The 57,671-nt window shown below is 57.3% G+C and carries 43 protein-coding genes and 9 pseudogenes (1 of these 52 running past the window's edge); 18 read left to right on the top strand and 34 right to left on the bottom strand.

Translation table 11 applies throughout. The annotated features are described in order from the left end of the window. The first annotated feature begins 930 nt into the window (after positions 1-930). The gene (locus ASC90_RS05715; RefSeq protein WP_056536660.1) at positions 931-1,335 is read left to right on the top strand and encodes a host attachment protein; all 405 of its coding nucleotides are present in this window, start codon (positions 931-933) and stop codon (positions 1,333-1,335) included. Positions 1,336-1,432: 97 nt separating this feature from the next. Here the strand turns inward: ASC90_RS05715 and ASC90_RS05720 are convergent, their stop codons facing one another. Next, positions 1,433-1,660 carry a hypothetical protein gene (locus ASC90_RS05720; protein WP_056536665.1) on the bottom strand — a complete coding sequence of 76 codons (228 nt, stop codon included), beginning with the start codon at positions 1,658-1,660 and terminating at the stop codon, positions 1,433-1,435. Positions 1,661-2,402: 742 nt separating this feature from the next. Between ASC90_RS05720 and ASC90_RS05725 the strand changes: the two genes are divergently transcribed. Together ASC90_RS05725 and ASC90_RS05730 are read left to right on the top strand one after the other, a co-directional pair. Next, on the top strand, positions 2,403-2,690 hold the full coding sequence (locus tag ASC90_RS05725) for a hypothetical protein (RefSeq protein WP_056536668.1): 288 nt from the start codon (positions 2,403-2,405) through the stop codon (positions 2,688-2,690). A 243-nt stretch (positions 2,691-2,933) separates the two neighbouring features. Beyond that, positions 2,934-3,080: a hypothetical protein gene (locus ASC90_RS05730; RefSeq protein ID WP_200950850.1), complete on the top strand. Its 147-nt coding sequence runs from the start codon at positions 2,934-2,936 to the stop codon at positions 3,078-3,080. A 386-nt stretch (positions 3,081-3,466) separates the two neighbouring features. Here ASC90_RS05730 and ligD read toward each other — a convergent pair whose 3' ends face one another. From ligD to ASC90_RS27790, 9 genes and pseudogenes are all read right to left on the bottom strand, one after another. Continuing rightward, entirely contained in the window at positions 3,467-6,118 is a 2,652-nt protein-coding gene (gene ligD, locus ASC90_RS05735; RefSeq protein WP_056536674.1) for a DNA ligase D, read from the bottom strand. 122 nt (positions 6,119-6,240) lie between these two features. Then, a complete protein-coding gene (locus ASC90_RS05740) occupies positions 6,241-7,479 on the bottom strand; it encodes an MFS transporter (RefSeq protein WP_244480326.1) in 1,239 nt (412 codons plus the stop codon). A gap of 754 nt (positions 7,480-8,233) precedes the next feature. After that, on the bottom strand, positions 8,234-9,211 hold the full coding sequence (locus tag ASC90_RS05745; RefSeq protein ID WP_056536677.1) for a magnesium transporter CorA family protein: 978 nt from the start codon (positions 9,209-9,211) through the stop codon (positions 8,234-8,236). A 106-nt stretch (positions 9,212-9,317) separates the two neighbouring features. Then, a complete protein-coding gene (locus tag ASC90_RS05750) occupies positions 9,318-10,376 on the bottom strand; it encodes a lipocalin-like domain-containing protein (protein WP_244480327.1) in 1,059 nt (352 codons plus the stop codon). Position 10,377: 1 nt separating this feature from the next. After that, positions 10,378-12,786: an FtsX-like permease family protein gene (locus tag ASC90_RS05755; RefSeq protein WP_056536682.1), complete on the bottom strand. Its 2,409-nt coding sequence runs from the start codon at positions 12,784-12,786 to the stop codon at positions 10,378-10,380. Then, on the bottom strand, positions 12,783-13,442 hold the full coding sequence (locus ASC90_RS05760; protein WP_056536685.1) for an ABC transporter ATP-binding protein: 660 nt from the start codon (positions 13,440-13,442) through the stop codon (positions 12,783-12,785). Before ASC90_RS05760 ends, ASC90_RS05755 begins: the two co-directional genes overlap by 4 nt. Before the next feature lie 267 nt (positions 13,443-13,709). Further along, positions 13,710-13,958, bottom strand: coding sequence for a hypothetical protein (locus ASC90_RS05765; protein ID WP_244480316.1), 249 nt, complete (start codon positions 13,956-13,958; stop codon positions 13,710-13,712). A 43-nt stretch (positions 13,959-14,001) separates the two neighbouring features. Next, the gene (locus ASC90_RS29655) at positions 14,002-14,328 is read right to left on the bottom strand and encodes a hypothetical protein (RefSeq protein WP_244480317.1); all 327 of its coding nucleotides are present in this window, start codon (positions 14,326-14,328) and stop codon (positions 14,002-14,004) included. 512 nt (positions 14,329-14,840) lie between these two features. After that, a pseudogene (locus tag ASC90_RS27790) lies at positions 14,841-15,149 on the bottom strand (DNA polymerase ligase N-terminal domain-containing protein); the annotation flags it as partial. 257 nt (positions 15,150-15,406) lie between these two features. On the opposite strand from ASC90_RS27790, the gene ASC90_RS05780 reads away from it, so the two are divergent. The 3 genes and pseudogenes from ASC90_RS05780 to ASC90_RS29660 all read left to right on the top strand — a co-directional run bounded on the left by ASC90_RS05780 (position 15,407) and on the right by ASC90_RS29660 (position 17,192). Next, positions 15,407-16,027, top strand: coding sequence for a DUF1684 domain-containing protein (locus ASC90_RS05780; RefSeq protein ID WP_056536697.1), 621 nt, complete (start codon positions 15,407-15,409; stop codon positions 16,025-16,027). Between the two features lie 443 nt (positions 16,028-16,470). Beyond that, a complete protein-coding gene (locus ASC90_RS05785) occupies positions 16,471-16,701 on the top strand; it encodes a hypothetical protein (RefSeq protein WP_056537129.1) in 231 nt (76 codons plus the stop codon). A 42-nt stretch (positions 16,702-16,743) separates the two neighbouring features. Beyond that, positions 16,744-17,192, top strand: a pseudogene (locus tag ASC90_RS29660) (cupin). A gap of 100 nt (positions 17,193-17,292) precedes the next feature. Here the strand turns inward: ASC90_RS29660 and ASC90_RS05795 are convergent. Beyond that, positions 17,293-18,596 (bottom strand): annotated as a pseudogene (locus ASC90_RS05795) (adenylate/guanylate cyclase domain-containing protein). 2,142 nt (positions 18,597-20,738) lie between these two features. On the opposite strand from ASC90_RS05795, the gene ASC90_RS05810 reads away from it, so the two are divergent. After that, positions 20,739-21,146, top strand: coding sequence for a PAS domain-containing protein (locus ASC90_RS05810; RefSeq protein WP_056536707.1), 408 nt, complete (start codon positions 20,739-20,741; stop codon positions 21,144-21,146). A gap of 112 nt (positions 21,147-21,258) precedes the next feature. On the opposite strand, the gene ASC90_RS05815 is transcribed toward ASC90_RS05810, so the two are convergent. Further along, positions 21,259-21,921 (bottom strand): hypothetical protein, encoded by a 663-nt coding sequence (locus ASC90_RS05815; protein ID WP_056536710.1) that lies wholly within the window; start codon positions 21,919-21,921, stop codon positions 21,259-21,261. A 765-nt stretch (positions 21,922-22,686) separates the two neighbouring features. On the opposite strand from ASC90_RS05815, the gene ASC90_RS28670 reads away from it, so the two are divergent. Both ASC90_RS28670 and ASC90_RS05825 read left to right on the top strand, forming a co-directional pair. Beyond that, the gene (locus ASC90_RS28670; protein ID WP_156392847.1) at positions 22,687-22,881 is read left to right on the top strand and encodes a hypothetical protein; all 195 of its coding nucleotides are present in this window, start codon (positions 22,687-22,689) and stop codon (positions 22,879-22,881) included. Between the two features lie 3 nt (positions 22,882-22,884). Continuing rightward, positions 22,885-23,250 carry a hypothetical protein gene (locus ASC90_RS05825; RefSeq protein WP_056536716.1) on the top strand — a complete coding sequence of 122 codons (366 nt, stop codon included), beginning with the start codon at positions 22,885-22,887 and terminating at the stop codon, positions 23,248-23,250. Between the two features lie 28 nt (positions 23,251-23,278). On the opposite strand, the gene ASC90_RS05830 is transcribed toward ASC90_RS05825, so the two are convergent. Then, positions 23,279-24,442 carry an adenylate/guanylate cyclase domain-containing protein gene (locus ASC90_RS05830; RefSeq protein WP_056536719.1) on the bottom strand — a complete coding sequence of 388 codons (1,164 nt, stop codon included), beginning with the start codon at positions 24,440-24,442 and terminating at the stop codon, positions 23,279-23,281. A gap of 45 nt (positions 24,443-24,487) precedes the next feature. Then, entirely contained in the window at positions 24,488-25,414 is a 927-nt protein-coding gene (locus ASC90_RS30370; protein ID WP_200950851.1) for a thermonuclease family protein, read from the bottom strand. An 85-nt stretch (positions 25,415-25,499) separates the two neighbouring features. On the opposite strand from ASC90_RS30370, the pseudogene ASC90_RS27810 reads away from it, so the two are divergent. Beyond that, positions 25,500-25,715, top strand: a pseudogene (locus ASC90_RS27810) (SDR family oxidoreductase); the annotation flags it as partial. A gap of 84 nt (positions 25,716-25,799) precedes the next feature. On the opposite strand, the gene ASC90_RS05835 reads toward ASC90_RS27810, so the two are convergent. Continuing rightward, positions 25,800-26,960 (bottom strand): epoxide hydrolase family protein, encoded by a 1,161-nt coding sequence (locus tag ASC90_RS05835; protein WP_056536721.1) that lies wholly within the window; start codon positions 26,958-26,960, stop codon positions 25,800-25,802. A 177-nt stretch (positions 26,961-27,137) separates the two neighbouring features. On the opposite strand from ASC90_RS05835, the pseudogene ASC90_RS27815 reads away from it, so the two are divergent. Beyond that, positions 27,138-27,245 (top strand): annotated as a pseudogene (locus tag ASC90_RS27815) (IS3 family transposase); the annotation flags it as partial. 30 nt (positions 27,246-27,275) lie between these two features. On the opposite strand, the gene ASC90_RS05840 reads toward ASC90_RS27815, so the two are convergent. After that, positions 27,276-27,821 carry a hypothetical protein gene (locus ASC90_RS05840; protein WP_056536724.1) on the bottom strand — a complete coding sequence of 182 codons (546 nt, stop codon included), beginning with the start codon at positions 27,819-27,821 and terminating at the stop codon, positions 27,276-27,278. Between the two features lie 577 nt (positions 27,822-28,398). Here ASC90_RS05840 and ASC90_RS29675 point away from each other — a divergent pair. Both ASC90_RS29675 and ASC90_RS27820 read left to right on the top strand, forming a co-directional pair. Beyond that, a partial coding sequence (locus tag ASC90_RS29675; RefSeq protein WP_244480328.1) for a transposase occupies positions 28,399-28,554 on the top strand: 156 nt, incomplete at its 3' end. A 1-nt stretch (position 28,555) separates the two neighbouring features. Continuing rightward, positions 28,556-29,060 (top strand): annotated as a pseudogene (locus ASC90_RS27820) (transposase); the annotation flags it as partial. Between the two features lie 205 nt (positions 29,061-29,265). Here ASC90_RS27820 and ASC90_RS27825 read toward each other — a convergent pair. From ASC90_RS27825 to ASC90_RS05895, 9 genes and pseudogenes are all read right to left on the bottom strand, one after another. After that, positions 29,266-29,478 (bottom strand): annotated as a pseudogene (locus tag ASC90_RS27825) (transposase); the annotation flags it as partial. 106 nt (positions 29,479-29,584) lie between these two features. After that, positions 29,585-29,762: pseudogene (locus ASC90_RS27830) on the bottom strand (transposase); the annotation flags it as partial. Positions 29,763-30,155: 393 nt separating this feature from the next. After that, positions 30,156-30,266, bottom strand: a pseudogene (locus tag ASC90_RS28675) (dienelactone hydrolase); the annotation flags it as partial. A gap of 83 nt (positions 30,267-30,349) precedes the next feature. After that, complete coding sequence (locus ASC90_RS05870; RefSeq protein WP_156392848.1) at positions 30,350-32,374, bottom strand: hypothetical protein; 2,025 nt, start codon at positions 32,372-32,374, stop codon at positions 30,350-30,352. A 55-nt stretch (positions 32,375-32,429) separates the two neighbouring features. Next, the gene (locus tag ASC90_RS05875) at positions 32,430-34,292 is read right to left on the bottom strand and encodes a hypothetical protein (RefSeq protein WP_056536744.1); all 1,863 of its coding nucleotides are present in this window, start codon (positions 34,290-34,292) and stop codon (positions 32,430-32,432) included. Next, a complete protein-coding gene (locus tag ASC90_RS05880) occupies positions 34,282-35,235 on the bottom strand; it encodes an ATP-binding protein (RefSeq protein WP_162246960.1) in 954 nt (317 codons plus the stop codon). The genes ASC90_RS05875 and ASC90_RS05880 overlap by 11 nt, the downstream gene beginning before the upstream one ends. A 17-nt stretch (positions 35,236-35,252) precedes the next feature. Then, positions 35,253-36,962, bottom strand: coding sequence for a DDE-type integrase/transposase/recombinase (locus ASC90_RS05885; protein ID WP_056536751.1), 1,710 nt, complete (start codon positions 36,960-36,962; stop codon positions 35,253-35,255). A 68-nt stretch (positions 36,963-37,030) separates the two neighbouring features. Further along, positions 37,031-37,540, bottom strand: coding sequence for a hypothetical protein (locus ASC90_RS05890; protein ID WP_056536753.1), 510 nt, complete (start codon positions 37,538-37,540; stop codon positions 37,031-37,033). Beyond that, complete coding sequence (locus tag ASC90_RS05895) at positions 37,537-38,067, bottom strand: hypothetical protein (RefSeq protein ID WP_156392849.1); 531 nt, start codon at positions 38,065-38,067, stop codon at positions 37,537-37,539. The genes ASC90_RS05890 and ASC90_RS05895 overlap by 4 nt, the downstream gene beginning before the upstream one ends. Before the next feature lie 437 nt (positions 38,068-38,504). Between ASC90_RS05895 and ASC90_RS05900 the strand changes: the two genes are divergently transcribed. From ASC90_RS05900 to ASC90_RS05910, 3 genes are all read left to right on the top strand, one after another. Further along, entirely contained in the window at positions 38,505-39,032 is a 528-nt protein-coding gene (locus ASC90_RS05900) for a hypothetical protein (RefSeq protein ID WP_056536759.1), read from the top strand. Positions 39,033-40,447: 1,415 nt separating this feature from the next. Beyond that, a complete protein-coding gene (locus tag ASC90_RS05905) occupies positions 40,448-40,645 on the top strand; it encodes a hypothetical protein (RefSeq protein WP_056536762.1) in 198 nt (65 codons plus the stop codon). A gap of 296 nt (positions 40,646-40,941) precedes the next feature. Next, positions 40,942-41,961 carry a GlxA family transcriptional regulator gene (locus ASC90_RS05910; RefSeq protein WP_056536765.1) on the top strand — a complete coding sequence of 340 codons (1,020 nt, stop codon included), beginning with the start codon at positions 40,942-40,944 and terminating at the stop codon, positions 41,959-41,961. Positions 41,962-41,981: 20 nt separating this feature from the next. Here the strand turns inward: ASC90_RS05910 and ASC90_RS05915 are convergent, their stop codons facing one another. The 7 genes from ASC90_RS05915 to ASC90_RS05945 all read right to left on the bottom strand — a co-directional run bounded on the left by ASC90_RS05915 (position 41,982) and on the right by ASC90_RS05945 (position 52,226). Then, a complete protein-coding gene (locus ASC90_RS05915; RefSeq protein ID WP_056536768.1) occupies positions 41,982-43,313 on the bottom strand; it encodes a diguanylate cyclase in 1,332 nt (443 codons plus the stop codon). Positions 43,314-43,494: 181 nt separating this feature from the next. Further along, a complete protein-coding gene (locus ASC90_RS05920) occupies positions 43,495-44,325 on the bottom strand; it encodes a response regulator (protein ID WP_056536771.1) in 831 nt (276 codons plus the stop codon). 147 nt (positions 44,326-44,472) lie between these two features. Further along, a complete protein-coding gene (locus tag ASC90_RS05925) occupies positions 44,473-46,986 on the bottom strand; it encodes an FAD-dependent oxidoreductase (RefSeq protein ID WP_056536773.1) in 2,514 nt (837 codons plus the stop codon). 200 nt (positions 46,987-47,186) lie between these two features. Continuing rightward, positions 47,187-47,450, bottom strand: a complete 264-nt coding sequence (locus ASC90_RS05930) for a hypothetical protein (RefSeq protein WP_056536775.1) — start codon at positions 47,448-47,450, stop codon at positions 47,187-47,189. Positions 47,451-47,570: 120 nt separating this feature from the next. Continuing rightward, positions 47,571-50,117: a mechanosensitive ion channel family protein gene (locus tag ASC90_RS05935; RefSeq protein WP_056536777.1), complete on the bottom strand. Its 2,547-nt coding sequence runs from the start codon at positions 50,115-50,117 to the stop codon at positions 47,571-47,573. A 78-nt stretch (positions 50,118-50,195) separates the two neighbouring features. Continuing rightward, a complete protein-coding gene (locus tag ASC90_RS05940; protein ID WP_056536779.1) occupies positions 50,196-50,747 on the bottom strand; it encodes a DUF924 family protein in 552 nt (183 codons plus the stop codon). A gap of 36 nt (positions 50,748-50,783) precedes the next feature. Beyond that, complete coding sequence (locus tag ASC90_RS05945; protein WP_056537131.1) at positions 50,784-52,226, bottom strand: MFS transporter; 1,443 nt, start codon at positions 52,224-52,226, stop codon at positions 50,784-50,786. Positions 52,227-52,657: 431 nt separating this feature from the next. On the opposite strand from ASC90_RS05945, the gene ASC90_RS05950 reads away from it, so the two are divergent. Further along, the gene (locus tag ASC90_RS05950; protein ID WP_056537134.1) at positions 52,658-53,770 is read left to right on the top strand and encodes an acetate/propionate family kinase; all 1,113 of its coding nucleotides are present in this window, start codon (positions 52,658-52,660) and stop codon (positions 53,768-53,770) included. Between the two features lie 26 nt (positions 53,771-53,796). Here the strand turns inward: ASC90_RS05950 and ASC90_RS05955 are convergent, their stop codons facing one another. Beyond that, complete coding sequence (locus ASC90_RS05955; RefSeq protein WP_056536782.1) at positions 53,797-54,951, bottom strand: amidohydrolase; 1,155 nt, start codon at positions 54,949-54,951, stop codon at positions 53,797-53,799. Positions 54,952-55,279: 328 nt separating this feature from the next. Between ASC90_RS05955 and ASC90_RS05960 the strand changes: the two genes are divergently transcribed. Then, positions 55,280-56,065 carry an IclR family transcriptional regulator gene (locus ASC90_RS05960; RefSeq protein ID WP_056536785.1) on the top strand — a complete coding sequence of 262 codons (786 nt, stop codon included), beginning with the start codon at positions 55,280-55,282 and terminating at the stop codon, positions 56,063-56,065. Positions 56,066-56,206: 141 nt separating this feature from the next. Here the strand turns inward: ASC90_RS05960 and ASC90_RS05965 are convergent, their stop codons facing one another. Then, positions 56,207-57,671, bottom strand: partial view of a phosphoethanolamine--lipid A transferase gene (locus ASC90_RS05965; protein WP_056536788.1) — the 3' portion only. 197 nt of this gene lie beyond the right edge of the window; 1,465 of the gene's 1,662 nt are visible here — the last part of the coding sequence; the start codon falls outside the window, past its right edge — the gene reads right to left on this strand; the stop codon is at positions 56,207-56,209.

Consider the following 57,671-nt stretch of genomic DNA (forward strand, 5'->3'; position numbering starts at 1 on the left):
CAACGGACGAACTGCTCTCTGAGTTGGCCGAGACCACGGTCAACGCAAAAGCTGCCTGAGCTGTCAGGCGTGCGTCGCCCGGCGACGCACGCCTTCGAAAGAAACTGAGCCCGAGCGCAGACCCCAAAGTTTCAGGCCCGATGCTTTTCATGGACCGGACTGCTGACACTAAGGGTGGCTCGCTCGACAGCTCGGGCACAGGCTATGAAAGCCCGCGAGAAGGGCTTTGGCCACCATCACATTCGTAGTACAAAGACCCTCGTTAGATCGCTCGAAACCTGGCTTCAAATATCGCGCGTGCCTCGCCCACCCTTCCGTTACTGGCCGCAGAAGTTTGGTGATGAGACCGCAATCGGGTATACAAAAGGCTCCCGTCAGGTGACGGAAGCCTTTTTGCTGCATGGATTGGGGGTGCTGCCAGGCTGCCGCGTGCGCAGATATGACAGCGGTACCGCTTATCGCAATCCCCTTAAATTTGGGGGGGATTTTTGCGAAGTATCGGAACACAGTTCCAAGTCTGACCATTTGGGGCGGTGCGACCCCCACTCTACGTGGCTTGCTTCTTATACGGCGACGATGCCTTCGAAGAGGCGAAAGCAAAGCTGAAGCACGCCTACAATCGCTGGATATCGCGGGCATTATCCGCATGCAGGCGTTGTTGCCTACAGTTCAGACGCTCGTCGGGTCAAGCTCGGCTCGGGGTGTGGGCGCAATTGGCAGTGCACAGCTGTGACGGTGAGTCTGCCGATGGCCGGAATAAGCCGCCGGTCTGCTTGGCGGACCGGCCGAATGCACAGCGTCGAAACCACGAATGGTTCGGCTGACCAGCATCGCTGCGGAACGGATGCTCTGCAGCAGGGTTAACGCAGGGATGGGAATTGCCTTACCCACCGCTGGGAAGAACGGGCAAAGCTAACCAAGGAGCCAGTAATGAACCTTCCTCAGAATACGGTTATCGCCGTTGCAGACGGCGAAAAACTTAATCTCTTTCAAAACGACGGCGATGCGGCGAATGTCAAACTGAAGGCAATGCCCTCAGCGGATGTCGATAGTTCCAAAGTTTCCTCCGGAGGCCGTCATTCAAGCAGCTCGGCGAACCCCGACGATAGTCAGCAGGACGAAGACGGCTTCAGTTCAGGCGTGGCGGAAATGTTGAACAAGCAGGTGCTCGATGGGAAAATTAAAAGCCTGGTCGTCATTGCGGCACCGCGAACGCTGGGCGAAATGCGGAAGAGATATCACAAGTCCCTTTCAGACGTTCTGATCGGGGAGCTTGACAAGGACCTTACGGGGCACTCCCTCCAGGACATCGAGAAGGCTCTTGCGGCCGCTTAAACCCTATGGCGGGACACGGCCGTCTGGCGCGGAACATCCGTCATCTACGTCGCGCCCCAGTGAAGCGGGATCCTAATTGAGAAACGGCGGCGAGTTGCTACTCCGGTCTGGCAACCGGTTTGCAATCAATGATGTGATCGCCAATGTCTTCGCATTCCCATCCGACAGTCCACCGAGGTATCGGCCCTATCTTGGAGGTAGCATCGCCCAAGTGTGCCAGCACAAAGCTTTCTTTCGCCTCTGGGTATTTCTCCAAAAGGATCTTGAATTCTTCAATGAAATCCGTGTGTTCTTCAGGAATCGCAACTGACACTTTCGTATGCATGTGTCTTCCCCCTCAAGTGGATACCGCTCACGGGCCGATGAAACATACCGGCAAACTCGCCTCGCGCTCAACACCGTTCAACGTAGAGCGCTCGGTCCGTCCAGCAAGAGAGCGTCAGCAACCAGGCGTAATCTCTCCGGTCCCGCCGCTTGCCATTTACAATTTAAAGAGTTTCGGAAGTGACGCTATCGAGACGCGACCAGTATTGCGTTCGCGTCTTCGGGGATCGCATTCGCCTAGAGCTTCCTCTTTGAAGGCGGATAGGGAATTGATTGCATCCATGGACGCCCCTTCACCGGTAACGCTGTAAAAGATGTGCATCTGGACCGGGACCACTGGATGGGCCGAGCTGTCAATCTGTTCTTCTAGCGCGAAGCCTACGCGATTGTTGCGAGCAAATCCTCTACCGAGGCGACGGATGAATGACTTCGCCTCCGCGACAAGATCAGGATCAGGTTCCAACGTCACCAATGCGCCAGCCAGAGCGCGATGCACGGCCTCGCACGTTCGCCTTCATTAAACGTTTTGAATTGCTCAAGGGGGCCAAGGAGTTGCCGCAGCGGGATGGATGCTCACCGCAATCCAACAGCGTGTTGAAGCGCGGAACCTCGAACGGTGAGCAAGAGCCAGCGACTAGCGCGGAACCATACCGTCAAAGCCCTGCCTTAAGGCTTGGCAGAAATGACGGCACATGACTAGATAAATGCACATTTGGCTTTGCTGTTACGAGAAGGCAATCCCCATGGCTCTACATTTCCGCGCAGACTTCCCGCCATTCATCCAGGACGAGAATGGCCACATTCCTATGGCCGATGAAACCGCGAATTGGCTGGTGATCGTCACCAAGGAAGCGATGGAGGGCGTGGCATCCCCACCGGATGCTTCTCAGAAGAGGCTGCTGGAATACATTGCGACGTTCGGTGAGGTTGCCACTTATAAGCTGGAGCATGGTCGCGCTGGGGAAGAAGAAACAATTTGGGTTCAAAAGGAAGACGTCGCTGAATGGCGAAGTGCTCGTTCCAGCCGATAACTGCGGCTTCGGCCACCAGATTGAGCGGAGCTTTCTGCCGAGACAAAAACGGGAAGAAAAAGGGCCAACGATTGGACGACGGACCGAGATGGGTCGGAGGGTGGAGGGGTGGCGGAAGCCTATCATTCGGTGGGGCAGCCAGATTCGTGTATCAAACATTGCCCATCAGTTGTAATATGCAACATGGAACGCAACCGACCTCACCTCAGGTACCAAGTTCAGGCCAGCGCTAAGTACGGCGGGATGTGGTCTGTCGCAGACATCTTCACGGGTCATCCCGTTGTGGTGGATGATGTCCCTCTGGATTTCATGACGACTGACGAGGTGGACGACATGGTCGATCTGATGAATGGCCGTGACCTGAAGGCCCGAGGTCTCATTGCGGATTGATGGTAACCCGTCCTCCCCACCTCCGGTATCACCTCAGGCAACGCGAAGGTGAAGCCTATTGGCAGCAAATGCCACCACACGGCGGGCTTGCTGGTTGCTGGGATTATCCATGCGACACAATTTGAGGGTCTTATAGGGTTTGGCGGCAAAATATCGCTCTTGATTTGGCAGAGATCGCTCGACTTTCTGGAGGGATTTTGAAACTCGTCGCGTATTCACTGGCTGCATTGGCCAACAGTTCTGCCATTGCCGCTTCCAAGGCCACCCCGGCCGCCACGACGGAAAGGGCGGGGCGCGACAACGTTTACGCGGATGCCCTTCGGCGAAGCACTCCTACGAACCTGGGCGGGCAGGTATCATCTGGGAGTACAAGGCTGAGCCTGACGTCATGCGGCTCGCTTTCCTTTGTTCAGCCGCTTGATCGCCTGCTCAAGAGATCGCTGACCGTCGCAATAGTCCTGCCAGGCGGTGCTATTTTTGAGGAGGCCTGGCACCGTTCGGATTGTGAACCGCTTTGGGTCGAGACCGGTTTTGACCTGTGTCCAATTCAAAGGCATGGAGACTGTCGCCCCCGGGCGGGCTCGCGGCGACAAGGGCGCCACCGCCGTCGATGTTCGGTCGTTCCGCAGGTAATCGAGGAAGATGCGGCCGTTCCGGAGGCTCTTGGTCATTTTGATCAGGTAGAGGTGGGGGTTGTCCCGCGCCATTTCCTGGCAAACGTCGTGTGCGAAGGCCTTTCCCTCATCCCAGGACAGCTTCTTCCCAGTCGGGACAAGCAATGGTGTCACCACATGGAGACCCTTGCCGCCTGTCGTTTTGCAAAAGCTCACAAGGCCAAGCTCTTCAAGCCTGTCGCGGATTTCACGGGCACCTTCGATAACGGTGTCGAAATCCACGTCAGGACCTGGATCAAGGTCGAAGACGAGGCGTCCAGGCACCTGGGGCTGGTTAGGCTCGCAATTCCAAGGGTGGAGTTCTGTGCCGCCAATTTGCGCGATGGCAGCCAGCCCTTCGACACGGTCGATCTGTAGGTATGCTTGTTTGTCGCCGTTGACCTTCACCTGCTCGATAAGGTTCGATGTTCCTTGCATCGCATGACGCTGAAAGAACTGCTCACCGCCGATGCCATCTGGTGTCCGAATGATCGAGCATGGCCGACCCTTTATGTGTTCGATGAGCCATGGGCCAACAGCCTCGTAGTATTTCGCCAAATCGACTTTCGTGACCGGCTCGTCGTCAAGTGCGTCGGGCCAAAGCGGTTTATCCGGGCTCGATATCAAGACGCCCATGACATCGACCTTTGCACCCTTGCGATATTTGGTTGGTCTCGTCTTCTCAGGCTCGTCAGTCTCTGGGTCCGGCAGATCGACGTCTGTTGGCTTGGCGGGTTTCTCTGTCTCCACCTCGTCGGCTGGCTTGTCTTCGCGTAAGCCCTTGAAAGCGGCTTGCCGGACCAGGCCGTCGGCGGTCCAACCGGCAAACTGAATTTCGGCGACTAGCTCCGGCTTCAGCCAAACGATATCGTCGGTTTTCTTCGGAGCGCCAATTCCGGTGAACGGAGACTTCGACGACTTCATCTTTTCAAGGCGCGGCAGCAGCTTGTCGACAACGCTGGCCCCATACCCGGTACCGACACGACCAACGTAGACGAAGTGATTGCCGCGATTGACGCCGACCAACAACGACCGAAATTTGCCGTTCGTCGTGGCATACGCGCCGATGACGACCTCATGCCCTGCCCGGCACTTCGATTTCGCCCACGTCTTCGTTCGGCCGGACTGATAGGTCGCGTTGCCTTTTTTGGAAACGATCCCCTCCAAGGAAAGCTTGCAAGCAGATTTCAGAACGGCGTCCCCGCCGGTCTCGAAGTGTTCGACAAAGCGAAGGCGCGGATCCTCCCCACCATCGGACAGCAAGGTTGCAAGCCGTTCCTTGCGGTCGGTCAGCGGCAGCTCTCGAAGGTCCTCGCTGCCGTCGAACATGAGATCGAAGGCGAAGTAGACGAGATCGTCGGTCTTCCCTTCGGAAAGCGCTGCCTGCAGCGCCGCGAAATCCGGAGCACCATTCTCGTCGAGAGCACAAATCTCGCCATCGATGATCGCATCCGGGAGGTTTGCGCCGGACTTGGCAATCGCTGCGTACTTGGCGCTCCAATCCAACCCTTTACGAGTCTTGAGGGTGACTTCACCATTTTCGATGCGCATTTGAATGCGGTACCCGTCGAACTTAATCTCATGGATCCAGCCCTTGGCAGACGGCGGGCGCTCAAGGGTATCGCAAAGTTGCGGCTCGATGAAAGCGGGCATATTGGACGAGGCAGCCTTTCTTACAGCTTTCGCCTTCGTTTTCGATCCAACCTTGCGCTCCTCTGCGGCCAGCCCCTCGCTGCTGTCCCAAACCGCATCGGCCTCAACGGCGCCACCGGAGATCATGAACGGTTTCGGCTTCCGACCCTTCCCGGAGGCGATGGCGTCCATTGTTCGGGCGGAGGCGACAGACGTGTTGTTATCTTCAAGCACCGCAGCGCCGTCGTCTTCGACCGAATAGTCGTCGTGGTGCTTGATCAGGAGCCAGTTCGTACGTTTCTCGTCCTCCTTGCCCCGCATACGGACCAGGACGAAGCTGCCGTGCAGACGATCACCTTCGAGAGTGAACTTGAAATCGCCCTTCGCAAGCGCCTGCTCCGGGCTCTTGTTGCCTTCCGGCTCCCAATATCCGCGATCCCAAAGCATGACCGTGCCGCCGCCATACTGCCCCTTCGGGATCGTGCCTTCAAAATCGCCGTAGTCGAGGGGGTGATCTTCGACCTCGACTGCCAATCGCTTGTCCTGGGGATCGAGTGACGGTCCTTTAGTGACCGCCCAGCTTTTGAACACGCCGTCTAGTTCGAGCCGAAGATCGTAGTGCAGACGAGTAGCATCGTGCTTCTGGATCACGAAGCGGCGCCGGTTTGACGATTTGACAGATGCTTCGCCGCTTGGTTCGGCCGTCTTCTTGAAATCGCGCTTTGCACGGTACTTGGTGAGGTTTTCGGCCATAGTTGGTCTCGATCTCGGTTGCGAGTCGAAATGCCCAGAACCCTTCTATGGTTCCCGCGATGAAACTCCTTGGGCTCGCCGCTATCGAACGGCAAGGCGGATTACCGGAAATGCCTCAGCCCTCAGGTGTGGCGAATGAAACCATTTAACTGATAAAGTAGCGCAAGCCCACCGAAGACGCAGAGCCCGGCGCAGAGTGCGAACAGAGACCAGTACCCGAAGGAATTGGCCCAAGTCCCGGTGCCAAGTCCCGAAAACAGGAAGCCGACGCTGATTGTATTACCGAAGAGCGCCGATGCGGTGCCTGCCCGACCAGGTAGGATATCCTGCACGATTTGCATCCCGACGATGCTGATAATTCCGATACCAGCTGCCCGTGGTAGTTGCCCAAGGTACAGGCTCAACATCGTTGGCCAAATCATCGCCATACAAAAGTAGGCCGCAAAAAGAGCAAACCCAACGAAAAGCAGCCATCGCTTGGTCGATAGGCCCGGCCACGCGACGAAGGCACCCATCACTACCACCTCCAAGCCAGCGCACAGGCTAAACAAGAAGCCAACATCGCGGTCTGAGCCAATGTCCTGCGCTACGACTATCGACATCGCGTTCGATCCCATGAACATCGCGGTGTGGAAGGCTGATAGTGCAAGCACAAGTGGGGCGGCGGATAGCAGCAGGCTCGCTGTGAGTTCCGCCTTTTCCAGTTGATCTGGAGGCACCAACCTGATCCGCGCAAGCGATACGATAGCAAGCGAACATGCTGCTAATAGAGCTGCCCCGACATACACGCCTTCGAACCCACTCGCCGAGATCATGACCGCGCCAAGCGCTGGCCCAATCGTCCAGCTAAGTGACGCGATCAGCCGCAAGGCTGCCATCCCCCGAGATACCGTCGAGCCGCCAACTTGATCGAGGTGCGCCTTTGCCACCGCGAACAAGAGGGCAAAGGAAGCCGCGCCAAGTCCGAAAAGAACCCCTGCGTTCAGTATCAGCAACCAGGTTTGTGTAATGTAAGCGCAGAGCGCGAGGCCGACCACCTTTGACAGGAGCGACAGAAGCAACGGCCATACGACCGGGTTGCGATCTTGTAGATGGCCGAACATCGTCGTAACCGCGAGCCCTATTGCAGCAGGCATCGTCAGGAAGGCGCTCAGCTCCAAAGGTGACATTCCGACTCTCTGGACGGCAAGCAGCGCCAGATAGCTCCCCGCCATCGCTTCAGCCACCATCGCCAACAGGACGGCAATCATTATCGGCACGAAATGAGGGACAAGCCAAAGCCGAGTTTCAGACCTGGTGCCAACGTCAACGTCCTGTTGCATTGAAAGTTGGCCTCTCTTGAGCGTCTTATGTTGCATCATGAGCGTCACGACGGCGTGCGGGGTACACCCTGCATCGTAATGTCCATAAAAACCATTACCTGGAGCAATCGATTCTCCTGTCGGTCAAGCCGTCTTGCGTTCGCCAGTAGCGGCGCACCGGAAATAAGCTGCCCACAAGGCGCCTTATGATCTTTTTTCCTTACTACGCGTTCCTCACCAGGATTGCAGGTAAAATGGATAAGTAGATCGATCAGACTGCATACAGCGACCTCGCGCTGAAACGCCTTGGACGGATTGACGTCATCGAAAGTCTGCTGGACTTCGATTTCCCTAGCCTAGTTCTCTTTGCGGACGAGGTCGCAGACGAGCGACAGCTACTTACGCGGACAGTCATGCGCTCTAGGGACATCAGACAGTAAGATTCAAGGCGCCAGCCGGGCCGCAAAACGTTTGCGATGCCATGACTAGGGTCGTCATCAAAAGTCCGTCCTCGCCACACCTCCTTGCTTTCTCACGGCGCAAGCGCTGTCAGTCTCTATGGACGACTTCTTCAAAGGCGCGGAATCCGTCAATGCCAAGCTAGAGAGTCCCGGCGCCCACTTCCCTCGGGCGATGTCGCGCAGGTGAAAAGCGCAACCGTCCGGAAGGCATTGGTAAGTCTAATCCGATCGGTTTCCTCTGACACGCCCGAGAAAGAAGCCTCTCCAGCGGATGAAGTCCCAGTAGATTGAGGCGGGGATCGGAGAGCGCCGTGAAGGAGCCAAACTCCTTGGGCTTTCGAATGTCTGCAAGCTCAAAACCATCCCCTGCGCCAGAACCAAATCAGTGGTGCAACGGCGCTCAGGATTATGATCGCCCACGCGAAGGGATATCCCCATGTCCAACTCAGCTCTGGCATGAACTTGAAATTCATTCCCCATATTCCCGCCATCAAGGTGGGTGGAACGCCAACGACAGACGCGATTGTCAGCACCTTGAAGATGTCATTCTGTTCGATGGTAATGAAGCCAAGGACGGCATCCAGCAGGAACTGCGTCTTGTCAGAAAGATGCGTCTCATAGTCGCTCAGCGAGGCAACGTCTTTCGTCACCGCGTGGAGTTGATCCCGGAATTCGTCTGACAACATTTCGTGACACACATCCAGCGTGAACGAAGCCATCCTGCCGACTCCAAGGAGCACATCTCTGGCCTTTGAGGATCGGTCACCGAGCGCCCCTACCTTGGAGAGGGCCCGACGGAGGGTGAAATTGGAACTGTGGGGAGATGCCGAACCTCTGAGGTTGCCCTTGAAGACCGTCTTGGACACCTCGTCGACGGCAGCGGCCAGATGTTCCAGCACATCTGCGCCACGATCTACGATCGCCTCCAGCAACGCCACGAAAACCCCCATGCCGCTAGTCAGGATCTCATCTTGTTTCAGCCGTTCTGCAACGGCATCGAACGTCGGCAAGCTTTCATAGCGAACCGTGACGAGAAAATCGGGCCCGACAATAAAACCGGCGGGAGAGAGTTCGGCGTGCTCGATAGTGGCATGTCCGATCACAGGCGTGCTGAGATAGAGATGGTTACCCTCCTTCGACAACCTGCTGGACACTTCTATTTCGCTCAGCGATTCCCGCGTCGGCACCCTCACCTTCGCCCGGCGTTTGACGAACTCGATCTCCTTTTCGTCGGGATTGAGCAGGTCCATCCAGATCACGTGACCAGGCAAATCGTCGTCGGCCCCGCCCGACCTCACGGTGCCATCGGTGTCGCGATATATTTGCAGCAAGCTGGTCTCCTGGAAAATCGGAATGGAACGGGTTCTTTAGGACGAGCAGTCCTTTGCACGAGGTTTGATCAGATCGTTTCACCCGTCTACGACATTCTTGAGGTCCTCAATATCCGGTCATTTCCAGGTAGCCTACTCCAGACGCGCTGCCTTTGAAGGCGATTGGGCCCTCCCAGTACGGTGTGGACGTTTTCATCCATGACTGATCGTTCAGCGGGCCGGTGGTCACGTCAAACGACTTTCCCGGAATCTGGATGCTCCAGGCCACTGGCATATCGCGCCCGTCCACCTTTGCCCGTCGCACCGGCTGAATTTGGAGATCGTCCTTCGAAAGTGGCGTGCTGTGCCCATCAGCCGAAATCCAGTTTGCCGAAATGAAACCCTCTTTGCCGTCACGCAGCCTGAAGGCCATAAGCTTGTCGCCCGTGTTGAGATGTAGGGAGAACCAGTCCCAACCGGTTTGGTTGCTCGCAAGTGGCTGAGACGACCATTCTCGATCGAGCCACGCCTTCCCCGAAACTTTCAGCTTCGATCCGGCGAGTTCGACCTCCCCTGATACCTCATAGAAGGGCTGCGAATAGTAATAACTTGCCTGACCCTTGGCGGACTTTACCGAAAACCCCCGATCTCCCTGCAAGACAAGGGGGCCAGTTGCCTTCAGGTCGAGGCTGTAGCTGAAGTCAGCCCCGTGAGCGGCAAGCTGGAGATTATCAAGATCATTGGAGGCCGTCGGCTCAGCCTCTTTCAACGTCCAATCGTCGATCCAGGCCTCAAATGGCGCGGCGACAACTCCTGCCTGGCCGACGCCTCCCCGGCCCAGACGTTCCGCGACGTATTGCCGGTGATCCGTGGTGACCGCCGCATGGCCAATCCAAATCTGCGGATCCCCAAAACCCTGGCTATCGCCGGGTGCCAAAGCGGTTCGAAACAACGTCCACTGCACTCCGTAGCGCTTGCCATCATCGCCCTCAAGATTGGCAGTCACGTACCACCATTCGATGCGAAAATCGGGATGGGCGCCATGATCGGCTGGGAACGCCAGGACGTGCCCTTGCCGGGGAACTGCGTAACCCTCTGCGTTGGTGCCAAGCCCAGCGAAGCCTTGCGATCGACTGCTTTGAAGCGGAGCCGCGACTGAAAGGGCCGCCAGTGCGAATACCAGCATCCTAGCGTTCATTGGAGAAAATCCTGAGCAAGTCGGCCGGATTGATGGTGGCAAGGCGTCGAAGGGGCACTGCAATGGACAGAAGAGCAGCCACGAGCGCGATCGCCCCCAACCGCAACCAGTCCAAAGGGAAAACCGTAATAGGCAGACGCCAGCCAAACGCCTCTACATTGACGATCGCCAGCAGCACCCAAGCCAAGCCAAGGCCGACAGGAATGGCGGCGACGAAGGTGGCAAGCCAGAGCGCCAGCGTTCGACCGACCTCGTAGAGCGCGAGGTCGCGCCGTCGAACGCCCATTGCCCATACCGGGGCAAGTTGAGGAAGCCGTATCCCCGAAAGCGTCAGCAAGCTGGAGAACATTGCAAATCCGGCCACCCCGAGCGTCAGGACGTTCAATGCTGCGGTGACGGTGAAGGTCTGCTCGAAAACCGCCCTCGATTGTTGCTTGAGCGACGCTTGATCGATAATGGCGGTTTCGGGAAGCCCGAACTCGGTAACGAGCTGCCGCTTCAAATCTTGAACGCGTTGAGGCGGAACTCGCACACCATAACGAAGCTTGGAGACATCGGGATAATGTGCGACGAGAGTGTCTATCCCGACGATCACCTGCCCCTTCGGGTTGCCATAATCCGAATAAATGCCGACGACGGTGGCGTTCCAGCCACCTGGCATGGCGATCGTTTGACCCAGTCTGGCGGCACCGCGCCGCCACATCTGCTCATTGATGAGAGCGCCGGTCCCAGACGCGACCGCGTCCCATACCTTTGGATCTGCGACGATCAAAGGCCAATGGTCTCGATAGGTCGCATCGTCGGCCACGCCAAAGATTTGCAACGGCTCTCCCAGAATATTGCCCTCAATGCTCCAAATCGGCAAAACCGCCGTCGCATATTGAGGAAGCCATTCTCGAAGCCGTTTGGCCTCATCTTCATCCTTGGCTGTGACATAGAGTTCCGCCGCCAGCCGTTGGTCCAGCCATCCAAGGAAAGTCAAACGGAAGCTCGAAACCATGGTCCCCACGCCGATGTTTGCCGACAGCGCGAGCAACAGAGCCATCAGCGCGAGCGACAAGCCGGGCAGCTGCAGGCGGGTGTCGGCCCAGAACCATTGGGTCAGGGCATTGCGAGACGCACGCTCAGCGACGGCAAGGCCGGTGGCGAGGAGACTTGGCAACAAAAGAGCGGCCCCAAGCAGCAGGCACCCCAGCACCGCAAAACCCATCACGAGGCCCGTCCCCACCAATGCCAGGATCAAGCCGAGACCAAGCAATACCCCTCCGAATCCGGCTTGAAGGATAAGCACCCTCGACGACGCCCTGGCCCAAGCTCTCGGCTGGGCGGCGGCCAGAATCGGTAGCCTCCAGACGTGCCAGAGGCTTTGCGCCGATGATATCGCTGTCCCGCCAAGTGCAATCGCCAATCCGGCCACCCACCACTGCCAACGGATCGACAAGGAGCCAGGCACGCTGGCGCCGTAGAGGCCCTGGAGAGTTGTCGCCACGCCGGGCATCAACGCCGACGCAATGAAGTAACCCAATACGACACCAAGGAACCCGGAGATCAGCGCTATCCCTGCCAGTTCGATCAACAGCATGGCTGTCAGCGCGGAAAGCGAAACTCCAAGCGACCTTAATGTACGAAACGTTCCTCGCCTCTGCTCAAACGTCAGGCCTGTCGCCGAGTACACAATGAAAAGACCAACAACGAATGAGAGAAAGCCGAACGCCGTCAGGTTGAGATGGAAACTATCCGTAAGTCGAGCAACATCCGGTTGATCACGGGTTTCGCGCACCATGACCTCGGGGGCGACGTCCGCGATCGGTGCCAGTCGCAGCCTTTGATCGGTCGCGACGACCAGGCGACTTATCAGCCCATGTGTCTGCAGTAGCCTGTCGGCTATCGAGATGTCCACAAAGGCAGCGCCGTCCGGCACCCTGTCCGAAACCTTTAAGCCCATGTCGGATATGCCGCGAAGCTTGTCCGCCGTTGCGGCCGAAACAATCAGCTGGCCTGGGGTGGAGAGGAACCTGGAAAGGTCGGAGCCGTCTGCGATAGACGCCATTTGCCCTTCCTTTGGCATGCTGAGCGGGTCGATGCCGATCAGCCTTATCCTGGTGGTGCCAAAGCGATACATGCCTTCGATGACCGGCGACACATTCCACCCCGCCCGGCGGAGTTTGGCATATGTTTGGATGGAGATCCCGCTGCCGTCACTGGATACGATTTGCGCCAAAGCGGCCTGTTCCAGGACGGACGCGGCTCGGGAGTAGCTGGCGCGAGCTTCGGCGTTAATGGCCTGCACGCCGGACCAAAGGCCAGTCGCAAGAGCGATCCCCATCACCAACGTCAGGAGTTGCAATGGCTTTCGCCGCCAGTGCGAAAGCAACGCGGTGAAAACAACGATTGTCATTGGGCGATCCTCCCGCCACGCAGAACAACTTTTCGGTCGAGACGGTCCGCCAATCGCAACGAATGGGTTACGAGAAGGAGGGCCGACCCAGCGGTACGCGCGAGTGATAACATCAGGTCGAGCACGGCGTCGCCGGTGGCCTCGTCAAGGTTGCCAGTCGGCTCGTCAGCTAGGATGAGACGCGGTCGTGCCGCTAACGTTCGCCCAATTGCAACACGTTGTTGTTGGCCGCCGGACAGCTGCTCGGGATAGCGAGTGAGATAGGTCTCCAGGCCCAATTTTTTCGTCAGGATCGCCTCCCAGGCCGCGTCGTACCTGTCGGCAAGCTTGGCGTGAAACGAGATGTTGGCGCCAACGTTCAACGATGGGATCAAATTGAACTGCTGAAAGACGAGGCCAACCTGTGTTCGGCGATATCTGGCACGCTCGATATCATTGAATGCAACGAGATCTTGCCCTTCCATCATCACCGACCCGCCGTCCGGATGGTCAAGGCCGCCTGCCAGATGGAGAAGGGTGCTCTTGCCGCTCCCGGATTCACCCGTCAGTGCGACGCTTTCGTTCGGCGCGACATCCAGGTCGATGCCCTTCAGGATCTCAACTTTCCCCTCGGCGGTGGTGTAGGATTTTCGAACGCCGGACAGGGACAAGATCATTAGCGGCTCACAATGCGGGCTAGTGAGGAAGGGAATGTCGAGTGCAGCGCAGGCGCTGAAGCGAAAATCGGAACCTTTATTTAGGTACACGGCAGCTGGCAGTCCACAAACCTCGTACGGAGGGCCGATTGTTGCAAAACGCACCGGCGTGCCGGTCCCGGACGTCTAACGACAACAAAATGCCGATGGCGCCGCGTTGGTTCATTCGGCATTTCCTGATTTTGTTAGCGTCATGGATCTCCATGGCGCACTCGCAGTAAATCAGACCTACGACTTCGGCTTAAAGAATCTATCAGCTTCGTTCATCGCACTCCGTGCCGAGCCGTAAAGCTTGCCCACCGCATCGCGCATTTCGGAAAACGCCTGCACGGTTCGCGGCGAGATGTAGTCGCCTCTGGCTTCGGCGTTGAGCCGCAAAGCTCTCTCGCAATCGGCGGCAATTTTATCCAGCTCCGGGGAAACTTTGTAAAGCCGTTCCAAAATGGCGTCGATGTCGCCCTTGGCGTGTTCGGACATTCGTTCTGACATCAAAACCTCACCCCCGTGTGGCTCACCAATCTTAAAGCAACGTTCCCTGCTCGTCTTTGTCAGCCACTTCTTCCGCGTCCCCACGACGGCGAAGTTCAGTCTCCGCGCTGAAGCGGACGTCGGCATCTCGTTCGCGTGCGAACACTTGTAAAGTCCCAATATCCAGCCGATCCCAATTCTTGCCGCGCTCGGCGCCAGAAGGTATTCGCGGCAGAAGTCCTGGCTCTCTGCTCCATTTCACCAGTTGCTCGAAGGTGGATTCGTTGAGCATGTCCCGTAAGTGGTGTGCGGTCACGTACGCGTCGGGCATCGCTCGATGGGCGGGAAGGCCGATCGCATGGACCAATCCTTCGGGCATACGGTGATACCGGAGCATCTGGTTGGAAAATCTCGGCAGTTGAGGCCACAGCCGAAGTGCGCATTTCCACGTACATATCCAAGCCGATCCGCCGGTGAACCTGGGCGTACAGTAGCGTTGCTCGAAAGCTGCCCGATGCGCAGCCAGTGCGATTGCTCCACCGTCCGGCCGCAGGACGGTGGAGGCGACTTCTCTCCAGAAAGGTGCTGTCGCCACCTCGGCGTCCAAGATGTGATGGATTGCCATAGTATCAGGAGAGATCGGTCGCCCTGGATTTACAAGCAGTGAGCCGCGCTCGTCATCAACCCGCCATCTCTCGTCGTGGCCAAGCACGACGTCCTGCCATCCTATCTCGCAAACGTCATTCGGGCCGTTCCCCCCTGTTTCGAGGTCTATAACCCGGATGCGAGATTTTGACGTCATCTTATGGTCCTCGCAGCTGGGCCGCCCGCTTCTTTCCTTTGTTCAACCGCTTGATTGCCGGATCGAGCGACCGCTGTCCGTCGCAATATGCCGCGATCACACAACATGGCCGTGCCGCCGCCATATTGGCCTTTCTGGCTTCGAAATCGGCGTAATCGAGGGGATGGTCCTCAACTTCCACGGCCCATCGCTTGTCCTGGGGATCAAGCGACGGTCCTTTGGTGACCGCCCACGATTTGAAGAGACGGTCCAACTCAAGGAATGCAGCCTAGTGACGTCGTGCTTCTGGATGACGAAGCAGCGCCGGTTTGACGGCTTTACAAAAGCGCCTCCCCGCTCGGCTCAGCAGTCGTCTTCAAATCGCGCTTTGGGCGGTACTTGGTTAGGTTATCTGCCACGGCCGCTCTCGATCCTGATCGAGAATCGAAAATGCGGAGACCGGCCTCATAGTTCCAGATGGAGCACAGGTCCGAACGGACCAGTGACGGCGGTTACAAATCGGACGCTGGGGACCGTTACGGCTTGGAAGCTGTTGCGGTTCGCCGCAGGTCTACCTACTTCAATCCGGATGAACTTGCGCAGCGCTCGCCTTCCACAGCAGCGTCAAGAGAGCGTTTGGCCTACAGTCGGTGGGTTTTTGATATGGGAGAAGATGATGGAAGAGACCCTACAGCTGTGGGACTGGCGTCAGAAAATCGCAAATCTCTATTGCGAGATACGTTCCAACTCAGATGTATCCGCTGCCTGGCGTCTCTGGCGCGACACGCGCACAAGGATGTTCCGCGACCATGCCCAGTCGCCAATTGAACTGGCGAACCGCCAAAAGTTCGAAGGACCCGCAACGTTTCCTTATGATCCCTCGTGGCGCCTGACGGTAAAGCTCGATCAGGTGACGCCGGAACATATGACCGTCGCAACTGGAGCAGATGGCGAATTGTCGATGCACTCGTTCGCTCGCACAAACGGGCTGGATGCGAGGTTGGGTGGCGAGCTGACACTTTACTGGATCGAAGGGTACGGCGGTGGCGTGTTTTTGCCGTTCGTCGACGCGACGTCAGGGACCGAGACCTATGGCGGCGGACGGTACCTTCTCGATACAATCAAGGGAGCGGATCCGGGAGTGGCCCGCCCAGACGGCACACTGGTGGTGGATTTCAACTTCTCCTATTTCCCTTCGTGCGCTTATTCTTCGCGTTATGTCTGCCCATTGGCACCATCGGGCAACCGATTGAAAGGCGCAGTCAAAGCTGGAGAGCGGCATCCAGAGTCGCGGTGAAATGGAACCGGGCATGCTGCCTAACTACCGGTGGCAGGCGGCGTTCAGGCAGGTACTGGCCGCGAGTCGTTATCTGCTCGTGAGACTATCAAACCGCCGCCTCCAAGTCCGAAATGACGGGCAAAATGTCGGTGCTGAAGTTCAGCAAGGTGAAGATTTTATCGATGCTGTAGGGCTTCGGCACGAAGCTCCAGCTGCCGCTCATCCGCGTCGCTCACATCCCGGCCAGACGCTACGATGATCTTCGTCCCAGGTGAAACACTCGATACCATATCGGCGAGATCAACGCCCGTGAGGCATCCTGGCATTTCGATGTCCGTTATCTCGGCATTGAACGTCGGATTGCATCCGATTGCGGCGACGGCTTCCAACTCTGGTTGAACTGGAACTGCTTCGATCCGCAAAAGTTAATGTTCTAGAAAATGCGGATGGAGACGATCTCAATGGACAACGCTTCAAAAGGGCTAGCTGAAGAATATCGACGGCTTGGAGGCCGACGGGTCGCCGTAATCGACGACAACATTGGCTCGTCACGCAACTGGGACGGCGATCCTCCTGAAGCGGCCAAGTTCTGGAAGGAAAAGATTGCATCGTTGTCGGATCGCGAACGGCGTGACGTCGAATCCTTCCTCCCCTCGCTCAACGACGAAAGCGATGAACCGGGAAGCGAGTGATTACGCCATGGAAATTGAGAACATTACCTTCCCTTTAGCTGGGTGCCGAACCATCAGCGACTGCCGGTGCTGATTTATCGGAATGCGCTCAAAGACGTGCGTCTCCAGCTCGTTTTGAGGAAATGTTCGCCGAGAACCAATGGAGTGGGATATGGACGAACGGCGTCTTCGACTATCAGCATTACCATTCCGGAGCGCATGAGGTGTTGGGCATTGGAAACGGTGGCGCAACCCTGCTGATCGGCGGACCGGATGGTAAGGCGCTCAAAGTGTCCGCTGGTGATTGCCTCACCTCCCGGCGGGAACGGGCCACAAGAACCTGCGGGCCTCGCCCGGTTTCGAGGTCGTCGGCGCCATCCCGCAGGCCAGCATGCTCCAAACAAAAGCGGCGACGCTGGAAATGGTGACCAAGATTTCGTCTCTAGCGGTCCCCAGCTACCGATCCGGTTTTCGGATCGTCTGGCGGCGTCAGTGAATTTTGGAGCCGATAGCATTCAAAAACACTCCACGGGCACAAGCTGCGCAATGCCCCTCTTGCGGACATGGTGCGGAAACCGCCCCCGCGCAAGGGCCGCATCCATGACGGCAAAGTCATCCAAGGGGTCCGTAAACGCTAACGGGCTTCTCCAAGCCTCTCAGCGAATGAGGTCCAAGATCGGCAAACTCCTTCGAGGAACCAAGTATTTTCACGAAATCAGAGGAAAGCAGCACCGGCCGTTTGATTACCTTGGTAAGGTCCTCTAAGCGCGACGCGACATTGACCGCTGGGCCGATTGCGGTGAAGTCGAGACGCTTGCGCGATCCAATGTTACCATACATGACGTCACCAACATGCACGCCTACGCCGTAACGCAACGCTGGTTTGCCGCTCTCCGCCAACTGGCCATTCAAAGCATGTTACCATACATGACGTCACCAACATGCACGCCTACGCCGTAACGCAACGCTGGTTTGCCGCTCTCCGCCAACTGGCCATTCAAAGCACCTATTCGCTGCCTTCCCTCATCGATAGCTTGGAGAAGATCTGCGCACGCATTGGGGTTGCTCAGCGGGAAAATAGCCAGAAGTCCATCGCCCATGAATTTCAGTATTTCACCGCCACGGGCCTCGACGGGATCGCACAACGCGTCGAAATAGCCGTTGAGGATCTCGATGATATCGTCGCGGGGCCACAGGTCGGATAGCGCGGTAAAATCGCGAAGGTCGCAAATCATGATGGCGGCACTGACTGTCTTGCCGCTGCCGCGTGTCGTGGCTCCCGCAAGTATCTCCGCACTCGCATGGGGGCCGACGTAGGTCTCCAGGAGTGTCCGAGCCATCGCATTTTTCATTCGGATTTCACTTGCCAGCGCGAGCGCGGGTAGCAAGTCCTTCAAATAGTTGATCTCGTATACAGAAAATCCTTTGGCTTTTTTTGTCGCAAACGTTACGACATGCCGCTTCCCCAACGTATGCTGGATTGGCCAAGCCACATAGTCAGTGAAGCCGTGCTGCATCAGTTCTTCGAAAAGCGGATATCGGACGACATCTGTGTTGCTCGCATCAAGGAGCTGTCGGACCTCCGACGCGCCGTTGTATATTTCCGTTGCTGGTCTGCGAAGAAACAGTTCGGTGGTATCGACATCGTAGTCAAAGGTATCGACATGCGCTTCTTCGACCCCGGGTTGCCATAAGATACGGGCACCCTGCCATTGAGGATGCTGAATTCTTAGGTGAAGCGACGACCTCGCGACGGACACCCCCTCGCCCACCAAACGCTCGCACATCTCGACCAGCAAGTTGTCGAGAAAGCGTTGAGAACTCGTCTCGTTCATAAGCCAATCGAGGACGCCGCGACGCTCACTGGGCCATATGCCGCCGTTTTTGCGTGACGGAAGGTGCGAAATCGTGGTCATAAGAATCCTCCTCGGGTATGCATCTTAAGGTCGTTGCGAAGGACGAGGAAGAAAAATACAGCAGAGATTGAACGCCTCACCGAACGCCTTTTTTAGGTACACGCTCTGCTGGCCCGCGCCCGAGCGCCGATCCCGCATCAATGGGTCCCCTTGGTGTCCAACTCTTCAACACTATGTCCTGGAAGGTCATCCAGAACAGGTCCCAGGTTGTAGCTGCGGCGTAGAATCGCGGCGGCCGAACTACCAACGACATGACAGTTGTGCCGGGCCCGGCCTGCAATTTACCATTCCACCTAAACTTTCATCGTCAATATTGACTCGCCATTAAGCTGTGAGAGTATCCGCCCCGGGAAAAAGGGGAACAATCTTGCAAATCACATCTCTCACTCGGCGTGCTGGGGCCGTGGCAATGACGCTCGCGCTGGCGAGCTGCACGACAACGCAAGCAGAACTTAGCAAGAAGCCAGAGGCTGTAAGCAAGGCGGCGCTCTGCAAGACTGTTCTGGAGACGCCGGATCCCGCGTTTCAACAGCAGCTACTCGCCGAACTCTCTCGCCGAGGGATAAGTGTGCCTGACTGCCAGCAAATGGTTCAGCAGCAAAAGCAGGCTGCGGTGGCACTTGTGGCGCTTGCGTTGGTTGGGACGGCAGTAGCGGTGTGCGCTAACGGCAATTGCGGCGGCGGGTATCCATCGTACCGGGGCTACCCAGGAAACTGCTATTCCTACTATGATAGAGCGGCGGATGGCAGCCTATGCGGTAATAGAAGCGCCATGTCACGTCCCGGAGGCTATCGATGAGGCTCCGAACGATATGACTGAGCAGACTATCGGGAGATTCATATACTGGCTGAGTCTCGCAGCTTTTCCTGTGCTGATATTTTTCACCCGATACCACTACATCTCCAAGACGCGCGGGTGGGTGGACGTCGCCGGTAAAATCATGCGATCACGCGACGTGCTGCTTGGCGACTCGGTAACCCCATTCGTCGACGTTTGTTACGAGTTCGCGGGCAAGACGCTGACGGTCTCAAACCTCAATACTAGTGGGACTAGCTTGCGAGACTATCCGACCGGGGGGGCAATCCGATTGTTGGTGGACCCGTCTAACCCGCACAAATGCACGGTGAAATTGGCTTCCGCATATGGTGATGAATGGCTTCTAAAGGTTGCGACTCGCCGCGCCAATCGCACTAAAAGCCAGTAACATCCAAGCTGTGAGGCTCGCGCCAATCACCATTGGCTTACACCCAGTTTAGGTTGCTTAGACGAACCCAGCAATGAGATGTCCCCTTGACGTTTTCAGAGAGGGGAAACAGGGCCGCGTTGCGCCAACACTGTCATTGCAGATACCACGAAATTCTTGCCCGACGGGCGCAAGCGAAGACGACCCGTCAAAGCAGTTCGTGCGCGACGGCGCTGCATAGCTTGCCTTGCTTCCAACAAATATGGCACGCGCAAAACGCGACCATCTGGCGCAGCCATGACGCGCCACGAGAGCCCGCTTGCGCGTCCTGGTTCCGACCTGTAGTCAGTGGGAGTCTCGGTTCCACGAACCTTGCAGCCTCAACTCTACACCGTTGCGATCTTTGATTTCGAGCGCTCCCCGAGTGGCTGAGTCTCCCACTCACGTCCGTGGTGTGATTAGGTGGTGTGCGGTTCAACCTGTTGCTCCGTCAACTCCCCACGCTCAACCACAAGCTTGAACCAATGCTCGTCGAATTTCCTTGCCACGAGTTCAAAACCCGCAGGACTTGGATGAAGCTCATTGATCCATTGACGTCGATAGTAGGGATCCTGAAATGTCCCCTGTGTTTCGACGACATAGAAATTGTTCGCTCTATGAACCTGCAGTCCCTTAAGCATCCTCCGGAAGCGTTTCAGTGCATCCGCGACAATGATCTTGCCCTGGTGGATACTCCAACCCTTTCGATCCAGCGAGGGTTTCAGCCACGGCCCGGCGCATGCAGGCGCCTTTCCATCGAAAAATCCTAGAAGTCCTTGAACAGATATTTGAACGGAAACCTGCGACCAAGGCCGCAAAATCAATATAACCTTTGGAAGTCAGGCGTTGCCTGAATTGGCAACTTGTGGGGAACGTCGCACCTGAGGCATGCTCGGTGAAACGGCAGCTAGGAGGACCAATGGTGCCGGACACGAAGGGCATTTTTGCCACGCGCATCTCCGGTGAACGAATGCCCGACGCTGGCCTATTCACCTGGGATATGAACAACGATCTCGTTTACGCAGACGGTGCACTGGCCGCGCTATTTGGTCTCGACCCAAGCGACACTGAACGAGGGCTGCCAGTGCAGACTTATCTCGACCGGGTCCATCCTGACGACGTTGCTACGCTGGCCAAGCAGATTAGTGATGCCATCATCGCTCAGCACCCGACGGTCCAACACTATCGGGCACAAACGGCCGATGGGTCCTATGTTCGGGTTTCCGCGTTCGGGCGATGCTTTCGGGATCGACACGACAATCCCATCCACTACGCTGGAATCGTCGTTCCCGCCGAGACGCCCAGCGATGCTCGCGCCAGTCACTGAAAAGTAAATGGCGCTGTCCATCGCTCATGGTTAGTCCGGGGCTGCCATTGGCGTCCCATAGGACGTTCTCCAGATACTGTCGCTGCGATGTCCCCCAGCACCCAAGCCCAAATCATTCAGCCTCTTCACCCGTCCTCGGAAAGAGTTGTGTGATGTTTGAACCGTTTGATACGAGTGAAACTTTCTTCACGCGAGGGCTGCTCTCACCGCCTGTCTTTAAGATGGCAGCGAACCCTTCGCGCTGGCGATAGTATTCGGGCTTGGCAGGCAAATGCAGATCAAAGTCTTCAAGCAGTTTGTCAATAAGATCGATAGCCGTGCTCGCCAGTTCTGAGTAGCCTTGCTGGCGTCTTTCGAAGAACCCGTTGTAGTCAGGGCTCGCAAGATCCAGCGAATCCAGGGCGTAGGACAGATTACTCACCCTGTTTGCAAGCCACATGATCTCGTCAGACAATTCATCTCCGAACAAGGCCCAATTGACATCCTTTGGCAGGACGAAAACTGGATCAGGCGTATGAAATGCAAACTCACCCTCGTCCATCGGATTGAACTCGGGGTTATCATGGACCGCAGCATAGCTGGCACCCACAAAGTCATCTAAGGCCAAAGCGGTGAGCATCGCCAGACTCCTGGCCTCGGCCTTGGAACTCCGGCTGCTCGACCTCTTCGTCTTCTGGAGCGCGACGAGTGTAAAAGCCCCGGCCACGAACGAGGCACAACCAATCAAGGCTCCCAATGTCATGATGGCTTGGGTGGTTTCGAAGAACTGCGTCAAGAGTCACCTCGTTCGTTGGTAGGTGTGGCTCGCATCAAGAAGGACGCGCCAGACGGAATCAGTACTTTCCGGTCCAGTGTGCCGCGAACTGAGAAGATAAGAAACTGGGTTTGCTAAGCGACCCGGTCGCCATCGAGCACTCCGACGACATCGAGTAGCTGTCAGTAGGCTCCGCCTCATCGCGGGGGACGATATTTCCATCAATGCTCATATTGTTTCCGGACACTCAGGCGTCTCGGCTGAGGACCTGTAGCAGCTCGCTGCGATGCAACTGTCAGCGAATAAGCAACTTCGGATAAAAGTGAGGTCGGCGGCCCACCAGTTCAAGGGCGGCGCGTGGTTGCGGCCGCTTCGAACGCGCCGCAAAACAGGGGCCGAGCCTTTGTTTTAGGGTAACGTCCCCAATTCGGGACGATAAGACTATGGCTGGAGGCGCAAGCTGCAGCTAAAAAATCCTGGCATCCGACAACATTACTGCGAGGCGCTAAGCTGGACAAAGAGGTGACCGTTTCCGACGTCTATCCGGTTTAGAAGGTCTGCCCTAACCTCTTGCCGTGCTACGGCTTTGAAGTGCCGCCAATTCTGGCTTTTCGCACTTGCGGGCAAAGGCACACCCTCCCGCAAAAATAGCGTGATATGAGGCACTTCGTCCGATTTATAGATGCAAATCCTCAACGTCGCACATCCGGTTCGCCGTCGAGAATATTGTGCGCTGCAAAACGGGGAATGGCAAATTTATTTTGCCGGATAATCGCGCGAGATGACATGCCGTCGAACGACCCGAACCTTCGACGCTGCACGATAGGTAGCAACGGACCCGGCGAACGAGCCATAGGAAAGGTCGTCGCAAGTCCCGACCTGCCGAAGGTCGATTTCATTCCGATTGCCTTTCCAACGCGGCCTAACGTCATTGAAAAGGGCATTGAGAATCACGATCTCAATCTGGTGATTGGAGCCTGACAAATGCTGTACCTCTTCCTTGCCCTCTGCGTTTTGACCTGCACAGTCTTCATTGGGCGCTTTTTCACCGCAAAAACCCGATTGGTCGAAAAGACAATCGAGGAAATGATTGAGCGCAAACTGTCGACATCTCCAATGAACGTAGAGCTGGCCCGTTTGAGAGAAGCGAACGGCGTGATGCGCAACCTGTTGATCGACATAGTGGAAAGCGAGGCTTCGCTTGCCGACGCAACCAACATGTCGCAAATCGAAATGACCCGAGCCACGAAAGCGCGAGCGATGCGCCGAAGGGAAGTGTTTGGCGAGGCGATACTGGTGCTTCAGCAAACCGAGCAAAAGCGATCAACGCCTCTCAGAAATCCTGCATAGCCATCCTCCACGGACGTGGTGCGAGCCGTCAGGCCGTCCAGGCAAAAACCTCCGCTGGCTTGGATACACCTTTGAGAACAAATGATCCCATGCTCTCAAATCCTACCGGGAGCTGAGCAGCGAACGGTGCCGACGCCAGTAGGCTATAGCCCACGGTATCGGCAATTTTTTCCATCCGAGCCGCTTCATTGACTGCCCGGCCAATCGCCGTGAAGTCGAGGCGGCGAGAAGCGCCAATATTGCCGTAAAATACCTGACCAACGTGCAGAACGACGTCGACGAGCAATTGGGGCTCACTAAGCGCCGCGCGTCGTGCGTTTAGCGCTTGATTTGCCTTCATAGCCATACGAGCCGACGAAAAAGCCAAATCACACGCTTGGGACGGGTCTTCGAGGTCGGCCGGAAAGATCGCTAGCAGGCTATCGCCCATGAATTTGAGAACTTCGCCTCCGTTCTCCTCCACCGGCCCCGCAATGGCGTCGAAATGCTCATTGAGCCAGCCTACGATCTTTTCAGGAGGCCAGCGTTCATTCAAGGAGGTGAAGTCCTTGAGGTCCGCGAGGAGAATTGCAGCGTAGATGGCGGTGCCCTCGCCCCTACGCGTCTGGCCGCTCAAAATTCGGCCGCTCGTCCTCGCACCAGTGTACACCGCGAGCAGATCAGTCGCGATACGGGTCGTTGCCACCCGGTAGCACGCAAGTGCGAGAGCGGGCATAAATTGGTCTATCGCGGCGATTTGCTGGTCCGAAAACCCATGTGGGCCGTCAATGGCCAACGAGAACCCGATTCCACCGAGCGCAGTCTCTCCCGGAAACTCAGCAAGCCTAATAAGATAATCGGTCGCGCCAAGATGGACCAGCTCGTCAAACAACGGAAAGCTATCAGTTTTTTCTGTTGGCAAACTCCACCGGCCGTCGAGAAGCCCCTTCGACAACAGGTGGAAGATAGGCGAGCGCTCAAACATCTCTTGGCCCGCATCGCCGTGTCCCTGAATATCGATCGACAACCCCGAGCCTGGCGACCACGCGACAGAGAAGCCTTTTTGCATCGGGTCGATTGACGGCATAGCAATCGAAGAACGGACGATGGGGTAACCAAGGGCAACCAAGCGCGGTGCAAGCCCCTCCATGATCTCCTGAACGTCGCGGCTGGATATTCCTTGCCCAATAATCCAGTCTATAAGGTCTTGCATACCCTGCACGAAAACTCCTCCGTCATCTGTGAGGCAGACCGAAGTTCAACCGCACCATGGACGCGGTGTTGGTGGACACCCACTCGCTCCGCAGATGAAAGACACCGCCAACCCCTCGTCAATAAGCGTCTCACCAACGTCGCGACCGTCAACCGTGAGCCTACCGCAGCTCCGACCGTAGTTGCACTTTTTTGTCCCGTGCGTACCCGGTTTACACGAGCAGGCAACGAGCTTCACATTTGTTGACGTCGCGGCCGTAACCAGCTCTTTCAGTCGCGCCGACGCCCGGTTACCCAACGCGGCTTCTCGCGAGCACTGAGGTTCAAATTTTTCCGGAGTGTTGAAGCCGACAAGGCGCACTCGGGTACCATCACCGAGCCGAATTGTGTCACCATCTGTTACCGTGAAACTCTGATTGTACGACTTTGCATCGTGGCCGACCTTGTCTGGTGACGCAGCAGGATTGGATGACAAGGATGGACGGGGTATCGTCCCATTTCCCGTGGACTCATCGCGGTCGAACAAGTTTCCAATCAATCCCACGACCATCAGAATCGCTAACAAGCCAAGGCCGAGGTTGCCACCAAGCGCAGATATGGCGCGAACTGAGCGCGGTGCCCGAAACAAATACCGTGGCCTGAATGGATTGCGAAAGCGAAAGGGATTCCGCCGCAAGGGACCGCGTCCCAATGGGCTCCGAGGTCCACCAATCTTCGCCGGAGACGAACGATACGGTCGCTCGGGCGGAGTGTTGTTGGAGACGATTGTGAGCTTGGGACGGTCCGCTGGCGAATCCGTTAGACGTCGCAACATCGAGAGCTGCTTATCACTCAGCCTAGTTCGCATTCCATACTGACGAATCTTGGCGTGCATGTCAGTGAGGAAGCGCCTCTGCCAATCAGTCAGCCTACCCCTTGCAAGCAAATCTTCGATACGGTTCCGAAAGTGCGCAACATCGGTTTCGCTAAGCATCCCTGCCCCGGCGTGTCATTGGAAGCGCTTACACTAGGTTGAAAATCTTAAAATTCACCCGCTTTTCGATCACCCCACCCAGCGCCTTCGCGTGAGCGCGGTCGCACCAGGTCCGATCTGGACCCCGCTTATCCCGTCGACAATGCCTGCGGAGAAGGCCGCCAAGTTCGGGCAGCAGACACTGATCGGGCGTGCAGGCCAACCGGCCGAGCTGGCAGGCGCCTATGTCCTTCTAGCAGACCTGGGAAGTTGCATCACAGGCGCCGTCGCTCCCGTGACCGGCGGCGAGATCCTGATTTAAGCATGACATAACCGGTCCCGGCGCGGCTGTGTGATGTCCGCTTGCTCCAACGTGATGATCCGCTCTCTGAGCGGACCCTTGCGCTTACAGCGAGGGAGACCGGAGGGCTCGAAAATGAATGCGCATGTCTTCGACCAGCTCCTTGGGCTTTTCCATCGCGGCGAAATGCCCTCCGGTCGCGTGCTCGGTCCATTGTACTACATTGCAAACCCGCCCCACCCATGAGCGGGGCGGTTGCGGCAGCTCTTTGGCGAAATGGGATACGCCTACAGGCGGCAGGATGCGCTGCCCTTCCGTGAAAGCCAAAGGGCGGGCCTTGCTTTCTTTATACAGCCTGAAAGAGGACTCCAGCGATCCGCTGAACCAATATAGCGAAATCTCGGTCAGGAGGGTGTCCATGCTGAAGACTTTCAGGATGTCGCCGTCGCAATCGCTCCAGGACCTGAACTTCTCCACGATCCACGCTGCCAAGCCAACCGGGGAGTCGGATAGGCCGTAAGCCAGCGTCTGCGGCTTCGTACCGTGCATATGCGCGTACGCACCCTCATTGTCAGCCCACTCGGCGGCAACCTTCTTGTAGGCCGTCTCCTCGGCCGCCATGGGCGGTCCACTTTCCAACGGTGGGCTAAATCCTCCAGGTATGTAGTTTAAGTGAAAACCCGTGACGCGGTCGGGAAACCGGAAAGCCAGCCAACTGGAAACTGCCGCTCCGATATCGCCGCCCTGTGCCACGAAACTCTCGTAGCCCAAGCCCGTCATAAGCTTTTGCCAAAGCCCCGCGATCTCATACGGACTGGTGCCAGGCGAACGCGGCGCGGACGAGAAGGTATAGCCAGGAAGCGAAGGGACGACGATGTCGAAAGCATCGTTGGAGTCACCGCCGTTTGCCCGTGGATCGGTGAGAAGCGGGATGATGTCTTCCATCTCCAAGAACGAACCGGGCCATCCATGCGTCATGATGAGCGGGGTCGGAGATGGACCTCTGCCCTTTACGTGGATGTAGTGGATGTCCAGACCGTCCACTTTTGCGATGAAGTGCGGCAACTCATTCAACCGAGCTTCCTGTGCCCGCCAATCGAACGCGTCGCGCCAGTATTCAATCAGGTCGCGCATGAAGGTGAGGCTGCTGCCATCACCCCATCCGTCTGGATCAATTGAGTCTGGCCATTTCGTTTGCTGAAGACGACGATGCAGATCGTTAAGCGCCTCATCGTCGATATGAATCTGAAATGGCCTACTTTCCATGGTGCGCTCCTGAGGTATTATCCCGCCGTAAGAAGTAGGCCGCTTTTAGGACTCTGCTAGCACGGCGGCGTAAAGCTCAAGGCGAATGACGGTCGGTTTGTTAGCGAAACCACTCTTCAGGCGCGGACGATGTTCAAAATCTACTCGAAAACCTTTGATTTGCCGTCCGACCATCCGCGCTCCGATGTGTTCGACTACATCGAGATGTTCTACAACCCGAAGCGCAAGCACGTCAGAAACGGAATGCTGTCGCCCGTAGAGTTCGAAAGGCAGCAGAAAATCTAACCCGAGGGCGTCTAGGAAACTCGGGGCTATTCAGAGTGACCTTTCCGTTATCCCTTGAGCTGGATGCTCATCCAGTGATTTCTTGGCCCCTGTCGGTAACCCGCCGTCCGGCAACGGAGCGCCGAAGATCTCGATAAGCATCGGCGTAAATCCGACGAAATAGAAATCGTGTCGACGGGCGGCATCGTTGAGTCCCTGCCGATCCGTCGATGCAAGTTGCCTGACAAGTGTCTGCTGGAGATCGGTTGACGAAGTTCCGCTGTAGCGGGACGGTACACCGGCAGTCGTTGCTCTAAAAACGAACCTTCCGATGCCCACCACGTAGACTTGGTAGGAGTATCTCACTCCAATTCGCTCAAGGATCAAAGGAAGCAATTCCCCATCGCGGAGGGCGTAGAAGACATAGGATTTATCCACATCAGCAACGTCGTTGCCGTCGAAGAAAAAAGATCCGAAGCCTTGATAAATTCTCTCTTCAAGCTCTGTCGGGTATATCAGCTCGCCAGTCGCCCGGGTTTTCGGATCAGATAATGAACTCGCCGGATCATACGATCGCCTTCGGGCAGGTCGAGCCATTCAGGTACCGCTCTGTGGATCTCGACTCCCATTTGTGTTGGGTGCCGTTAATGCGATCGCTTCCCACTATCGGGGCCCAAACCATATCGCAGGAGAACCTGTAGGTCCGCGTAGCGGAGCTTCGACGAATGTTAGATCGAATAAGTGTGGCTTGTGGGCCATCTATAATAGTCAGATTCATGTTGAGTACAGCTGTGTCGTCAACATCAAACTCCACCACATTCGCCGTCCGATCGCCGAATCGATTAAACGCCCAGGTCTTGGCGTTATGTAGTTCTTCGCCAGTGTAAAACCCTTGGCCTAGTTCGCCGCCGCCGAGTGTGACGTCGACATTCCCGCTAGCAAGATCCTGAGCAGTCTGTTGCGAGGTACCATGATATATCTGCATTGAACGTCCTGCCAGAACAACCAGCACTCAGATACGACGAAAGGTTGTATAAAACCTTACAAGATTGAGCTTCGGGGTGGTCCGTGCCAGATCAGAAAAGCAGCGTGGCTATCTACTCGTGAATTAGCCCCCGAAAGGCCCGGACATGCTCCACCACTTAGCTAAGTGGGTAGGAGTAATGTTGGTAATATGACTAGCAGCAATTTTAAGATGGAAGTCCTCGCCGGGCCGGAACGTCGGCGGCGCTGGAGCACGGCAGAGAAGCTGGCGATCATCCACGAGACCTATGAGGCGGACGCGACGGTTAGCATCGTCGCGCGTCGGCACGGCATCCAGCCGAACCAGNGGCGATCATCCACGAGACCTATGAGGCGGACGCGACGGTTAGCATCGTCGCGCGTCGGCACGGCATCCAGCCGAACCAGTTGTTCGCCTGGCGCAAGCTAGCGTCCCAAGGGGCTCTGACGGCGACGGCCGCCGAAGAGGAGGTCGTTCCGGCTTCCGAATACCGGGCGCTTCAGGCCCAGGTGAAAGAGTTGCAACGCTTGTTGGGCAAGAAGACGATGGAGAGCGAAATCCTGAAGGAAGCTCTCGAAATCGCCGGTAGCCCAAAAAAACGGATGTTGCGCTCGCTCTCTCTTCCGAGGGGGATTTTGGAATGAAGACCGTCTGCGAAACTCTAGGTGTCGCCCGCTCGAATATCGCCGCGCGTGCCGCAGGCTCCCCTTCCAGAGCCAGAGGACGCCCGCCACTAGGAGTGCGCTCACCTTGGATGCATGACACGGCTTGCCCACCGCCACGCTCTTCGTCAGCAAATCGCCGCCAGAACCCGGCCGCATAGCTGGAGCAATNCCTGCGCCGCCTCTATCAGCGTCCCGTCCACGCAGGTACCGTCGCGCGTTTCGTAGTCGCTGCCGAATACCTTGAACCCCTGCCTGCGGCCCAGAGCCGCGCCGCCACTAGGAGTGCGCTCACCTTGGATGCATGACACGGCTTGCCCACCGCCACGCTCTTCGTCAGCAAATCGCCGCCAGAACCCGGCCGCATAGCTGGAGCAATCTGAACTGGAACGAAGGCCGCGACCGATGGCGAAGGACGCTGCTCCAGGGCCTTCTTTATCCACTTACGAACGAGATTGGCATTCACACCGTACTCCCGTGCTAGCCGAGAGACCGAAACGCCGGGTTCTAAACACGCTGCGACGAGCTGATCACGAGAAGCAGGGTCATATCGACGGCGGCCATCGCGGCCAACAAGCCGCACCTGCAGTTTAGGATCTGGGCATCGACATTGGTGATGGCGGCTTCCATATAGAGGCGAAGTTGACGGCCGAGCCGATCGAACGGACCGCGATTATCTTCGTCGGGCCGTCGCNAAAAGAACCGTTGTCGCGCCACCGATATGGCATTCACACCGTACTCCCGTGCTAGCCGAGAGACCGAAACGCCGGGTTCTAAACACGCTGCGACGAGCTGATCACGAGAAGCAGGGTCATATCGACGGCGGCCATCGCGGCCAACAAGCCGCACCTGCAGTTTAGGAGCATAGTCCATGATTTGGTGTCCACCTATTTTTGGTGGACACTTCATGCATCAGAGCACTGCGCCTCAGAAGGCGCATAGAAATTCGCGCTTACGAAACTCCTAAGCGTCAGTTGAGAGCATCCACTAGGTGAGACGGTAGGAAGCAGCGCCCACGCCCGATCGACCATTCGGTCATCGTCGACGAATTCGGCACGNCAGTTTAGGAGCATAGTCCATGATTTGGTGTCCACCTATTTTTGGTGGACACTTCATGCATCAGAGCACTGCGCCTCAGAAGGCGCATAGAAATTCGCGTTTACGCTTGAACCACCAAGCCAAAGCGGCTTAAATCAACCCGCAAACCGAGCCGGAAACTCCACTCTTCCAGAGCCCAAAAAGCTCAAATCATTCGACGACGGACAGACTTTCGCCGAGCGTGGCTGGTTTGCCACCAGCGTCTGCCGGATACCAAACGGTCACCGCAAGTTCAGTGCCTCGCTCTTTGGATGGCGCTGTGGTCTGCCGCACGCCGACAGGTGAAAACTTGTTCGTTGTCTTGCTCAAATCGGCTCCACTCTCCCAGAAGTTGGAGCCTCCGGCAAACCCGGTGCGGTTCACTATTGCGTCCGAGAACGAGCCTTCCGTCGCAAGTACGGAACCAGGAAAGAGACCAACTCGTCGCGCGACCGAACCTCACAATTTTTGAAGATCGCCCTTTCGGCATTCTTGACCCTAGCAAGCGGCACACCCATTGAAGCTGCTATCTCTCGCGAGCGCCAACCCGCATTTAATAGATAAGCAACCTTCGCCTGATGAGGGCTAAGTTTGATCTGGTTTCGCTTGAGTAGCTTCTCCTTGAGGCCGCTGATAGCGTCTATGTCCAGCTCCGATGTTCGTGCTCGCTTCTCTCGGTAGTAACGCTCAACCGCACGTCTGCTGCGGAAGTGGACGGCAGGATGACGCGGCAAGATTCCGGCTCGGTTCAGCGCAATGCCCTCATATTTCAAATTCAGCTTCTCTCCACTGGCTAGCCTGCCCAATACGATCTCTTTGATGGTGATGTTTTCTCGACGGAAACGCTGAAGCTCCGCTAAAGTCGCAGTACGAGACAAGGCCCCTATCTGCATCGTGGTGGCCACGCAACTGGAGTGACAATTGAGATAAAAGGCTCGCTCCTCAACTGTCAGTCCGATGTGCTCTGCGTCTCGGCCCGGCCTTAAGGTTTTGAGTTGGCCGGACCAGGATTGGAAATCATCCACGAAAAGCCGGTCGATATAGGCATCCTCTCCTTTAATTCGGGTGGCACTCAATTTACCGTCCCGCAATGCGGCCATGACTTCAGGCCAAGGATCGCCCTTTCCGTGGAAATAGAGGTGAACGGCGTCGCGGAGAGACATCCGCACTTCCGCCGTCCGGCAAAGCGGTAGGTCCTCAAACATCCCGATGAGAGGGATGCCCTTATTGCTGAGTCCCGCAAAGTGTGGGTCCGGGCATAGAAAACCATTCCTGAGATAGCACCCAAGGAGCGCAGGCACCGGTAGGCCCGAAATTGCCGATTCCTCAAGGATTGCTTCGCTCATTCGCGCTACCTTGTTCAGATGTTCGAGCGGCAGTGGAACGGCTCTAAGCCTCCCACGGGAGTGCTCTGAAATGGTCGTCGCCAACGAGCCTTTAAGAGCATCCGCCACAACAACCTTGATCTCCGCGCTGAAGAATGAGTCTTGAAGCACCTGACGAATTGGATGCCAGAGCGGCCCGCCAGCTTTACGACGAAAGAACCAGTTGTTCCGAAGGCGTTCTCCAACCTCGTAAAAGCCATCAGGCCAATTCGATAAAGCTCGCCCGGCGTCGCCCAGAGCTTGAGGGGTCACAGGCCCGCCCTTGTGTGGTCTTGCGGTGTCCGGCGGACTGCTTTCCTGATCGATAAGCCTTCCAACTTCGACCGCAAGTTCGAATACCTCGCCCCGGCCGAGAGCTTGAAGCTCAGGATGAAGGGCCCTGAGCGCCGCCGCCGGAACCTCGGGATCGATCAGGTCGGTGACATACCGCAAATTCGAAGCGAGACCGGCGCTCACCTTCGGCTGTGGGAAATCGCGAAAGTCGGTCTTGCTCACGTGCGGGTTTTCGGGGTCAACACAATTCTCGCAGAAGCAAATTCCGAGCGTCCGCTGCCAGCCGATCTTCTGTTTGCACACCGGGCATTCGTCCAGCAACATTTCTAACGTCTGCGGATCAAATGTCAGCGGCGCAAGGTGCCATATGGCTTTTTGATACGGCGCTTTCTTGAAGCTTGACGGAGACACCCTCCTGCTCCGGATCAAATGCTTGCGCCTTATCTGCCGATCAAAAAAATTGATGGTGTTGTTTCGCTCGCCATACCATAGCGGCGCAATCTCCGCCTCATCCTGGCCCAGAACACTGGCCACAAGGGACAGGTTCGGCGCATTGAACGACGTAATCCAAGGTGCGATTGTTTGCTGGTGGGCGTTGTTGCCCCACAACATCCCGACTTCGAAAACTCTCAGGAAGCCGTTCTCGCTGCAAGCCCGCAACAGAAGGTCGCTGAGACCCTCTCCGGGCTTTGGTGCTGTTGGGAAGACGAGCGGGCGACCCGCCCAATGATCGTAGACACGATAGGGCATTGGCAAAGCCTTCTTTAGATTGGTCCAAAGGTGATTAGTACGTCCGATGGCAGGGCTATGCGCAGCCCGCCAGTTTCGGAAGCCTTGGCAGCGGCATGAGCTTGGCTAGGAACAAGTAAACATCTGAGCGCCGCCAAATGGAGAAGCTTTCAGCCAGGACGCGCTCGGCCTTTGAACGATGGAGCGCTCGAAATTGTACGGTGATGGCAGCGCCGTTGATCTTCAAGAGGTCTTTGATCTCGAAACTGAACATCCAGTCCGCCCGAATGCGATTGATGGCTGCCACCGTTGGGATTTCGGGTATCACACGCTGGCGGATCGCATCCGTTATTATCTTCCGGCCGATACCCATCGTGCGGGCCGCCTCGTCGTGTGTCGTGCCCACGCATTGGAATCGGGATTGCAATCGGGTCGCCAGCACGCGCTCAAGCCCGTCGTAGTCGCGCGTCCTCAGCTCGCCGAAAATGCCTGGTCCCGCCTTTGGCCCCCTCCAGACCGCCAATCGACGGTCACATATCGCGTGAACGATTTCAGGCCACGGTAGATCGCTTCGTCCCGATAGCAGAGAGGCAGCCCGAACGATTGGCAAGCCATGTTCCTGCGAGCGCCGAACCTTCCACAACGCGCCGACGTGCTCCCAAGCGTCACCAACCAGTGACAAATAGGTGAGCTGTCCAAGGTCCAGCTCCATTGAAGGCAGCACACCGCTTTCATATAATTGGAGAAGCTCAAATGTTGGAACGCCAAGCTGATCCGCGAGCTGACGGTGCCTCTTGTTGTCCCGAATAATGATTGCCAACGTCTGTACGTCATCTGGCGCAGATGTGATCCGATGGGCGGCTTGATCAACGGCCTTCCGAAGGTTCGTTTCGAGTTTGATCAGCTCGCTACGAGTTGCTCTAGCTGAAACAGTCCCCACCGGGATATGCAGGTTAAACCGAAGGGAAAAGACCTCCTTCCGCCTCGCCTCACAAACCATGTCGCCAACCAGCCTGCGCAAATTGGCATCGAGCGTTGGATCACTGCGAAGGCGGTTTAACGGTCGAAAGGCAGCTGGACCGGCCTGCTCCGACGTGGTGATGTTGGCCGGGGTCCCTTCCAGCAGGCGCTCAAAGCCTGCAGGCCAACTCAAGATGGAGCGCCCGGCGTTCTCTAGTGCTGCTGGCGTAATACCTTTGGCCGGATCGTCGCCATTGCAAGCAGCGGCAATTTTGATGGCAAACTGGAACAGTTGTCCTCTTGATGTCGAAGCAAAAATGGCTGGCAAGTCATAGGTCGACCGACGTTCGGCGAAGGCAGGATCAACTTGATCGGTGATGAAATTGACCGCTTCCTCGTCAGAAAACTCCAGAACTTCCTGGCAGTAATCCGACAGATTGCACTTTCGCCCCATTGAAGCGCACACGTCGCAGAGAGCGACATCCTCGGCCCAGCCCCATCCCAACTTGAGCTGACATGTAGGGCATTGATCCAGTAAGCGCTCGCGCGTGCCAACATCAAATGTCAGCGGGCGTAGCGACCACATCGAGTTGAGCACGGATTCCTGCCGGAGACGGCGCGGTGAAACGCGTCTGTACGGACTGATATAGGCACGGCGAACGTTGCAGCCATGGAAAGTCACCCAGTCCCGGCTTCCATACAAAGGCCTCGCATTGTCCCTATAGTTGTCGACCGCTTCAGCAGAAACCCCCAATACTCTTCGGAACCTGGAGATATCACTGATGAAGTCCGGAGACGTCAACGAAGACAATTTCGTCCGGGGACCGTGCCCGGTGAATTCCATCACCGCCTGTGTTCTGCGGAAGCCGTTCTCTGCAGCCGCTCGGAAAGCAACCTCCCGAGGACCTTCCGCTGTATGATGACCTGCCGCAAGCGGCAGGTCATCATCTATCAAAGCATACGGGCCATTATGCAGCATTTTGCAGTTCCTCATCGAGGAAGGGATTTCGTGTAATGAGGCCGTTGCCAATGCTGAACTCATCGCAACCCAGCACCAGGTGACGACGCTCGACGATGGTTGCCCCCTCGTCCAATGCGTAACCCGCAGCTGCTTCGATCAGTCTCGACACCCTACCAAGATAGCCGCCCGTCGCCTCGAACAGGCACGGGACAATATCGCCAGCCAGAAAATTGCTGCGTTTCTGGAACAGCCCGTGTTCTGCAAGCTTCACTCCTATCAGACCGCAATAGTCCTCAAAGATTTTGCGATCCTCAGCAAGTTTGAAGTCAAGCTTCCTGTAGGGGATTTTCCTGCACCCACGAAAACCGATTTGGTGCTCGTTCATAAGCCTCTTTTCCGCTTCATCCGTGCCAACAAAGACCACCGGAAAGCCGCTGAGGAGGAAATCTTTCAGGCTGTTGTGCACGCGACCCGCCTCCAGCCGCGCAAAGGAAACCGGAGCCCCTATCCGCAGATGTTGTGTCTCGTCAAAGATCAGCAGTTCCGTCTTGAACCGGCGGATGTAGTTGTAAACCCGGTAGGCAAGGTCCCCGATGTTACCCCGCTCCGGTCGGGGATCGCCGTAGGCTCGTAAAATGTCACCGTAGAAGGATTTCAGCGTTGATCCAGTCAACGAGATGTACACGACGACCCTTTGGGCCTCCATCACCTCTATTCGGGGCACTGATCTGTCGAAGAGGCCGGTGTCGTAGCAGTAGTCGACCACTTGGTTTTCCAAGTAGGAAGCAACCGTCACGCTTTTTCCCGCCTGAGATTCTCCAAACAGGCCAAAGCAATTCGCCTCGACGTCTATGCCGGTTTCAATCATCTTCCGACGAAGTTGCCGAAGCTTGTCGAACTCCTTGTGCGCTCCCAACAACAGCGGGTGATAGATGCGCATCCTGCGGAATTCATAGGCCAAATCACCGTGATGAATAGTCATGCTATCTCTCCTATGTTGAGCTGTGAAAGCCGCTGAAGTTGATCGAGCCGAGCTTCGCTGGTTTCGATGTCAATGATGGGTTTCGTGGACGCTGACGCTGGGAGCGATGGCTTCAAGCGCGTGGCTGTGCCATCGATGGTCGTTGGTTTCTTCGGTCTTGGACCATGCTTTTTGGATGAGCTGCGCCCCTTTGGCGCTTCCCAAACGTCGTCACGCTCGACAAAGGCCGCATCCCGTGGGATGTCCACACCCTTCATGCCGGAGATCGACGAGGCGACTGAGCACTCCTCCACCTCTATGAGGAGCTGATGCTCCATTACCGCCCGGCCACCTTCGACCAGTCGGGCCGTGGCCTTGCCGTCACCATGGCTCTGCGTAGCAAGCATTTCCTCCAACTTGAGTTGGAAATCGCGCTGGGCTCCAGCACGCTCCTCCCGCGAATGAAACTCTTCGTTGGCTTGCTGGTTTTCCTTCTTTGCTGCCTTCGCCCAAGCGAAGGAAACGGCCGTATTGGAATATGCCTCGTCACGGTTCGGCAGACGAACAACTTGCCTTGTATGCAGATCAATGACGTAGATATGAGAGCAGTCCGCTGGATCGCGGAAAGTGTGAACCTCGATAGACCGAGTCTGGTCCTTTCCGCGTCGTTGACGGCTGGCTCTCTGAAAACGGGCCATGTGATCCATCAGCGTGCTGGTGATGTAAGGATCATGGAAGACATGCCCCTCCAGCCGGATGCCTTCGGCTGTAAGAACCGCCTTCTTGTACTGCCCCATGAGGGCGTGCATCGTTCGCGCATCATCAACGGTGCCGCGCCCAAACTCTTTCAGCCCAAGCCCCCATTTGCGAGCCGGAGGCATCTCAATCCCTGCATGGACGTTGAGGTGGTATCTGGTGACAATGCGGTGATCGAGCAGCTCGGTCACGTCCGAGAGCGTCAGGCTTGCAAACTTGCGGGGGTCCGGGTCACCGTCGAGAATCTCCAACGGAATACCACCGGGAAGACCTCGCAGAGTCTCGTTGGTGGTGCTTATATACCGCTCGACCCATGCCTTGTATTCAGGCGTTGCTCGCGGCGCATATTCCACCTCGATGCCCAGCGCTTCCAAAACCATCTGCATGCTGACCATGACGTTCTCAAGCGCGTTGTCGAGAATTACGCCTGTCATGAAACCGAAGCCGTCTGTTGCTCCTTTCGACTCCCCGAAGCGCTCAATCAGTTCGGCCTTTGGTGTAGTGACGCGCTTAATGCATTCCATCACAGTGCGGACACTGGGCGGGTCAAAACTCAGGAAATGCCCCAGGTCCATGCGGCTGTAAAGGTCAATAGCCGTCACCAGCCAAGGCCGCTTGACCGACAGGATGCGACGGTTGCCATCCGCATCGACGATATCACTTAGAATGATTAGCCAGATATCGGCTTCCGTGTGGTCGATGATCACCCATTCGAGCGGCCGAATGGCTACCAGGCTTTGTCCGCGACCGCCAAGTTGGCGATGGGCTATGCGCAGGCCGAACTTCAACGCAATAGTCGCATGTGAACGCGCGGCGTGTATCCAGTTGGCCAACGTGCCGTGGACCGGTGGCTCCAGATCGATCTCAGCAGGATCAGCACGCTCGTCACGGGTCTTGTAGAAACAACCGTCAAACCATTCGACAGCGTCGATGATGTGTCGTTCCTCGTTGATCCAGTAGCGCCGGACCATCCGGTCGCCGAGATCATAGACCCACTGCGGCCACTTGTTTCGATTTTTGTGTTTACCCGTTTGAGCGATCAACGCAGCCAGAGAAATGCCAGCGCTCGGTCCATCGCGCGGGTAAGACTGCTCGGTGACGGTAGCCAGTCACCATACCCAGCCTTTAGCGCATCCGGATAATGCGACCCCAGCCAATTTTTCAGGCTGAGGCACCCCGTACCCGGCCGCTCCTTCCTGAAGCGCTTGATATAGAAGATTAGAGTCGCGCCGCGCACAAGCTTGTTGTTTTGCGTCTTCCATTGGGTCAGCTCCTTGATCGTGACCTTTGAACCTTCGGGCTTCTGAAAGCCGAGAAGGTCTTTGGCGTCCATCAAGGTCAACTCTTTGCCGTCTCTCGTGGTTCGGATGATGTCCCCACGGGCTTGGGCTAGCGCAAAGTCGATGCGCTCCAGTTCGGCCACTTCGTCATCGACGAGATTTCTGAGCTTGATCGGCTCGTACTCCGAGGCGACGTCAGCGGTGAACTCGCCGCTCAATCCATCTAGCAGCAGAATAAATTGATCGCCGGGTGCCACGTCCAGTATCATCGGGTACCCTCCATCAACCAAACTCGGACGAACGATTTCAGGCCCTTGCCGAGATCGATAGAGACGAACTGGCGGCAATGCAGCGCATGAAGTTTGGCCTTGCCCATAGGGCCAGAACCCAAAGCGTTTGTGGCCTTCTGGTAGCTGATCCACTCCCTGCCAGCGAAGGCCGAGACACAGTTCGCATAATCGGCAGGACTAAGCGCTGTCGATTGATCCGCCAGCATCATACGGGCTGTCAGGAGATGCAGCTTCTTGCTCAAGTGCGGCGAGCGCCTGAGGGTCAAGAACGTGATGCCCACCTGCTTGTAAACCAACTTGGCAAACTTGAGCTTGCGTTTGTAGGCATCGTCCTTGTCACGCGGGTCTTTGTCGTTCTTCAGCTCAAGAATGAGGATCGATGCTCGTTCAGTTGGTACCATTTCGGTCGCCGGACTGCTCGCGACCTGGCTGAACACTTGCCCCCGCTTCAGGTCGCGCAGGAATGACGGATGCACCTTTAGCATGAGGTCAGGTATGTACTTCATCACACGTTCCCCGGGCAATTCCATCTCAAGACGATGGGGCTGAGCCATTAGGGACACAACCCTGGATGACAGGTTTGCGAGTTGTAACGCGGGCTTCTCGCACGACCGAGAATCCCAGGGCATAGCCCGGAAACCTCCCTTCCTGAGGACCAGGAACCCGGTCGGCCTGTCATGTCGTCCGTTGATAATGCGCCGGATCGGTCCGCCATCGTCCGCCCACACTATGCGGGCTCTTAACTTCCACTGCTCCAAGATAGGTCTCCTTGAAAAACATGGGCAATAAAACTCCATTCCGAGCCCCGCTATCGACGGCTCAGATGACAAACCGCTAAGACACTGGTACGCTTGAATTGATTGAGTGGTTACTCACACAAACACCACCCAAACATCATTTAAAGACATGTAATGCGATTCTTTACAGCTGAAAAGGGTTCAACTTGAGCGAGATACGTAGCCTTAAGTTCGACACAGCGGAGCACTCCCTCGCCGCCACATTGGGATCGCTGGATCGGGAGATTGGGAGCCATGAAACCGCCGCAGCCAGCCTTAAGAAGAAGGCGCAAGCCATGTTGGAACGCGCCCGAGATCATGAGCGAATTGCCGCTGAGTTGGTGGAAGCAAGAGATAAATTGCTGTCGCTTGACTTAAAGCTTCCAAAAGGCATGAAAGGGTTGGCCCCGCGCAAGCGCGAACGTCGCGGTAGCTTTGCCTGGCGCGTTAGAGAAAATGCATTGCAATTGATTAGCAAAGCCGGGCGGCCACTAGGTCGTGCGGAATTGCTAGATGGGCTGATCAAAATGGGCGTGAATATCGGCTCATCCAACCCCTCTCGGGCAATCGGTCGGATAATGTGGTTAGCAGAGGAATTTGAATATCAAAACAATGGTTACTGGATTGCAGGCCGACCTTTGGCGGAAGAAAACGTCAGTGTGAAGCGCTACAAAGCACCCAAAGGTCAACGATGACATCATATGGGTTCTAAACGGAATTCAGCCTAAAGGAGGTTCGACAAGAAATAGCGAATAAGGCGTCGTTATTTTGCAAGGAAATATTCGAATGCATGACGTAAGGCACCACAACAACATTCTAATTAAATTCCTTTATTTTCTCGGATATAGATTGGCGTTAATTTCCTTCAATGCCGCTTCCAGAAGCCAACCGATAAAGCCGTCATTTCCTTCGTCGCAACCTAGCCACGCAACCATAAATCCGTTGTCCTGAGGAAATTCAGAACGCCGCAGTGTTGACATTGTGGGTGTTCGGCCGCCGTTTGCGAAACCCGAAAAGATGGAGCGCACAGGTTTGATGGGCTCAACCATCGCGTTTTACAACGGCGTAAAATAGCTAGCTCGAATTGCTATTTTAAAGTGTGCGTGAAGCTTTTGCGCTGTCGCTTGCAGCGCCACAACGACAAAAAAAGATTGCAACCGAAGCGATTTTTCGGGCCTGACTGGCGTTCGAAGGGTAGTCGCCCGAAGGGCGTTGCACTCAGGCCGGGCTCTTGCCGGTGTCATGCTGGACTACGGGACCCAATGTCACTCAGTCCGCCACCCTCTCTCCAGGTCGACACACGGAGTTGGACCAAGCCTTCTCTATCGTTAGCAGAGGCTCTTAAGCCGGGAGGTACGGCAACGAGCCGAAAATCGGCAGTTTTGGAGATGCCGGAAGGCTGCGTGCGCTAGCTTGACGCTATCCAGAACCGTCGCAGCCTCATCTCCATCGAACATCTGTTCGATAATGGAACCACCTAGACCGCCAGAATATTCGCCAAGCGCTCAATCTGGTCCCGTGCTTCACGCCGGAAGTCAGCCCGCAGTGGAACGGTGAGACTGATCAGCTCGCTGAATGATCTCTGGATGGATTGAGGGCGACAATGCAATTCGCATCCGCGATAAAGATGGTTGCCAGGGGCATCCAAGCACTGTCTCTATTGCTGACCTGTCCGGCCAAGGGGGCACCTCAGCGTAAGGCGTTCCGGTTCAAGTTGTCACCGCGCTGGGCATTTGCTGCCATACACCGTGCGTCATATATATCGAGATTGCATTTGGCTGGTTAGCGACCAGCTCTGTGCAGCGTCGCTGACATCCGCACGATGCTGGGGCATGCAGGTCACTGAGAGTTCGCTACCCAGCCAAAAGAACTGACTCATCTGCGTCAATGTTTTACGCACCTGCGTCATTTTCTTTTGGCCGCTGCGTCAGCATTTTGTCTTTCCGACAGCGTCGACGCTGGGCCGAACACTCTAGATTCCGAAATCGTCACATCGTTCAAGAAAACTTATGATAGCCATAAAATCTATTCGTTTGATTGATGGCAAAGGAAGCCCCATATCCATGTCAGGAATAAAGACCGCGTCGTCCGACCAGGAAAGGAAACCGACATGACGACCATCACATTTAGGGACACCAAGACGTCCTCAATCGAATCCCATCTGCATCTCGCAGACTATGCACGCAAGCTTGTTCATGCCTGGCATCAGTGGCAGGCGGCTCGAGACATTGAATCCATGCCACTTGACGTCCGCAAGGATATCGGCTGGCCCTCGGCGGATGCCGCGGACGAACGCAAGGCCATGTAATGAATGCGACATACCTCCCCGCGTAAAGGCGGCGTCTGCACCTTGGCAGCGCCGCCTTTTCCGTTTTGGAGCGACAGCCAATTTAATCTTGAGTTTCAGATGCATATATTGTTCAAACAACGCAATTTCCGACTTTTGCTGATAGCGACAGACAATTGACCATCGTCATGTCGCAACGCGTCGCAATTTAGCTCTTTGCCGCCGCATTTATCCATGCGAATGTCGCTTTTGCGATATCGGAACGACGCATTCCAAGCAACGAATAGTGCATTGGCCCTCGAGCACGGATTTGCCTCATGAACAAGATGCCGCATAAGAACCGCTCTCTCGTCTTTTTCATGGTTCCGCAGTTCACGATGCTTCCGTTCTCGGCCGCGATCGACACTTTGCGGATCGCCAATCGGATGCTCGGCTATCAGGCCTATTCGTGGCGCCTCACCTCTGTGGACGGTGAGAAGGTCTATTCCTCCTGCGGTATCGGCATCGAGGCGAACACGTCGCTGGCGGACGAGCGTCGCAACCTCGGCGGTGAACATCGGCCGGGCATGGTGCTCGTCTGTTCCGGCATCGACGTCGAAGACTTCAACAACAAATCCGTTAGCGCCTGGCTGCGCGAATCCTACAACCGCGGCGTAGCAGTCGGCAGCCTCTGTACGGGTGCTCATATCCTTGCGCAGGCAGGACTTCTCAACGGGAAGCGCTGCGCCATTCACTGGGAGAACCTGCCCGGCTTCTCCGAGGCTTTCCCGCAAGCCGAAGTGTATGCCGACCTGTATGAGGTCGACAGCAATCTCTACACCTGCGCCGGTGGCACGGCCTCGTTGGACATGATGCTGAACCTGATCGGCGAGGACTTCGGCGAGACCTTGGTGAACCGTGTCTGCGAACAGCATCTGACGGATCGGGTACGCAGCCCCCATGATCGCCAGCGGTTGCCGTTGCGCGCCCGTCTCGGCGTTCAGAATGCCAAGGTGCTCTCGATCATCGAACTCATGGAAGGCAACCTGGCCGAACCGTTGTCGCTTTTGGAGATCGCAGACGGTGCGGACCTCTCGCGACGGCAGATCGAGCGCCTGTTCCGTCAGGAAATGGGCCGTTCGCCTGCCCGCTATTATCTGGAAATCCGGCTGGATCGCGCCCGCCACCTGCTCGTGCAATCCTCCATGCCAGTCGTAGAGGTCGCTGTCGCCTGTGGTTTCGTGTCGGCTTCGCACTTCTCCAAGTGTTATCGGGAACTCTACCACCGCTCGCCGCAGCAGGAGCGGGCAGAACGCAAGATGACGATGGCAACGGCGCGGCCAGCGATCGCTGCCTGAAAGCTGCGATCGGGCAGCGGTTACTGCGCCGCTTCCGCTGTCATTCGCGCATCCGAGTACACGATATTTCGGCCTTTATGCTTGGCCATGTAGAGAAACTGGTCCGCAGCGTTCAGGTAGTTGTCGAACGTTTCGTAGCCCGAAATCTCGGCCACCCCGATCGATACCGTCACCGACAGCGCCTCGTCGTCCGCCGTCACCTTCAAGCGCGATATATCGGAACGGATTTCATCGCAGAAATTGCTGGCGGCCGCCGAATCCATCATGGGAAACAGGATGGCGAACTCCTCTCCGCCGAGACGCGAGAGCAGGTTGTCGCTGCCCTCGAATATCGTTGCCAGCCGATCGGCGACCGCTTTCAGAACAAGGTCCCCGATCTCATGGCCATAGGTGTCATTCAGCCGTTTGAAGTGGTCGATGTCGAGAATGGCCACGGAACTCGCCGCCTTTCGGCGCAAGCAGTCGTTCACCAGCTTCGGACCCTGGTCGTAAAAATAACGGCGATTGTAAAGGCCCGTGAGATAGTCGCACGCGGCGGCGGCGCGCAGCTGTTTCAGGTGCGCGAGCGTCTCCACATTGTTTGCAACGCGGCCCTGCAGTTCTTCGGCAACAAACGGTCGGTATAGGAAGTCGGAAGCGCCGGCCTTCAGGAAGCGCGCTGACAACATCCGGTCGTTCGAAGACGATACCCCGATGATCCGCAGTTTGTCGGAGCCGAAGCGCTGGCGAATCCGCCGCGTCAGATCGTAGCCACTCATATCAGGCATATGGTGGTCGGTGACCACCAGCTCTATGTCGTCGTAGGCTTCCAGCGCTGCGAGCGCCTCGAGCCCGCTGCTTGCTTCCACGACCGTGTACTGCTGCGTCCTGAGCAGCCCGACAAGCACTTCGCGCGCGGAGCCGATGTCATCGACGACAAGCACGCGTGTCTTGCGATTGGACATTGCCCGCCGAACGGTCGCGACAAGATTGTCGAGAGCAAACTCGTTGTCCTTCAGCACATAGTCGATGACATTGCGCTGCATGATCCTATCCCTGATCTGCAGGTCGAAAGTCGCGGTAAAAACGATCGTCGGGATGTTGTGCGCCATCGCGCAGTCCAGCGCCTCACCGTAGGGCGCATCCGGCAAATTCAGGTCAACGACGGCCATCGCGTAGCCGTGCCCGTCCATCGCCAGTGCGTCCTGCAGGGTCTTTCGCGAAGAACAGGGGATGACGTTCAGGCCGAGCTCGGTCTGAAACCGATGGCATAGCACGGCGGAAAACATCCGGGAATCTTCAACCAGAAGTATCCGCTGCCCGCCAAAGCGCGGCCCGGAACCATCCCGATTGAAGTCGGTTTGAAAAGCCATGCAGCCCCACCCTTCTGCGCGCCTCAGCAGCCCGAATCGGCTTTCTTTTCTCGGCAAATGCAAAGATAGCCGACATGTCCGTGTACGTGAAGGTATAGTACAGAAACTTGAAATTGTATAAATCATACTTAGTTGTGCCGCGCCGATAACATTTTCCACGTGGCGCCGCTCGTGGTCGCCGTCAGGCGACTGCCCGCTCTCTCCGCATGGACTGGATTTGCAGAAGCGTATCCAGGTTCTGGTTGACGCGGCAGTAAAATTCCTCGTCAATGAAGGGACGCAGCATGAAGTCATTGCCTCCCGCCTTGAGGAACCGGGCCGAAAGCAGGCGGTTCGAGGACGAGGAAACGCCGATGATGCGCAACTCGTGCGAACCGATACTGGAGCGAATGCGCCGTGTCAGTTCGAAGCCGTCTATGTCGGGCATGTTGTAGTCAGTGATCACCAGGCCGATATCGCGGTCTGCCTTCAGGATTTCCAAAGCCTTGGCGCCGCTCTCCGCCGTGCTGACCCGGAAATTGTAGCGTCGAAGGCGGCTGGATAGGAGCGCACGCGCTGTCGGACTGTCGTCGACGATCAGGACGTGATGGCGGTGATTGGTGAGAAATCTGCAGATCGATTCCGCGAGCAGGTCGACCGCGAAGATATTGTCCTTGAGGATGTAGTCGACAATATCCTTTGCCATCAGCTTGTCGCGCGTGCCTTCCTGGAAGGTGCCGGTGAAGACGATAGTGGGGATGCTGAGATCGACCAGGTATTCCAGCGCTTCGCCGTCCTCGGCGCCCGGCAGATTGATGTTCGAAATGGCAAGCGTGATCGGATCCGTCGATTTGTCGTAGGAAAGCTGCAGTTCTTCGAAAGAGCGGCATATTTCGACGTCGATGTCGAAAAGCTCCTTGAGCCTCGTTCCGATCATCGAGGTGAATACGTTGGAATCCTCCGCCAGAATGATGCGCGCACCGGCAAACAAGTCTCCGGAGTACTGCATTCCAGAAATACCCAAAAACGACATCTCAAAACCTTTTAATGAAACTCCTGTCCCTGGCTCAAATCGGTACAGCAGCCGGTTTGAATAAGTATTAATCGAGCAGCGCTTTGCCGGCCAACAAAAAGGCGGCCACGAGGGCCGCCTTGCTTTTCCGAGAACATGCTTAAGGGACTATGCGCGCAGGGCTGCGTTTTCCGTGTCGAACGGGCTCTCGCCGACCACCGTCGCATTGTAGGTCGTGCCGAGAATCTTGATCTTGAGCCGTGTGCCTTCCTTGGCATAGTCCGGCCGCAACATCGCCAGTGCCAGCGAGCGGTTGATGCGGAAGCCGAAGGTGCCGTTGGTGGCACGCCCTACCAGTTCGCCGGCCTCGTTGTAGATCGCCTCGGAACCACGGGCATCGACGTCATTGCCGGTCTCGACCACCAGCGTCGCGAAATTCCACTTCAGGCCTTTGTCCTTGTAGGCCAGCAGTCCGTCACGGCCGAGGAACTCCTTCTCGGGTTTGATGAACCGGTCGAGCGCTGATTCGTAGGCATTATACTCGATCGACATTTCCCGCGGGATCAGGCGATAGGACTTCTCGACGGACATCGATAGCATGGCACGAATACCGAACGGCTTGATGCCGAATTCGGCACCGGCCTCCATCAGCTTGTCGAAGATATAGTTCTGCATCTCGATCGGGTGGTGTAGTTCCCAACCGAGTTCGCCAACGAAATTGACTCGCAGTGCGTGCGCCGACGCCGCGCCGACCGCGATTTCCTTTCCGGACAGCCAAGGGAAGTCCTTGTTCTCCAGGCTGCTGCGTGTGAGCTTCTTCAGCACGTCTCGCGACTTCGGACCGGCAAGAACCAGAACGCCCAGCCGCTGTGTAATCTGCTGCAGGCGTACGGAACCGTCCGTCGGCGCGAGCTTCCGCAGATAGTCGTGGTCGTGCGCTTCGTAGGCACCGGCCGAGACGAGGTAGAAGCGGTTCGGTGCCCATTCGTAGACCGTGAATTCGGCGCGCACTCCGCCGTGAACGGTCAACATGTGGCAAAGCGCGATACGGCCTCGCTTCTTCGGGATCGCATTGGCAAAGATCGATTCCAGCCAGGCACGGGCGCCCGGACCGGACACCTCCATTTTCGCGAACGCCGACATGTCGAGCACACCGACGTTTTTGTTGACGTTCATGACTTCGTTGCCGACGTGCTCGAAATAGTTCGAGCGCCGGAACGACCATCTCTCGAGGATGCGGCCATCTTCGGTCGGGTCGGAATGATTGTGATTGGTAAGGACGTCGGCACCCACACCGAGCTGGTCCTTTGGCAGATCGTAACCCTCGGGCGCGAACCAATTGGCACGCTCCCAGCCGTAGACGGAGCCAAAGACAGCACCCATCGACTTCAACCGGTCGTAGACCGGTGTCGTCTTCAGCGGACGTGCCGCCCCGCGCTCCTCATCCGGGTAATGCATGGTGAAAACATTGGCATAGGCCTCCTCGTTCTTGGCGACGAGATAGCCTTCGGTCGCATAGGGACCGAAGCGGCGCGGATCGACGCCCATCATGTCGACTGTCGGCTCGCCATCGACGATCCATTCGGCAAGCTGCCAGCCTGCGCCGCCTGCGGCGGTAATGCCGAAGGAGTGGCCTTCGTTCAGCCAGAAGTTCTTGAGGCCCGGCGCAGGACCGACGATCGGGTTGCCGTCTGGCGTATAGGCGATGGCGCCGTTGTAGACCTTCTTGATACCGACTTCGCCGAAGGCAGGAACGCGCGCGATCGCGGCCTCGATGTGAGGCATCAGACGGTCGAGCTCTTCCTGGAAGAGTTCGTATTCGCTGTCGTCGGACGGACCATCGACATAACAGACCGGCGCGCCATGCTCATAGGGGCCGAGAATGAGGCCCCCATTCTCTTCGCGCATGTACCAGGCGCTGTCGGATTCACGCAACACGCCCATTTCCGGCAGGCCCTGCGCCTTGCGCGCCAGGATGTCAGGGTGCGGCTCCGTGACAATATATTGGTGCTCGACGGGGATGACAGGAATGTTGATTCCAACCATCTCGCCGGTCTTGCGCGCAAAGTTGCCGGTGCAGCTGATGACGTGCTCGGCCGTGATCTCGCCCTTGTCCGTCGTCACCTTCCAGAGACCGTCCGCCTGCTGCTCGATCGCAGTAACGACCGTGTTGCGGTAAATCGTTGCGCCCTTGTCGCGGGCGCCCTTGGCAAGTGCCTGGGTCAGGTCCGCAGGCTGGATGTAGCCGTCGTCGGGATGCTGGATCGCACCAAGCAAACCGTCCGTCTCGCAAAGTGGCCAGATCTCCTTGACCTCTTCGGGAGTCAGGATCTTGGCATTGACACCGATCGTTTCGGCGATGCCGGCGTAGTACATGTACTCGTCCCAGCGGTCCTTGGTGCGGGCCAGACGAATATTGGAGACTTGGCTGAAACCGACATTCATGCCGGTTTCCTCCTGCAGTTCCTGATAGAAGCGAACCGAGTACTTGTGGATCTGCCCGACCGAGTAGCTCATGTTGAAGAGCGGCAGCAGCCCGGCCGCATGCCAGGTCGAACCAGAGGTCAATTCCTTGCGCTCGATCAGGACCACGTCGTCCCATCCCTTCTTGGCAAGGTGGTAGAGCGTCGAGACGCCGACGACGCCACCACCGATGACCACTGCGCGCGCATGTGTCTTCATGGAGAAATTACCCTCTGTTCAACTGACCTGACCGACGCATGCCGCCGGAGGAAATCGCTTTCGCGGACTATGCAGCGACGCCCCCTTGGCCAAATGCCTGTTTACGACATGCGAAAAGCTTGCCGCGACGGCGCACAGATAGGCAAGCTACAAAAGCCGGAACGCCCGCAAATGGCGTGGATCGCGCTACACTGTAAATGTCACTTTACGACGGCGGCACCCTTGACGATATCGATCGTCTCGCCGCCATCGAGGCCGATACGGTCGCCGTCAGGCGTCGTCATGAAACAGCCCGAGGGGCAGAGGGTTTCCGACGCGCCGGGATCGAGCACGACCTGGACCTTGTTGCCGCTCTCGGTGAGGACGAGGACGACGGGTGCGGTATCGGTATTGGTGACGGATGCCGCATTTGTGCGCTCGGCGGCCATGAGCGAAAGAAGCAGTACGACGGCAATTCTTGCCATGCAGTGTGGCGCAACCTGTGCGCCCTCCCCTTGAGCGTCTCGACCGCTGCTGCCCCCAGCAGCGAATCCCGATTGCGAGCGTTATAAAGGACCTCGCTTAATGGTCTCTGAACGACGCTTTCAGCTCTTGAGAGTGCCATCGGCGGCTTTGCCGCGCAATCGTCGCACGGTGCCGTCTGGCTTGTCCGCTTCGTTTTCCTCCGGGATATCAGGCACCTGAGCCACAGCCTCAGGTTCGTCCTGCTCCGACTTGATGGCGTCGTGCTGCCGATGGAAAACGACGTCGCTCTGCGGAAGCGGTATCTCGATGCCCTCTTCACGGAAACGCTTGAGGATGGCGATGCGGAGATCGTTCCTGACCTTCAGGCCATCGCCCATATCCCCGAGCATGAAACGCATCTCGAAATCCAGGGAATAGGTCCCGAAGCGCAGGAACTCGACATGCGGTTCCGGATTGCGGAGCACCAGCGGCACGGCATTGACGAGTTCCAGCAGGATGTCCATGACCTTCTGGGGGTCGGAGTTGTAGCTTACCGCTACCGGGATCTCCGAGCGTCCCATCTTGTTGCGGTGCGTCCAGTTGCCGACCGAAGCGTTGATCAACTCGGAGTTCGGCACAATGATCGACTGCTTGCGGAAGGTCTCGATCTCCGTTGCGCGTACGGAAATGCGTTTGACGATCCCTTCGGCGGTCCCCGAAACGACGTGGTCGCCGACCTTGAAAGGCCGCTCAACCAGCAGAATCAGCCCGGACACGAAATTCGACACGATATTTTGCAGGCCGAAACCGATACCGACCGACAGTGCAGAGGCCACAAGCGCGAGGTTCGACAGGTCGATGCCTGCCGCCGAAACGCCGATGATCGCCGCGAGGCCGACACCGAGATAGCCAATGCCGGTCTTGACCGAATTGCGGACGCCGAGATCAACGTGACTGCGCGCCATCACGTTGCCGTCAAGCCAACGCTGCAGCCAGCGGGTCACCAGATAGCCACCGGCAAACAGCAGGATGCCGGTCAATATTCCGACCAGAGATATGCTGATGCCACCGAGCCGGACCTCTGTCAGAAGGCGGTAGGCGATAAGCTGAAGGTCCTGTACGTGGAAGCCCCACAGCAGCAAGACCAAAGGAATGCCGACCAAAAGCGCAATCGCGGAGATACACATACCGACCAGCAATCCAGCCTGGTCGATTGCCACCGCGCCAAGCTTGAAGCGCTTGGCGAGAAAGCGGCCGAAGAAGGTATCGCCGAAGGTTTCTGTTCGGGAAATCGCCTTTCCGGAGAGTAGCCCGATGTAGGTCGTGACGATAATGGCGCCGGTAATGATGAGCTGGGTGGCAACGAAACGCGCCAAACCGACATATCCCACGAGGGCCGTGATGATCAGACCCGCACCGAGAACGCGAAGAATGATTGCCATGCCACGCGGCCAGTGGCGCCCGGGCGCATCCGGATCGCCATCCCGGGCCAGCATCGGCCTGCCGAAGGATGCCGCGATCAGGATGAAGCCGATGATCAACGCCGCGATCAGGCTTCTGACAACGGTCAGCACCAACGGTGAGCCCATCGCCTCGCCAATACTGCCGAAGAAATAGTCCAGCGCGTTGACGATCGCCATCGCCAGCAGGCAGGCGCCGATCGAGCTCGCGCCGCGGTTGGACAGCTTGACGAGACGCCAGTGCGGCTCCTTGGGCGCAAACACCGCATTGGTGAAGCGTCGCACGAAATAGATCAGCCCTATAGCGCCGAACAACGCGCCGACAACCGGAGCGATATCCGGCCGCAACACATTGAAGCTATTGAGGAAGAAATACGACGTGACGAGGAGGGTGGCGAGCGAGAAAGTCCGGATCAGCGTCGACCAGAAGGCGATCGAAAGGCGGCTGATGTAGGATGGCTGCTCGTCGCTCTCCTTGCGCTGCAAATAGCGCCCGAAAATCCGATAACCGCCGGAGAGTAGCACGAGTGCCGTGGCCAACGACATGAAGATTGCGGCAAAAAATGCAAACGCCTTGAATTTCAGGACGAAGCCCAACCAACTCGCCAATGCCTGGCGAAACTCGCTACTTTCCTCCACGAACGCGCTCGCCGCATCGCCGAGAACGGAGAACGATATATCTGTTCGGCGCAGTAGCGTCGCTGCAAACAATTGTCGACGCGTTTGGGCAATCGCATTGCTCAGCTTTCCGATGGCAGCGGACAGGTTCTCCGCGTCGCCGGTCACGGCGTTGATCTGGGCGCGCTCTTCCGTCAGCGCGTTGCGTTCCTTGGTAACGATCTCCGCCTCCGGCGGCTGGCCGTCCTTCGGCGGGTCGCCGATTTCGGCCAGACGTGCCTTGATCTGGTCGAGACGGGGGCGCAGGCTGACCGACGTATCGATAACCGAGCGGCCGAGTGCATCGGCCTTCCCTGCCAGCGTAACCAGCGCATCGTCGTCGTCGCTGCTCTGCTTCACTCCCTCCTGCAACGAAGCAAGGTCTGACTTCGCCTTGTCGATCGCTTTCGAGGCCTGCTCGATGGGGCTATCCGCGGGCGGCGCCTGCTCGGTCGCCTGTGGCTGTTGCGCCGATTGCGGCTGCTGTGCCTGAGCGTTGGCAATGCCAGCGCCGGCGCCAAGCAGCGAGACGACAAAAAGGATACGAAGCAAAAGGTGTGTCAGCCGCAAAATCGCCCCACTCGGATTTGCTAAAAAATCGAATTCCAGCTTTTTATAGGAAACAAAGGCGACAGAAAGGCGAAATACTCAGAAGCCCGCGCCTGGCCGAGCGAGATACTCCAATTCAGCCTCGGTCGATTCCCGTCCGATGAGCACGTTCCGATGGGGAAAGCGACCATATGCTGCTATCACATCGCGGTGGCGAAGTGCATAGTCGCTGTGCTCTTCGTCATCGAGCGCACCGAACAGCGCCGCTGCTCGGTTCTGCTCTTCGATGTCCTCCGCATGTTCGAACGGCATGTAGAAGAACGCCCGGCACTCTCGCCCAACGCGCTGGTCGGCCCCAACCGCAATCGCGAGTTTTGCCTCGCGAAGAGCAAGCCCGTCGGTCGCAAAGGCAAGCGGCGTCCCGCGATAGATGTTGCGTGGAAACTGGTCGAGAACGATCACCGCTGCAAGCCGCGCCAACGCTGTTGAATGCCATGCGTCGGCAATGTCCCGGGCAAGCGCCAGATGAGTGTGGCGAAAGCGATCGCGAATGTGGTGGTCGAGTTCCGCCGTTGCTTTGAACCATTGGTCTTGGCTGCACTCCCTGAACCAGAAATCATGAACCTCTTCGGGCGTGCAAACGTATCCCATGTTCTCGTTCCCTGATCGCCCAGAATTCGGAAAGCCCTACCTGTGGGCACGTTTGTGACCTGATACTTCGGCGCCTGCGTCCGGTTGCAGCCGCAGAAACCGCAGCGATGAAACGATGCCAATCGCCCCGACAACCAGAAACGCCCAGCGAAAATCCATGAGCGCCGGGCTTTCCGTGCCGCGAACCGCAACGGAGACATTGAGCACAGCCGCGGCGATTGCAACCCCGAGCAACATGGAAACCTGCTGCAACATGCTCGACAATGTGGATGCGGAGCTTCGCTGCGCAGGATCGATATCGGCAAAGGCAAGTGTGTTGAGGGCCGTGAACTCCATTGAACGTGACAGCCCGGCGATAAACAACAAGGCGTAGATCACCAGCCGTGGCGTTTCGGGCGCCATGAAGCCGCAGGCAACAATCGACAGAGCGGCGACCAAACCGTTCAACCAGAGCACCGTCCGAAATCCAAGCTTTGCAAGCAGAGGCGTCGTTATCGCCTTCATGCCCAGGTTGCCAAGAAAATACACCAGCAGATAGGCGCCGGCTTCGATGGAACTTAGACCGAAACCGAGCTGAAAGAGCAGCGGCAGCAGGAACGGCGTTGCGTTGATGGCAACGCGACTTGCCGTGCCGGCTGAAAGTGTCGCAATCGCGTAGGTCTGCACGCGAAAAGCCGAAAGGTCGAGCAGCGGATTGCTGACTTTCCGGAAGTGCCGTGTCGCCAGAAACGACAAAACCAGCCCTGCCACCAGCATGAGCAGGATCGGCAACACGCCACCATCCCATTTCACCGAAAGTTCGAGGGCCGCCAGCAGAAAGGTCAGGCCCGAAGCGCTCATGACGAACCCTCGCACGTCGAGCCGGCCGACATTTTCCTCCCGTTGTTCCGGCACGAAACGCAACACTAGCGCCATTCCGAGGATCCCGATCGGCAAGTTGATCAGAAAATTCCAGTGCCAGCTCGCGTAAGTCGTGATGAAACCGCCGAGCAACGGACCGACCACGGGCGCCGTCAACGCAGGCCAGGTAATCAGCGCAATTGCCTGGACCAGTTCCGACTTGCGGGCGTTCTTCAAGACGATGATACGCCCGACCGGCGTCATCAACGCACTGCCGGCGCCTTGCACGGCACGTGCGATGACAAACTCGACGAGCCCATCGGACAAGGCGCAAAACAGTGAGGCAATGGTGAACACGGCAATTGACGCCATGAAGACGCGTCGGGCGCCATAGCGATCACCGAGCCATCCGGAAAGCGGAATGAACGCCGCCATCGTCAGCATATAGACGGTGATGCCGATGCTCATCGACACCGGTTGGACGCCGAAGCTCGCCGCCATCTGCGGCAAGGACGTGGTGACAATGGTCCCATCCAGAATCTGCATGAAGAAGGAAACGGCAACCACCAGGGCTACGACCTTCGCTCGACGAATACTCTCCGCGTCGCCGCCCGTCTCTGCCGTTCCCAAAGCTGTCATCAAACTGCCAACGTGAAATGCGATGTCTTCGAAATGAATGGACGGCAATGCCGATGCTCCGAGCGGAGCAACCGGTAGATAAGCCCATATGCACGCTGCGGAAAAGGAAAATCGCGAAAAATACCGCGAATTCAACCGGACGTTCCGCTGGCCAGCTGCTCAATCCGCCAAGCCACCTGCGCCATTTTTTGGGCAGAAACGATTTGACACCTATCCGTTATCCGGCCACCGTGGACGGAGGACAGCGCAACAAGCAGTACACACCCACGCTTCAGATTACATGTGTCTACACTGGGTTCGGCGCTTCACACATCTTCGCCAGCCTCCGCGCAATAAACCTTTCGCGCCTGATATCGAATCCGACTGCCCTTTCGCTGATACCGCTACAGCTAGATGAGGAGAAGCCGTTGGAACGATCCTCGACCGTTCAGATGATTGAAGCCTTGCTTGTCCTCAACACGGGGTCGTCGAGCCTGAAGTTCCAGGTCTTCGAAGGTCATGACCTGAGTGTCCTGATGAGCGGCAAGATCACCGGCATTGGCGACACCCCCGAGATGCGCACCAACCTCCCCGGTGGCGAGGAGGTAGCAAGGACCCTTCCCGCAGACACCGATCACGATTCTGCCCTGCGCTCCGTCATAGACCTCATAGACGGCCACGACCACGACTGGCACACAATCGCCGTCGTGCATCGGGTCGTTCACGGCGGACAAGATTTCAAGGCTCCCGTCATTGTCACTGCTGACGTCCTGCGCCGGCTGGAGTCGCTTATACCGCTCGCGCCGCTCCACCAACCGCACAACCTCGCCGGCATCGCCGCTTCGGCACGGCTGGCAAGTGGAGCGACGGACATCGCCTGCTTCGACACGGCCTTCCACGCGGGCCACGACGAACTGACCAGCAGCTTCGCGCTGCCGCAAGACTTGCGCGACAAGGGAATGCGTCGCTACGGTTTTCATGGCCTGTCCTACGAATGGATATCCGAGGTTCTCTCCAGGGATCACCCAGAAATTCACGCCGGCAGGGTCGTGGTCGGCCATCTCGGCAACGGAGCAAGCCTTTGCGCATTGCGGAACGGCGTCAGCATCGACACGACGATGAGTATGACGGCGCTGGACGGGATTACCATGGGAACGCGAAGCGGTGCCATCGATCCCGGCGCCGTCCTCTACATGCTTCAGGAACTCGGCCTCAGTGTCGAGGCGGTACAGGACACGCTCTATGAGCGTTCGGGGCTAAAGGGCCTCTCCGGCATCAGCAATGATGTCGCGACCCTTCTGCGCAGCGACGACCCCCGCGCCGCATTCGCCCTCGACTATTTCGCACTGAAGGCCGCACAGCACGCCGCGATGATGGCCGTTTCGATGGGCGGCATCGATGCCTTCGTCTTCACCGGCGGCATCGGCGAGCATGCGGCACCAATTCGCGACGCGATCCTTCAAAGGCTCCGGTTTCTCGGCGATTTCAAGACCTTGGTGATTCCAACAAACGAGGAGCGCGTCATGGCAGTCCACGCCCGGGCGCTACTTCAAGGTGTTGGATAACCGGCTGAAACAAGTTCTGACGACGCTTAACCCAGGATATTCCTGACCGCGCGCATGAAGATGCGGGAGCCAACGGCAATCAGTTCGTCGGGAAAATCATAGTCCGGATTGTGCAGTCTCGGATGATCCTCTCCCGCGCCCAGGAAAAACATGGCCGACGGCGCAACGGCTCGAAACAAACCGAAATCCTCGGACCCCTTCATTGGCAGCAGGGCGCTCGCACTCTCCCGACTTACCCCTTCGTCATCCAGTGCGCGACGCAGGGCATCGACGGCCTCGGCGGAATTGTAGCACTGCTGGAATACGTCCTCGTATGTGATCTCCAGCCGCAGCCCGGTCGCCTGCGCTCGCTCGCGCGCAAGCGTTTCCGCATCTCTCACAAGTGCCGCCATGCTTTCGTCGGTCAGCGTCCGTAGCGTCGCCCATATCTCGGCATAGCCGGGACTGATGCCGAAAGCCGGCTCGCCGAGGCGTGCATGGGTGACCGTCACCAGCGAATACTCCGCACCGAGCGGCCCGTTGTTTCCGAGCGCAGTCAAGGCTTCGAGCAAACCGGCCATCGCAAAGGTCGGTGCAAGGCCGTCTTCCGGATTGGAGGCATGAGCGGTCTTGCCGTTCAGCACGATCTTCATGCCACGCGAGGCACAATTGACCGGTCCCTCCCTGAGCAATACGTGGCCGAGTTTGACGCCGGGAAAATTGTGAAGAGAGAGTGCGAGGTCGGGCTTCAGCGCCGCGAACCGGGGATCGGCAAGAACTGCTGCGGCACCGGCACCGTTTTCCTCCGCGGGTTGGAACAACAGTATGACCCTGCCTGTCGCCGGTCGCTTCTGGCCGAGCCCCTGCGCAAGCGCCACCAGTACGGCCATGTGGCCATCGTGGCCGCACAGATGTCCCTTGCCGGGAACGGTCGAACGGTACGAAACATCGGAGATTTCTTCGATCGGAAGCCCATCAAGCTCGGCACGGATCATCAACGTCGGCCCAACGGCTGCTCCCTCGTAGATGACCGCAACGCCGTGCCCGCCAAGATTGGATACGATTTGATCCGGATTGGAACCAACCAATGCTGCCCGGACCCGATTGGCGGTCTCGACTTCCTCGCCGGACACTTCAGGATTACGGTGAAGATTGCGACGGAATTCCTTGATCTCCAACAATTCTCTATCGGTCAAAAACATCGATTGTCTCCCGTAAATCCGCCTGTCGGCGAAGTACCATACTTATACGTGGTCGGCAGGCAAGGTCGACAAATGGCTTCACCTGATGCCACCGGGATTTTCACCTTGCGCAGGCAGGCTGACGCGCCACCGGTGTGCACTAGCTTAACTCCTACCGCCCGACCGCGATCGTTGCTACACGTCATTGGTAGGATTCTGCCATATAGCGGTTTCCGTCTATGGGTCTTTTCTTCATAGGCGAACACCCCTCCCTAGCTACGAAGCCGAACTTTCGCTTTTCGACACACTCTCATTTGTATATGTGAGATCATATTTACAGGAGAGGTTCATGGAAGCAGACGATGCCGACAGGTACCGCGCTCCGGCACTCGATAAAGGGCTCGATATTCTCGAGCTTCTGGCTGGCGTCGAGGAAGGTCTGACGCAGGCCGAGATCGCCAAGCGCCTCGACCGTAGCCCGAACGAATTCTACCGGATGCTTGATCGGCTCGTACGACGCGGCTACGTGACCAAGCTCGATGGCGATCGGTTCACGCTCACCCTGAAGCTCTTCGGTCTCTCGCAATTGCATGCGCCGACAAGGCGGCTCTCCTCATTCGCAATGCCGCTCATGCGTGATCTTGCACTGCGCACCAAGCAGGCCAATCACCTCGTCGTCTTCGACCGGGGATCGGCGGTCGTGATCGCTCAGCACGAAGCGCCGGACTATTGGGGAATTTCCATTCGCGTCGGCTCGCACATAAGCCTGTTCGATACCGGCTCCGGCCATGTGCTGCTCGCGTTTCGCAGCGATGAGGAGCGAGCGATGATGATCGCGGGGAACGCCGACGGCCGCGAAGGAACATTTCTCGGTCCAGAGTTTTACGAGCGACTGACGCACATCCGCGAGCGCGGTTACGAGATGATGGCTAGCGCTCAGACGGCAGGGGTCTACAATCTTTCGGCGCCGATCCTCGGACCTGACGGACGCGGCATAGCGGCCCTCACCTGCCCCTATATAGCCCTGGTCAACGCGCCGGCTGCGCCGGATATCACCCACACGATCACCATGCTGCAGAAGACAGCAAGCGAGCTTTCGCTGCTCGCGGGATCGGACGTCAAGACGCCGGCTTGACCGGGAAATTTCCGATCACATGGCAAACGCCCGTTCATCGACCCTTTCGGTCGATATAGCCTCCGGCAGATAGATGACGGACTCCGTATCGGTGCGCCGGCTCAGACCATGCGTCGAGAGCGTGAAACCGTTTTTACCAAATCACTGGACGCTCGCGACCTTGTCCGTTTGCCGCCTGCACGCGGAAAATACATCGAGGCTCGGATCGTACACGGACGTCGCGACATCCATGACCCCGAGGACGCTGTGGAATAAGTTATCATGTGACCGGGTGGCGTTTGCCTTTTTGGCCACGCAGCTCATATCGAAGCCGGCAGACTTGGCCAACTCATCACTCACCCAGACCAGAAAGGGCACATGGGTCTGTTGCGACGGCGCCACGATGTAGGGCGCGCCATGCAGATAGATGCCATTCTCACCCAACGACTCCCCGTGATCCGAAACATAAATCACGGCGCCCGCCATGCTACCTGCGCGCTGCTTGAGCTTGTCGATCACGGTCGAGACGACGTGATCCGTATAGAGGATCGTGTTGTCGTAGGCGTTGGTGATCTCTTCGGGTGTGCAGCTCCCGAAATCATTCGCGCGGCAGTCTGGTACGAAACGCCGGTATTCGTCTGGATAACGGGCATAGTACGCGGGGCCGTGGCTGCCGAGCTGGTGCAGGACGAGTACGCTGTCGTCTTTGACCTGATCCAGCCAGCCGTCAACCTTGTCGAGCAGAAAGCCATCCTGGCATTCCCCGTCCGAGCAGAAGCGCGGGTCGGGCGACTGCGGCAGATAGGTATAGGCTATCCGGTCGGTCACATGATAGCTGCCCGTGTCGTTGTCGAGCCAGGATACGTTGACATCAGCGTGGCTGAGCACATCGACTAGGTTCTCAGTCGCCAGACCCTTGCGGTGGGTATACGCCGTACGCGGATAGACGGAAAACATGCAGGGGAGAGAAACGGCAGTGGCGGTGCCGCAACTGCTGGTGTTCGGGAAGTAGACGACATTCTGCTTCTCGAGTTCCGGATTGGTCTTCCGCTCGTAGCCACCCAGCGAAAAATCATCGCCACGCGCGGTCTCCCCGGCGACGATGATCGTCACGCGCGGCTTGGTCAAAGCGGCTGTGTGAATGCGATGCGCGTCAGTACCAAGCGGCTCGGCCACCACCGCCGCTTCTTCTCCGGACGAAACGGCAAGTCGGATGGTGCTGGCAATGGGCACGAACGGATTCAACCTGTCCAAAATGTCCTTGTGAGCGCGGCCGATACCGGCAAAAGCCCTGTAGTCCCCGAACCCCGCCGCGGCAAAGACGGCCAGGCAGGCCAGGATCACCGCGGTGTTATGCGCGAGCTTGCGCCAGACGGGGCGGTGGCGGACGCGCACCCAGACGATGAGCAGTGACGGCAGAACGCCGGTAAGCAGCATATGCAGCGCAAAGCGCGTCGTTATCAGGTGCCCCGCTTCCGCGCCCGTCGAGACGGCTGCATTGCGGATCATCTCCTTGTCGACGATCACACCGAACTGGTCCGTGAACCAGGAGCCGCCTGCAGCGGCGAGTATGAAGAAGATCAGAAAAGGCTTGGTGATGTATTTGGCGGAGAATGCGGTGACGATC

Source organism: Rhizobium sp. Root1220, from assembly GCF_001426265.1.
GTDB lineage: Bacteria > Pseudomonadota > Alphaproteobacteria > Rhizobiales > Rhizobiaceae > Rhizobium.

What these genes read in the sequence shown, in the direction of transcription:
- ASC90_RS05890 (WP_056536753.1), bottom strand. Translation starts at nt 37,540, where the DNA reads ATGATACTGGACGTGGCACCCGGCGATCAATTTATTCTGCTGCTAGAT.
- ASC90_RS05780 (WP_056536697.1), top strand. Translation starts at nt 15,407, where the DNA reads ATGGAAGAGACCCTACAGCTGTGGGACTGGCGTCAGAAAATCGCAAAT.
- ASC90_RS05825 (WP_056536716.1), top strand. Translation starts at nt 22,885, where the DNA reads ATGCTGTACCTCTTCCTTGCCCTCTGCGTTTTGACCTGCACAGTCTTC.
- ASC90_RS05925 (WP_056536773.1), bottom strand. Translation starts at nt 46,986, where the DNA reads ATGAAGACACATGCGCGCGCAGTGGTCATCGGTGGTGGCGTCGTCGGC.
- ASC90_RS05915 (WP_056536768.1), bottom strand. Translation starts at nt 43,313, where the DNA reads ATGGCTTTTCAAACCGACTTCAATCGGGATGGTTCCGGGCCGCGCTTT.
- ASC90_RS05945 (WP_056537131.1), bottom strand. Translation starts at nt 52,226, where the DNA reads ATGACAGCTTTGGGAACGGCAGAGACGGGCGGCGACGCGGAGAGTATT.
- ASC90_RS05765 (WP_244480316.1), bottom strand. Translation starts at nt 13,958, where the DNA reads ATGTCCGAACACGCCAAGGGCGACATCGACGCCATTTTGGAACGGCTT.
- ASC90_RS29655 (WP_244480317.1), bottom strand. Translation starts at nt 14,328, where the DNA reads ATGCCCGAAGGATTGGTCCATGCGATCGGCCTTCCCGCCCATCGAGCG.
- ASC90_RS05840 (WP_056536724.1), bottom strand. Translation starts at nt 27,821, where the DNA reads ATGGCTCGACCTGCCCGAAGGCGATCGTATGATCCGGCGAGTTCATTA.
- ASC90_RS05920 (WP_056536771.1), bottom strand. Translation starts at nt 44,325, where the DNA reads ATGTCGTTTTTGGGTATTTCTGGAATGCAGTACTCCGGAGACTTGTTT.
- ASC90_RS28670 (WP_156392847.1), top strand. Translation starts at nt 22,687, where the DNA reads ATGCCGTCGAACGACCCGAACCTTCGACGCTGCACGATAGGTAGCAAC.
- ASC90_RS05885 (WP_056536751.1), bottom strand. Translation starts at nt 36,962, where the DNA reads ATGGTCCGGCGCTACTGGATCAACGAGGAACGACACATCATCGACGCT.
- ASC90_RS05740 (WP_244480326.1), bottom strand. Translation starts at nt 7,479, where the DNA reads ATGATGCAACATAAGACGCTCAAGAGAGGCCAACTTTCAATGCAACAG.
- ASC90_RS05940 (WP_056536779.1), bottom strand. Translation starts at nt 50,747, where the DNA reads ATGGGATACGTTTGCACGCCCGAAGAGGTTCATGATTTCTGGTTCAGG.
- ASC90_RS05875 (WP_056536744.1), bottom strand. Translation starts at nt 34,292, where the DNA reads ATGCTGCATAATGGCCCGTATGCTTTGATAGATGATGACCTGCCGCTT.
- ASC90_RS05785 (WP_056537129.1), top strand. Translation starts at nt 16,471, where the DNA reads ATGGACAACGCTTCAAAAGGGCTAGCTGAAGAATATCGACGGCTTGGA.
- ASC90_RS05930 (WP_056536775.1), bottom strand. Translation starts at nt 47,450, where the DNA reads ATGGCAAGAATTGCCGTCGTACTGCTTCTTTCGCTCATGGCCGCCGAG.
- ASC90_RS05870 (WP_156392848.1), bottom strand. Translation starts at nt 32,374, where the DNA reads ATGCCCTATCGTGTCTACGATCATTGGGCGGGTCGCCCGCTCGTCTTC.
- ASC90_RS05960 (WP_056536785.1), top strand. Translation starts at nt 55,280, where the DNA reads ATGGAAGCAGACGATGCCGACAGGTACCGCGCTCCGGCACTCGATAAA.
- ASC90_RS05910 (WP_056536765.1), top strand. Translation starts at nt 40,942, where the DNA reads ATGAACAAGATGCCGCATAAGAACCGCTCTCTCGTCTTTTTCATGGTT.
- ASC90_RS30370 (WP_200950851.1), bottom strand. Translation starts at nt 25,414, where the DNA reads ATGCTTAGCGAAACCGATGTTGCGCACTTTCGGAACCGTATCGAAGAT.
- ASC90_RS05720 (WP_056536665.1), bottom strand. Translation starts at nt 1,660, where the DNA reads ATGCATACGAAAGTGTCAGTTGCGATTCCTGAAGAACACACGGATTTC.
- ASC90_RS05725 (WP_056536668.1), top strand. Translation starts at nt 2,403, where the DNA reads ATGGCTCTACATTTCCGCGCAGACTTCCCGCCATTCATCCAGGACGAG.
- ASC90_RS05905 (WP_056536762.1), top strand. Translation starts at nt 40,448, where the DNA reads ATGACGACCATCACATTTAGGGACACCAAGACGTCCTCAATCGAATCC.
- ASC90_RS05730 (WP_200950850.1), top strand. Translation starts at nt 2,934, where the DNA reads ATGTGGTCTGTCGCAGACATCTTCACGGGTCATCCCGTTGTGGTGGAT.
- ASC90_RS05755 (WP_056536682.1), bottom strand. Translation starts at nt 12,786, where the DNA reads ATGACAATCGTTGTTTTCACCGCGTTGCTTTCGCACTGGCGGCGAAAG.
- ASC90_RS05835 (WP_056536721.1), bottom strand. Translation starts at nt 26,960, where the DNA reads ATGGAAAGTAGGCCATTTCAGATTCATATCGACGATGAGGCGCTTAAC.
- ASC90_RS05715 (WP_056536660.1), top strand. Translation starts at nt 931, where the DNA reads ATGAACCTTCCTCAGAATACGGTTATCGCCGTTGCAGACGGCGAAAAA.
- ASC90_RS05810 (WP_056536707.1), top strand. Translation starts at nt 20,739, where the DNA reads ATGGTGCCGGACACGAAGGGCATTTTTGCCACGCGCATCTCCGGTGAA.
- ASC90_RS05830 (WP_056536719.1), bottom strand. Translation starts at nt 24,442, where the DNA reads ATGCAAGACCTTATAGACTGGATTATTGGGCAAGGAATATCCAGCCGC.
- ASC90_RS05760 (WP_056536685.1), bottom strand. Translation starts at nt 13,442, where the DNA reads ATGATCTTGTCCCTGTCCGGCGTTCGAAAATCCTACACCACCGCCGAG.
- ligD (WP_056536674.1), bottom strand. Translation starts at nt 6,118, where the DNA reads ATGGCCGAAAACCTCACCAAGTACCGTGCAAAGCGCGATTTCAAGAAG.
- ASC90_RS05950 (WP_056537134.1), top strand. Translation starts at nt 52,658, where the DNA reads ATGATTGAAGCCTTGCTTGTCCTCAACACGGGGTCGTCGAGCCTGAAG.
- ASC90_RS05750 (WP_244480327.1), bottom strand. Translation starts at nt 10,376, where the DNA reads ATGCTGGTATTCGCACTGGCGGCCCTTTCAGTCGCGGCTCCGCTTCAA.
- ASC90_RS05895 (WP_156392849.1), bottom strand. Translation starts at nt 38,067, where the DNA reads ATGAAGTACATACCTGACCTCATGCTAAAGGTGCATCCGTCATTCCTG.
- ASC90_RS05955 (WP_056536782.1), bottom strand. Translation starts at nt 54,951, where the DNA reads ATGTTTTTGACCGATAGAGAATTGTTGGAGATCAAGGAATTCCGTCGC.